Raw genomic sequence first — 57,671 nt, 5'->3', positions numbered from 1 at the left:
TCCCGAAAAATGATTAGGCATTCGTATAATTGAACTGAGCATAGAATGTTTAGCCTGTGAATGATAAGCAACTTTGACATTATCTATGACAGATAAATCTCCAAACAAGCGAATATTTTGGAATGTCCTGCTAATTCCCTTTCTTGTAATTTTATAAGGCGGTAATTTGTTAAGCTTATCGTCGTTTAAATGAATGGTTCCTTCTGATGGTACGTACACACCAGTTAAAAGGTTGAAAAAGGTGGTTTTCCCTGCTCCATTCGGTCCTATTAAGCCGCACAGTTCACCGGGATACAGCTCCATAGATACATCTGCTACAGCCTTTAACCCTCCGAAATGAATTCCAATTTGGTCAACCTTAAGCAGTGGTTTGGTGGTTTGCATCCTTCATGCCTCCTTTTGTCTTCCTTTTGAAAAATGAGGTAATTTCTTTTGTACCCATCAATCCCTGCGGTCTGTACAGCATTGTCACAATTAGGATAATACTGTAAAGAATCATCCGCGTATCAGAATAATCTGATAGGAAGGAAGAAATTAATGTAAGGAGAATTGCTGCAATCACAGAACCTGACATACTGCCCAATCCCCCAAGCACGACGAATATTAAAATATCAAACGACCGAAGGAAACCAAAGGTTGACGGATTAATAATATAAAAGTTATGAGCATATAACCCACCGGCAATCCCAGCAAAAAAGGCACCAATGACAAAGGCAGCCACCTTATAATAGGTTGTGTTAATACCCATGGAATCAGCTGCTGTTTCATCTTCCCTCACAGATATACAAGCACGACCGTGAGTAGAATTAGTGAAATTCCGAATGACGATAATGGTCACTAGTAAGCAGGCAAAAACCCAAGGCCAGGTTGTCATTTGCGTGACCATCATCCCTCTTGCCCCACCAACGGAGTCCATATTAAGAAAAACAATACGAACTATTTCTCCAAACCCAAGAGTGGCAATCGCCAAATAATCTCCCTTTAAACGCAAGCTCGGGATCCCGATAAGCATGCCTACCAAGGCCGCTGCAATCCCTCCCATTAATAAGGCAGATAAGAATGAGACCTCTAGCATCATAGACATGACAGCAGAAGCATATGCCCCAATTGCCAGAAAGCCAGCATGTCCAATCGAGAACTGGCCCGTAATTCCAATAATTAGATGCAAACTAACTGCCAGAATAATATTAATTCCAATTGTCACAATAAGATTAGTATTAAAAGCATTTAAATATCCGCCTGAAATAAGAACCTGTACCACGATAAACAAGACGAATGAGAGTAAAATAGAGAGCCAAAAACCTTTAACCTTCTTAAGAATTGCCATCGCCATGTCTCCCTTACACTTTTTCTCTTCTGTTTTTTCCGAACAAGCCCTGCGGCATAAAAATTAATATCAAGATGAGGACAACAAATGCAGCTGCATCCCTCCATAAGGATAAACCGGAGGCACTTACCAACCCCTCTACTACACCAAGCAACAGACCGCCTACCATGGCACCTGGAATAATGCCAATCCCTCCAAGGACCGCGGCGACGAAAGCCTTAAGTCCCGGCATTACTCCCATTAATGGCTCTATTTTTGTATAGTAGGTCCCAAATATAACACCCGCTGCTCCCGCAAGTGCTGATCCGATTGCGAACGTAGCAGAAATTGTATTGTTTACGCTGATTCCCATTAATTTAGCAGCATCTGCATCAAATGAAACTGCACGCATCGCCCGGCCAATTTTAGTTTTATGAACAACAAATTGCAGAACGATCATCAAGAAGAGTGAAACACCCAAAATCATCAGCGATTGACTTTTTATCGTAACACCAAAGATATCTATTGAATCTGCTGGCAGAACATTATTTGGATATGCTTCAGGCTGCGCTCCCCTGATTTGGATCATCCCGTTTTCGATTAATAAGGAAACCCCAATGGCCGTAATGAGTGCCGCAATACGAGTCGCATTACGCAGAGGCTTGTACGCAATCCGTTCAATCAAAACTCCAAAGATAGCACAGGCAACCATGGCAAGAAGCAGTGCGGGAAAAAAAGATAATTCCATAAACGTAATCGCATAAAAGCCGATGAAGGCTCCAACCATAAATACATCGCCATGTGCAAAATTAATCAATTTTACAATTCCATACACCATCGTATAACCGAGCGCTATTAACGCGTAAATACTGCCAAGTGATATCCCATTTACAAGTTGCTGAATAAATTCCATAACCTTAGACTCCCCTCGGTCATTATTTCAAAAATAGGAAGCTTTATCACAAAGCTTCCTATTCCTCATTCTTATGGATTTACCTTTGTTTCAAAAACTTGCTCACCATTTTCATATTTTAAAATGGCCGCAGATTTAACCGGATTATGATTTTTATCCATCGTTAAATTCCCCGATACAAGCTGTAAATCTTTTGTTTCAGCAAGTGCATCTTTAATTTTTTCCGGTGTTGCGTCATCTCCTGCGCGTTTTATCGAATCTGCAATGAAGTAGGCTGTGTCATAACCAAGTGCTGCAAAGGCGTCCGGTGATTTATCTTTATATTTCTTTTTAAATGCCGATACAAAATCCTGGATTTTTTTGTCCGGATCTCCAGCAGAATAATGGTTCGTGATAAAGGTATTATTCAGCGCTTCCTTACCGGCAATTTCTAGTAACTTAGGAGAATCCCAACCGTCTCCTCCCATAACTGGAACTTCAATTCCTGACTCACGTGCTTGTTTTAAAATTAATCCAACTTCTTCATAGAATGCTGGAACAAAAACAAAGTCCGGATTTGCTTTTTTGATTCTTGTCAATGTTGATTGGAAATCGGTATCTTTTTGCAGGAATGCTTCTTCTGCTACAATTTGACCGCCTGCTTTTGTAAATGCATCTTTAAATGCTGCAGCTAGCCCCTTGGAATAGTCACTGGAGCTATCAATATAGATAGCAGCTGTTTTTGCATCTAATTCCTGCTGAGCAAAATTCGCTGCAACTGTTCCCTGGAACGGATCAATGAAACACGTTCTAAAAACATATTCATTAACCTTGCCATCCTTCGAAGTAATCGTTTCGTTCGTCCCTGTAGGTGTAATTAATGGAACTTTGTTATCATTGGCAACCTGGACCTGCGCCAATGTATTTGTACTTGTCGCCGCACCAATCATGACATCCACCTTATCCTGGCTGGCAAGCTTGATTGCTCCGGTCGTTGCTTCTGCTGCATCTGACTTGTTATCATATTTTACTATTTTCAGTTTTTTGCCACCGACACCTTCTTTGTTTATTTCTTCAAGTGCCAGATCCATCCCTTCCACAATGGATTGACCATAGGATGCCCCACCGCCAGTTAACTCAAGGTTGGCTCCAATTTTAATCGTATCTCCTTTTTCTCCGCCGCCTGATTTCTCTCCACCGCAGCCGGCCAAAACACCCATACCTAATGATAATGAAAGAATAATACCAGCTAGTTTCTTCTTTTTCATTACACATGCCCCCTATTTTTCTTATAGATAAAGATATGAAACGGTGATTTGATTGAAAGATTAAAATATTCTGAATATAGTTTAACCCCTACTGGAAAATATGTACATATATTTTTTTATTTTAAAATCTGCTAACTGTTATCCTATAAATTCACTTAAATCTATAGGGATAATCAGTAAAATATTAAATACGCTAGCTGGATAAAGATGTTTTCAGCTCAAGAATACAGGAATGAAAAATATAACCAACACGTTAGGAGGCGACAATATGACAGACAAAAATAACACTGAAGGATTACGAGAACTCGAAAGAAAAGTTCAAAACAGTCAGAAGAAGCCAGAAAACGCAATTGATAAAGGCCGTAAACCGGATCAACAAAATCGCCTAAAGAACCAAGAAACTAGACTGCCTTAAATTATATTAAAACTGAAGAAACCCAGTCTCTTGACTGGGTTCTCTTTTATGTATGAAATGCCTACTTTTTTTAATATTCCTTAAAATCATCCACAAATCATAATTTTCTTTTTAGAGTGCATATATTATTGGTAGTTCATCTCTTAAAAAAATGTTCAGGGATTATGTTATAAAGGAATGGCTGAACTATCTTTGTATGTTTTCTATTAATTTCAACACTACCTCTATTATAATATTGAATTACCTCAATCCATAACTCTTCCATTTAAAAAAACTACCCCACTAAAGTAACTCTTTTTTCCTAAACCTAACAAAATCCAAAACTAAATAGTAACCCAGGAATTGCATTCTTTTATAAACTTAATATACAGTTAAAATATAGAGAATTTATAGTACTTGTAAAAGAAAGGTTATTTTATGTATAAGATTAATGCTGTTTCTAAATTATTAGATATGCCAACTGTTACTATTCGATCATGGGAAACCCGTTATCATGCTATTACTCCGAAACGTACTGAATCGGGTCATAGAGTATATACAGAAGAAAATGTAAATGATTTAAAATGGCTCAAAAAACAGGTTCAGGATCATAAGATGAGCGTCAGCCAGGCAGTTCAGCTTCTGAAAATCCACAAAGGTGAAATTGAAAAGGAGCAATTAATCGACAACACGATTAATCATTCATTTGAAGCGCAAATTAATGAATTATTTGAAGCAACGCTACATTTTGATTCCGAGAGATGCAATCAGCTCTTTGATTTATATTTTTCTCAATTTCATTATAAAACGGTCTTTTATTCAATTGTCGTCCCACTTATGTATAAAGTTGGAGATGCTTGGGAAAAGGGAGAGTTGTCTGTTATTAAGGAGCATATGATCAGTAATATTGTGCTTCAGCGTGCCATTAATTTTTTTACGATTTTCCATTCATCCCCCATTCTACCCAAAGTGATTGCCATTTGTCCGGAAGGGGAGCATCATCAACTTGGATTAATCCTCTTTACTCTCTTTTTAAAAGAGCAGCATTATCCAGTCTATTATATAGGCGCCGATACACCACTTGATGGGTTGGATGAGTTGATTAAGGAAAAAGATATTGAGATAGTGGCCATTTCTATCTCCAGTGATGAACACGAACTGAAGGCCCAAAAATATATAGATATTCTTTATAAGCAAAATCCAAAGTTAAAATTCATCATCGGCGGTTTAGGAATTAAAGAAAGCAAAAAACAAGAACCTCGCTGGGATGTATCTCCGTTTGACAAAGACTGGCTGAACATCATGAGTCAGATTAATGATTATAAAAATTAAATACTTACTTCATGCCCCAATTCCTGTTGGGGCATTTTTCTTTTCATAATTAAAGTTACCTCAAATTCAATTATTTGCTATTATTATATTTTTCTTATACATTATCTATATATTAATTATATTTTAAATACAAATAATGTGAGGATGGGGTACATGTTTTTAGCCTGGAATGAAATAAAGAATAATAAACTTCGCTTTTTATTAATTGTCGGTGTTTTAACACTCGTTTCCTACCTAGTATTCTTTTTATCCGGATTAGCTAATGGGCTTGAAAACCTAAATAAAGAAGCCGTTGATAAATGGGAGGCAGATGGAGTCATACTGACGGATGAATCAGATATAAATCTCCCGCAATCAACTTTGGCAATCGGCGATTTTGAGGGGGACGGTACAGATGAATACGCCATTTTGTCTCAAGTAAACTCCATCGCAAAAACAGATGATATAAAAGCAAATGTCTCTCTTTTTGGCATCAATGAAGATGAATTTATTATGCCTGATATAAGTGAAGGGAAGGCTTTTAGTAAAACGGGGGAAGTAATAGCCGATGATTCTCTCAAAGATGAAGGGTTTAAAATGGGCGATGAATTGAGCCTTTCTTCTACGGACATCACTCTTACGATTACCGGATTCACTGAGGATGCAAAATTTAATGCTGCACCAGTATTGTATGGATCACTGGAAACGATACAGGAAGTTCGTTTTGGTGATGCAGCAGAGCAAAAAGATGATCAAATTAATGGTTATGTCATTCGTACAGATAACTTAGAAAGCGTCGCTGTCGACGATTCACTTAGTGTTGTTTCAACACAAACATTTATTGAAAACATGCCCGGATATTCCGAACAAAACTTGACATTAACCTTTATGATCTATTTTCTATTTATCATATCTGCCGTCATCCTGGCGATATTCCTTTATGTATTAACCATTCAAAAAATCAGTATTTTCGGAGTTATGAAAGCACAGGGAATTTCCAACAGCTATTTGTCCAAATCGGTGATTGCCCAAACATTTATCCTATCCTTAGCAGGAGTTATTGTTGGTTTCACCCTAACTCTTATAACCGGATATTTCTTACCAGCAGCTGTTCCTGTTGCCTTTAACTATATGGATATGCTGATATACGCTGCTGTCCTGGTTATTGTATCTATACTTGGAGCGCTATTCTCTGTACAGACTATTGTCAAAATCGATCCTTTAGACGCGATAGGAGGTTAACATAATGGCATTACTTGAATTAAAAGAGGTCAACAAAGTTTTCATGTCCGGCCGTACAGAAATCGAAGCATTAAAAACTACTAACTTTTCGGCAGATTCAGGAGAATTAATTGCCGTTATCGGTCCTTCCGGTTCTGGAAAAAGTACTTTTCTAACCATTGCGGGCGGTCTTCAAGCACCAAGCAACGGTGAAGTGATTGTAAATGATCAAAACCTGACTAACCTAAAGGAAAAAGAGCGAGCATCCATTCGTTTAAAAGAAATAGGCTTTGTTTTGCAAGCCTCTAACCTTGTACCCTTTCTTACAGTAAATCAGCAAATGCATTTACTGGATAAAGTAAAGAAGGATAATATGGATAATACTCAAATTCAAAGCCTTTACAGGGCACTTGGAATTGAGGATTTGCTTACCAGTTTCCCATCAGATTTATCGGGTGGTGAGCGCCAACGTGTTGCATTAGCAAAAGCATTATATACAGATCCTAGTATCATTCTTGCTGATGAACCAACCGCCTCCCTCGATTCTGACCGCGCCTTTGAGGTAATGGAAATGTTGAAAAATGCTACTACCAATCATGGTAAAACAACCATTGTGGTCACACACGATACAAGACTAATAGATTATTGTGATAAAGTTTATAAAATTATTGATGGAACGCTAAACCTCGAATCTCATAAATAAATAGCTTACCCTCTGTTTTAAAGAGCCTTTCTCTGTAAAGAAGAGAGGCTCTTTTCTCATTGCCCACGCTATTTTTATTATTCCCAAATTATACTTTACTGTTTTTTCTAAAAAATTAGATTGTTAACAAAAATGTTTAAGCTTGCTTGCTAAATTGGTATATAACACTACTAATTAATAAATGACATAAAGAAGGAAAGAGGCATAATAATGGAACCTGCCATTAAAGAAACATCACCTATATATAAACGTAAAAAGAAAAGAAAATTAAAAAGAGATTTAAAAACCAGGCATTTAACAATGATTTCTCTCGGCGGAACGATTGGTACGGGATTATTTCTGGCTAGTGGAAATACAGTTCATGCTGCCGGTCCTGGCGGTGCCCTTGTTGCCTTCGCAATTGTTGGTATAATGGTATATTTTTTAATGACAAGTCTGGGAGAGATGGCCGCACATATGCCCGTTGCGGGATCATTCAGTATCTATGGAGAAAAGTTCGTCGATCCTGCCTTTGGCTTCGCACTTGGCTGGAATTACTGGTATAGTTGGGCAGTCACGATTGCAGCAGAGCTATCAGCGATTGTGTTAATAATGAAGTTTTGGTTTCCTGATAGCCCTTCAGCATTATGGAGTGGATTATTTCTTCTCATTATTTTTCTACTAAACGCTCTCTCTGTTAAAAGCTTCGGAGAGTCAGAATATTGGTTCTCATTAATAAAAGTAATTGCCATTATTGTTTTTATTGGTACAGGTGTCTTGATGATATTTGGAATTATGGGCGGAGAAGCCATTGGATTCAAGAATTTCACAGTTGATGATGCACCTTTTAATGGAGGAATCATGGCTATATTAGGAGTCTTTATGGTCGTTGGTTTTTCATTTCAAGGGACAGAGCTTATTGGGATTACGGCCGGAGAAAGTAAGGAACCAGCAAAAACTATTCCTAAAGCTGTAAATTCAGTTTTTTGGAGGATTTTAATTTTCTTTATTCTTTCTATCTTAATCATCGGTTTAGTGATTCCCTATACTACTCCGGACCTTGCTGCTACCGATAGTGTCGTAAAAAGTCCTTTCACTCTTCTATTTGAGCGCGCTGGCATTGCCTTTGCTGCATCTGTTATGAACGCAATCATCCTGACCGCCATTCTTTCAGCAGGTAACTCAGGAATGTATGCAGCAGCCCGAATGCTATGGAACTTAGCAGAAAGAGGACATGCTCCAAAATTCCTTGGAAAATTGAGCAAAAAAGGTGTACCCATCAATGCCTTAATTGCTACTGGCCTGGTTGGCTGTCTGGCATTTTTAAGTTCATTTTTTGGAGATGGTGTGGTTTATGTCTGGCTCATTAATGCAGCCGGTTTATCTGGGTTTATTGCCTGGCTTGGCATCGCCATTAGCCACTATCGTTTTCGCAGAGCATATGTGGCTCAGGGATATGATGTAAATGATCTTCCTTATAAAGCAAAATGGTTCCCGTTCGCACCGCTCGCTGCTGCCACACTATGTACCCTGATCATACTTGGCCAAAATACCGATGCCTTATTTGGCGGTACTATAGATTGGTACGGTTTATTAGTATCCTATATCAGTCTTCCGCTATTTCTAATTTTGTGGTTTGGATATAAATATAGTAAGAAAACAAAAGTTGTTTCTCTAAAAGAAATGAATGTAAAGAAAATTAAAGCCTAAAAAGAATGAAGAACCTCTAGTTACTAATGGAGGTTCTTCATTCTTTGCAAAGATAACTCCCTCTATTTCATCTCCCCTCTTCCTCGAGCAAACGGTCTAATAGTGCGTAATAAATCATTTACATTCTTTAGTAGCAGTTAGCTTCTCCGTCCATCTAAAATGCAAAAAAAAAAATCGCATCCGTTTCCTCATCCACTTATTTTTCGGATAATGACATTCAAGATTTTTTGAATAATCTAAGTAGGTATGTGGAATCATTTTCATAAAAGCCACGTTCTCTTCCTTTTTGCTAAAAATGGGCTGGTCGTAAGGAGATATATATGGAACATAGAATAAGAAAATTTCTTTCATTATCAGCTAATTCCTTAGTTATGGGAATGATCCTGGCATTAGTAGGTGGGTTTTTAGATGCTTATACATACGTTACAAGGGACGGAGTTTTTGCAACTGCACAAACAGGAAATACCGTTTTATTTGCGGTGAGAGCAGCCAGCACAAAATACGGTGCAGCCATTCAGAATGTACCGCCTTTTTTAGCTTTTATTGCCGGCGTGTTAACAGCCGAATACATCAAAGACAAACACGATATGCATAGACGAGCAGTTTTAATACTGGAGTGTGTCATTTTATTTATTGTCGGTTGGTTACCAGGAAGTGTACCGAATATGATTGTCACTATGAGCATTGCCTTTGTATCCTCCCTGCAAATCGCTACCTTTAACAAATTGGAAAATTGGAGCTACAATTCAACCATCACAACCGGAAATCTGCGAACTGCCTCTTCAGCTTTTTACGGCGCCTTTATAGATCGTGATTCAGAATCAAAAAAAAAATTTAAAGGGTTTTCCGCCATTATACTCTCCTTTATTTTTGGTGCATTAGTTGGGACCTATTCCAGTATTCATATGGGGAACACAGCCATCTGGATAGCAGCCAGTATTATCCTGCTCACCGTTATTTTATATCATAAAAATAAAGGATTTATGGAGGACAATAATACCTCCTGACCTAATGAAAAATGCTAGTTTTCAACACCTTACCAAGAGATAGGGTTAGGTGAAATTCTTTAATTCCAGATCAAAAAACAAAAAAAGAAAAACAGCTGCTTTTACACAGCTGTTTAATACTCGGATTTCATTAGAAAGCTCAGCTATAAACATAGCTTTCTCGCATTTCTTCTTTAGCCATCCCGATTAAAATATTCTTATTTGGAGAAAGCTCTTTTTGTAAATTTCCACTTATCATGTATTCTTTCCAATCACCATGCGGAATATAAATGGTACTACTCTCAAAAATTGAATCTTTGTCTTTGTTATAGAAATAAACAAAACATTTTTCTTTTTGATGGGTATGAAGATTTTCTACTTCCAGCACTACTTTATGGTATTCATTTTCGGGATTATTTTCACTAATGTATCCCTCCATCTCATCCATTGCCTTCATTGTATCCTCGTAACAATCTTCTTTTATGACCATGATTTCTCCCCATACTACATCTTCACCAAATGTAATAGCAGGATAACCTTTATACGGCATATGATATAATTTCATATTTTCTAATTTGGCTTCTTTTTTCTCAATGACCTTATTAGCTAAATACTTATTATAATTGAAAAACCCTTCCCGTAAGCTTCCATAAACAAAAAGATTGATCCGACTCATTAACAAATCTCTCCGCCGATTGCTTTTATATCTTCGTCATAGATAACACAAGCTTCAATAGCCAGTTCCAAGCCCTTTACAATATCATTTAACGACATAAACGGAGTATTTTTCTTATCCATCACTTGAGAAGTCATATAAGGGATGTGAATAAATCCACCTTTTATATTTGGATACTTCTTATCAATCATGTAAAGAATTCCGTACATTACATGGTTACATACAAATGTTCCGGCTGTATTTGATAACGTTGCCGGGATTCCATTTTCACTCATATGTTTAACCATAGCTTTGACAGGTAAGTTTGAGAAATAAGCAGGTTGACCATCCGGTTGGATAACTGCATCAATTGGTTGATTACCTTCGTTATCTTTAATTCTATAATCATCCAGGTTAATAGCAACTCTTTCAGGAGTTATATCAAATCTTCCTCCTGCCTGCCCTACTGATATGACAATATCCGGCTTGTGCTGTTCTATTGCATTCTCTATTGCTTCAACAGATTTATTTTGAACTGTCGGTATAATGACCTTAATAACCTCTGCTCCTGCGATTTTGTTGTTTACCATTTTAACAGCTTCTTCAGCTGGGTTTACTGGCTCTCCTCCGAATGCATCAAATCCAGTTATTAATACTTTCATAATTTATTCTCCTATTGTAAGTTTTTTATCTTAAAATCCCCAAATATACATCATAAATATATGAACAACTAATAATGTTAAAGCGATTGGAGCTTGTGCCTTTATGACTGAATTCTTATCTTTAAGTTCAAGCAATGCAGCTGGTAACATATTGAAGTTCGCAGCCATAGGTGTAATTAATGTTCCACAGTATCCAGCTGTTAATGCCAGAGTTCCACAGATAAGAGGGTCTCCGCCTATAGCAAATACAAACGGTACACCGATTCCAGCCGTTATTACAGCAAATGCGGCAAATGCATTACCCATGATAGCTGTAAATAAAGCCATACCTACACAATAAGTTGCTACACCTACCAATGCATTACCTGTTGGGATCACATTTGAAATAATAGATGCAATCTTATCGCCTACACCCGCTGTCGTAAATAATACGCCTAATGAAGCTAATAATTGAGGCAGAATCGCAAATGCTCCAATTGATTGATACATTCTATTGGTATCCTCTAATAGCTCTTTAGAAGTAGCTTTAGTTAATATAAACGTTAATACTAATGCTATGGTGGATGCTATACCAATCGCTACCGTTCCAGGGAAACTTGTAAATTGAGCCACAAGCATGGCTATAACTGCGATAGACAGTGATGGGATGAAAATTTTCAAGCCTAATTTTTCTGCTTTTAAGTTAGCGAATGTCTCATCTAATTGTTTTAACGTTCCAATATTTATTTGCTTAGTTGCCGATAATACAGCGATAACAACTACTAAAATACCTACTATCGTACTTGGAATATAGTTTCCAAGTATGAAAATTACGGCTAGTATTCCCCAAAACATAGCTGTACCGATTCTTGTTTTGTGGTTTTTATCCTTTAAAGTAAATACCATGGTAACTCCCATGAATAAACCGATTATAATATAAAAGAGTTCTAATAAAAGATTAGAGATTTGTGTTATATCCATTATTGTTCACCTCGTCCTTCTCCATTTTTACTAGAATATTTTTGCGTCATTTTTCTATCGAATAATAAATTTTGAGCAGTCCAGAATATGAATGCAATAACGGCAACTGGTACTGAAACTTTCGCTACTTCAAGTGTATCTACCTGCATGCCTAGCCCTTCCAGTGTAGATGCAATTAAAAGTACACCAGAATTTGCGATGAATACATTTTGCGCAAAGAAATTACCGATATTATCAGATGCTGCTGAGTATGATTTTATTTTTTCAATATCTTTTTCGTCGACCTTATCTCCGTATTTAGCAACGGCTGCACCTTCTGCCATTGGGCTTACTAAAGGTCTAACAAATTGTGGGTGTCCACCAAGTGTTACGCCCATACCAATCGTTACTTCTCTTATAAACGTATAACCACTCAGTAATTTTCCTACTGATAAACTGCTTGCTTTTTTAATAAGCATAACTGCCTTGGCTTTTAATCCGTATCTTTCACTCAACCCTATAACAGGAATGGTAATCAAAAATAAACAAGTTACTCTATTTGATACAAATGCTTCTCCAAGTGTATTAAGTATATCTACGATATTCATGTTTGCCACAAGTCCAGTCGAAATACCTGCTACAACAACTACTGCAATGGTATCTAACTTTAGTGCAAATCCTATTATTATAATCAAGATCCCTAATAGTTCCATTACTACTCTCCTATTCTAACATTTTAGTTATTCTACAATAATTTCTAATTATATAGTCATCTTTTAACATTGTAAATAACACGTACAACTATACTTCAACATTTTAATCTGGTAAAGGAGTAAAATATGGTTATTATCAATAGAGGAGATAAGCTATGAGATAACAGTATAATAAAGAACTTAAAAAGCCTTGCTACATAAATATCGTAGCAAGGCTTTGACTGTTATTATATAGGAATAATTAAATTCCAGCTAATGGAACCTGAAATCCCTGAGATTTAGGCACTTAAATTTAAATATGGCCCATTTTCTTTTTCCATTCCATCACATAATTTTCTAGTACATTTTTTAGTTCTTGGCCAATTTGTAAGTAGTCTTCATCATTTAGATTAGCAAGAGATACACGAATGGACCATACTGGTGCTGAAAATCCTTCGCCGCTTAATAATACAATCGATGAGTTTTCTGCTAGGCGATATAAAATATCAACCGGGTTATAATTCTTTTTCAGGTAATCGGTGAACCCTTTATCAAAGTGATGATTACACCAGATTTCCAAATCGATTTCTGTATAATAATCTGCATCATTAGGCAAATGTTTCTTAGGTAAACCGAGACCTTTGTATAATAAATTCATCCTCCGGTGTAAAATGTCCATAGTTTTTTTCTTGTATTCATTATTGGTATCGAGCATTGCAAAAATCGAAAATAAAGCCATTTGTACTTGTTGCGGTGTCGATAATCCAGCTGTGTGATTCATCGCAACGGCTCTGCTATCTGCAACTATTCGATCGATAAACGTAAGACTTTCTGGATTCCGTGTAAGCGAAGCGTATCTTTTATGTAGAACCTCCTTCGTTTCTTCTGGTAAATCATCGACTAATTTATCAAAGACATTGGATCGATTTATGGAAATCGTCCCTAATCGCCAGCCTGTCACACCAAAATATTTAGAAAATGAATAGACCCCAATTGTATTGAATGGTAAATCCACCATTAAGGAACGGAACCCTTCAACAAAAGTACCATATACATCATCTGAAATTATCATAAGATTTGGATTATCTTGTTTCACGATTTGTATGATTTTTTCTGTGGATTTCTTTTCCAAAGAAACTGAAGGCGGATTGCTCGGATTTACTAAAAAAAGTGCTTTAATGTCCGTATCTTTTAATTTTTCTATTTCTTCATCAGGGTATTGCCATGTATGCTGTCCTTCATTGTTTAATTCGGTTGCTTCAATTTTCACAAGTTCGTAATCATTGTTAGGAAGCTCTGGAATCTCTATATAAGGCGGAAAAATTGGAACCATCACCGCAATCTTAGATCCTTTGGGCAGCAAATAATTTTTAAATAACGTATCAAATATATAACACATCGCTGCCGTTGCTCCTTCAACAGCAAATAAATCAAACGGACCAGCCGACGAATCACCATTACATAGCTCTTTAATTAAAAAATCATGTACAACCTGTTCAGTTCTAACAAGCATTCGATCCGGAATCGGGTAATTATCACCAATAATTCCATCTACTAATTCATAGACCCATGTATCTGGCTCAAACTGTTTATTTTTGATACCGTATTGAATAATTTCTTTCAGCAAATGAATTCCTGGAATTTGCTGATTGGCCTCAACATATTTATTAAAACGTTCTGCAATTCCTATCCGACTTGGCATCCCCGCTAAATTGCCATCATCCCATACTTGCCTCGATTCTGTAACAGCGAATTGCCCTAAAGCAAAAAACGCTTCTCGAGGTGTCGCTGCAATCCAATTAGGATTCCCCCGTCCTGCATCCAGCATAGTTCTAGTGATTCTCATTTTTCCTTTTGCAAGATCAATGAGCTTATCTTTTAACTCAAACGGACTTATTTTCTCCAATTGATGACTTTCCTTTTTTAGTTCATCCATCAAGATCCTCCTAATAAACTGCTAAAACCATATAAAAAGTATTCCACAAGTACACGTGGAATATAATCGAACTCATTTATTTCTCTCATTAACAGAATATTGAGGGACCTATAAAAATTTAATAACGGTTAGAACTTTCTCTCTCATTACAAAAAAATCTGACCTATTAATCAAAAAAATAAGTCAGATTTAATAGTCCGACTTATTTTACGAATATTATTTACTTTTTACTAGCAGTTAGAAAAGGATTACAACATCACCTTTGGCACTTCAAAACCCAAATAACACCATTACCATTAATTATTTTCTATATTCTTCAAGTTGCTCATTAAGCCCCTTCGTTTGAGTATATACCTGTTGATATACCTTAAATAATCGCTTATACGTCTCGACATTTTCTTGAATCGGATCATAGGATTTTGCAACTTGAATAAAATGATTGGCACATTCGTTTAATGAAGCAAACCAACCGCATCCATACGCTGCAAGCATCGCCGCTCCCATTCCTGGACCTTGCTCGCTTGTCAGTCTTTCAATTTTCGTATTGAAAATATCCGCTTGCATCTGCAGCCATGTGTCATTTTTGGCACCGCCGCCAATAGAGATTATTGAATTAATCGTCTTACCATTTTCCCTGAAAATTTCAATTGATTCGTTTAGAGAGAACGTTATCCCTTCCAGAACCGCACGGGCAAAATATTTCCGATCATGAGATGCATCAACGCCAATAAAGCTACCGCGAATAGTGGCATCTGCGTGTGGTGTTCTTTCACCGACAATATATGGCGTAAATAATAGACCATTGCTGCCTGCAGGTACTTCTTCCACTCCAGCCAAAAATTGATCAAAATCTTCTTGCTTCGCGAACGTTTCCTTAAACCAGCTTAAGCTATAGCCAGCCGCAAGCGTCACACCCATTGTATAGTAAGCATTTTCTTCACCATGATTAAAATAGTGAACTTTCCCATTAAAATCTTGGTCATTTCTTTCTTCATAAGATAGTACGACACCAGAGGTACCAATGCTTGCTAACGTTTTTCCTGGTGTTAAAATTCCGGAACCAATCGCACCGCATGCATTATCAGCTCCGCCTGCAAACACTTTTACCGCTTCAGTCAATCCTGTTTTTTGGGCAAATTCAGCTGTTACTGTACCTACGAAATCATGTGATTCCACTAATGGTGGGCAAAAATCAGAGGATAGACCAAATGCCGCCAATACTTCCTGGCTCCATTCCCGTTCCGCCACATTCAGTAATAGCGTTCCTGCAGCATCGGAGTAGTCCATATGGATATTTCCAGTTAGACGGTAGCGTAAATAATCCTTTGGGAGCACAAATAATCTGGCACGTTTGAAAATGTCTGGTTCATTTTCTTTTACCCAGAGAATTTTAGGCAGGGTAAAGCCTTCTAATGCAGGGTTTTTCGTTACTTCTAATAAACGTTTACTCCCCATAACATCGTATATTTCCTGACATTGCCTTGTAGTTCTCGTGTCATTCCATAAAATTGCATTTCTTAAGACTTGATTATCTTCATCTAATAAAACTAAACCATGCATCTGACCCGAGAAACTGATCCCCTCGATATCATTTACATCTCCATCGAACTGGTGAATTAATTCCGCTATTCCTGCTGTTGTTTTTTCAACCCATTCTTCCGGGTTTTGTTCACTGTAACTAGATTTTTCAATAATAAGCGGATATGACTTTGCTACTTCCATACATACGTCTCCACGCTGATTCACCAGTAAGATTTTCACTGCACTTGTTCCGAGGTCTACACCAATAACATATTTCATCCTTATCATCCTTTTCTAAAAAAAGTGCTGGAGGAAAGGCTTCCAGCACTTTGTAAGATTAATAGATTAAACGTGTACGCTTGATAGTGTTTCTAATAAATATTGGTTGATGATGGCTTTCAGGCGCTCTGTTCTTCCAGATGTGTTCTTAATCTCAGTTAATTGAAGAGCATACTTTTCTAATTCACGGAAGTTGGTTCTGCCCTCAACGATATCTAAGCCAACGCCTTCTTGATAGCTGCTATAGCGTTCCTCAACAAAGCTATCTAAAGCTTTATCTTCAATAAGCTTGTTTGCTACCTTTAATCCAATAGCAAATGCATCCATACCAGCGATGTGGGCATGAAAAAGATCCTCTGGCTCAAATGAACCCCGTCGTACTTTTGCATCGAAGTTTAAACCACCTTTGCCTAAACCTCCATTTTTCAATATTTCATACATTGCTAATGTATTAGAATAAAGATCAGTCGGAAATTCATCTGTATCCCATCCAAGGAGTGTATCCCCCTGGTTTGCATCCACTGATCCAAGCATTCCATTGATACGAGCTGTTCTTAACTCATGCTCAAATGTATGGCCAGCAAGAGTTGCATGGTTAGCTTCAATATTGAACTTGAAATAATCTGTCAGATCATATTTTTGCAAGAAAGCCATACTAGTCGCCACATCAAAATCATATTGGTGTTTTGTAGGTTCTTTAGGTTTTGGCTCAATCAAGAAAGGAACATTCAAACCGATTTCTTTCGCATAGTCAACTGCCATATGGAAGAAGCGAGCCAAGTTATCTTGTTCAAGCTTCATGTCCGTATTTAGGAGTGTTTCGTAGCCTTCACGACCGCCCCAAAACACATAGTTTTCAGCGCCAAGTTCCTTCGCTACTTCTAAGCCTTTTTTTACTTTCGCAGCTGAATAGGCAAATACATCAGCATTCGGAGAAGTGGCAGCACCATGAACATAACGAGGATTAGTGAACATATTTGCTGTATTCCAAAGCAACTTTGTTTTACTTGTTTTCATGTATTCCTGAATCATTGCTACGATAATATCCTGATTTTCATTTGTTTCTTTTAATGTGCTTCCTTCTGGAGCGATATCTACATCATGGAAAGCAAAATAAGGAACATTTAATTTTTCAAAGAGTTCAAATGCCGCTTCCACACGGGCTTTTGCTAAATCTAAACCTTTGAGATTATTCCATGGGCGAATCGCTGTACCAACACCAAATGGATCTGTTCCATCTGCTGTGAACGTGTGCCAATAGGTAACTGAGAATCGGAGAATATCTTCCATTGTTTTTCCATTTATCATTTCTTCTGGATTATAATACTTAAATGCTAAAGGATTTTTAGATGAAGCGCCTTCATATTGGATTTTATTAACAGTTTCGAAATAAGCCATTGTGGCATGCCTCCCAAATTTTTTAGGTTTCAGATCGTTTATGTAAATGCTTACAAAATATGAGTCTCTAAATTCTTAATCTGCAACCTGTATTAATTAGCATTGTAGCACTTTATACTTTGTTTGTCTAATAGATAAACAAAGTATACAACAAAATTAGCTGTCTAATTGAGAAAATGTAGAAATACTTCTTTCTTCTATCGATCTTGTTTTAAATCCACAACTCTCACTCAATTGGTGAACAGCTATAAAGTACTTACTTGCTTCAAATAATACTAGATAAGCAGGCATATTTTCTATTATATTAAAAAAATATGCCATACTTTATAATTATCTCTGTTTTGCTAAACGAATTACGTTCCATGACAAGTTCGGCAGAATGGTTATTACCTTACCATTCTCACATTTTGCATTCCCATTGGAATGTGGTTTTACTGTCTCTTTATGTGCTGAATTGGTTTGTTTAATATTTTCATTTTCTAGAACAATATGCTCGATTACTTCATATTCATTAAAATTACGTATATCTACCTCTAGCTCCAAAACTTCTTCAAGATGACGATTAACCGCAAAAATAGTTAATGTATCTTCCTCATCATTATAAACCGCTGTAGACTCTAAATATGGAACGTCCGTAAAATCTTTACTATCGTATTTATCACTAGTAATAATCGGATTTAACGAAATACCCCGTCCATAAACGGAAGTATGCATATAAGGATAGAATATAGTTTGCTTCCAAGCAGGTCCGTTATTTTCTGTCATAATCGGCGCAATGACATTCACTAACTGCGCAAGACAGGCAATTTTAACTCGATCCGCATGCTTCAGCAACGTAATCAACATGCATCCAACTAAGAGCGCATCTTCAAAAGTATATATATCCTCTAATTGAGGAGGCGCAATACTCCAAGGTTCAATCTGTTTATCCTGCTCATTACTGTGATACCAAACGTTCCATTCGTCAAAAGATAGATTTATAGTTTTCTTACCACGTTTTTTCGCCTTAATATAATCAGCAATGGCGACAACTGATTTTATGAAATCATCCATTTCTAAAGATAAAGCTAAATAATTGGATAGGTCATTGTCTCGATTCCCATAATACTGATGAAGAGAGATGAAATCAACATGGTCATATGTATAATCTAATACCGTTGCTTCCCAATCAGCAAATGTAGGCATCGCTCTATGCGAACTTCCACATACTACCAATTCGATGCTTGGATCTACCCACTTCATCACCTTTGCTGCTTCCTGAGCTATTCTTCCATATTCAGCAGCGGTCTTATGTCCAATTTGCCAAGGACCATCCATTTCATTGCCAAGACACCATGTCTTTATATTATAGGGTTCTTTTACACCATGCGAGATGCGCAAATCACTATAATAAGAGCCTCCAGGATGATTGCAATATTCCACTAAATTTCTAGCTGCATCAATTCCCCTCGTACCTAAATTAACAGCCATATTTACATCTGCATTCACCAATTTAGCCCATTTCATAAATTCATTGGTACCCATTTCATTTGTTTCTGTAGTACTCCATGCAAGATCTAAGCGGTTTGGGCGTTTTTCTTTAGGACCCACACCATCCTCCCAATTATAGCCGGAGACAAAATTCCCTCCAGGATATCGGACTAACGGCACTTTTAGTTCTTTTACTAATTCTAGAACATCCTTTCTAAAGCCATTTTCATCTGCCTGAGGATGAGTAGGCTCATAAATACCTCCATATACAGCTCTGCCTAAATGTTCAATAAATGAACCATATATACGATTATCAATTTCAGCGATTTTAAAATCTTTCTCTAGAATCATTTTTGCTTTATTGGCTGCCATTTACAATCCCTCCATTTTGTTTGTACTAGCCTAACTTATATAAGTACAATATGTTCAAATCAGATCGTTATCATTGCCCATTTTGATTCCCTTGGGTACGGACAAGTCTGACTTTTAAATTTCGCTTGATAATGAATGATTGACCGGCTGTAAGAACAGGTTGTCCCATATTGAAAAGAAGAACATTGTTTGCATATTTCTACCCTTGCTTTATATAATTCATCGGATACAATATTGAACTTATTTAAATCTGCTTCCTTAATTAAAGATTGAATATGATCTTCACTGACTTTGATACTTCCTGAACAGCTTTTCAAATATTTCTCCTATTCATTCTTTCACCTCTTTCAATCTCTACCGTAACGATCGACATGAAATGTCAGTTGTGATAATTTTCGTATTCGCTCAATCCTCCTCCAATTTCTAAATGCTTTCTGGTTTTAAACGATAGATCGGATCATTTCACTTTTAACTCACATTCATAAATTGCCGAATCCCTCACTAAGAGCCATATTTCTTCAACAGATTTCTGTAATATGCATGATAGTATTCTTCAATCTATTTATTGAACATATTTCATTTCAATCTGTAGTAACACATTTCTCACTAACAAGACAGTACACGCTGCAAACATCGGGACTCCCCAAAATATCGCAAAGTTGCCAAAATATTTAAACGATTGATACAGGATAAAGATTAATATAACAATAGATAAAGATTGTACCGGGCGATTGATGACTAAATAAAGGGAGTATTTTATAATGTCTCTCATCCTGATAATGAAGCGGCTATATAGAATGAGTGAATAGACATAACTAATCATTGATAAAAGAAGGATTAAAAATAACATAGGTAACAAATATGCGCCTTTTTCGTTGGAGGCCAGAAAATCAATATCTGCACACAAAATCAGTATTAATACACTGTATGGAATCCATAGTTTTAAGGAATCTTTGAAATCTTTCTTATAGTAATAGAAATATTTTCTCACGACCCTAATTTCAGTTTCAAAAAGCATTTTAAAAATAGTTTGGAATATCGCCCCCATTGTTGGGCCAATTAACAAAAAAGCAATTAAATATAAGGGAAGTGTAATTAAGTGGAATTTTACAAATAGCAATAAAAAAATCAGAATACCACTCGTTAACAAAGCACAAATACCTACCACAAATAAACTCCAGACAATATTTGTAGTTTTGATTAAAAAGCTTTTATTTGCCATCAAAAAACACCTCATTTACTGACACTATCAACCTTTTACCCCACCAACAGTCATTCCTGATATAAAAGATTTTTGATTGAATAAGAATAATATAAGTATAGGAATAATAGACATGATCGAGCCCGAAAAGACGATATCATAGTTATTACCATATGGTGTCATTGCAGTTAATAACCCTGCAGGTATAACCAAATTCTCATCTGACCTCATAACAATCAATGGCCAAAGAAAATTATTCCAAGCTCCCATGGAAGTCATAATAGTCATTGCTCCAAAAGCCGGTTTCATCATCGGTACATATATTTGCGAGAAAATACGAAATTCTCCCGCCCCATCTATTCTAGCGGCCTCAGCATAATCATTTGGAATCCCAATTGCATATTGCCTAAAGAAAAACACTGTAGCAGGCGGAACTATTCCTGGTAATATCACCCCTGCGTAAGTATCCATTAAGCCTAAATTTGTAACTAGCTTATATAACGGAATTAATAAAATATCACCCGGAACCATCAACATAATCAAGACAAGCATAAAAATAAAATTTCGGCCTCTAAAACGATATTGCGCCAAACCATAACCTACCATTGAACAAAAAATCAGTACTAAAACTGTTTGTATAATTGTTATTAGTGCACTATTTTTAAACCAGGATAGAAATATACCATTATTATTAGTAAACAATTTTCCATAGTTACTAAAGTTGATACTGGATAAATCTATATGTATATTTAAACCCTGTGCAAAAATATCTGAGGATTCTTTAAAGGAGGAGACTAACATAAACCAAAAAGGAATCAGTATAATAAATCCGATAACACTAAGTATTAGGGTTGTGATCAAGGTTGATACTCTTTTTTTGGCCTTCATCATTAATCCTCCTTAAATAAGCCTCTTACTGAAACTTGAATCAAATTTATTGCAACCACAATCACAAACATTATTACTCCAAGCGTACATGCATACCCGAAATCCCCATCGCTAAAGGCTGTTTTGTAAATATATGTTAAGAAAGTTGTTCCAATATTATCTGGAGACTGTGCTCCCCAATACACATAAGTTTCATTAAATAATGAAAAGCCTGCGAGTATAGATATAGTTAAAACATAAGTAGTAATTGGTTTAATCATTGGCAATGTTATACTTTTAAATTTATCCCATTTACTTGCGCCATCAATTTCAGCGCATTCATACAACTCCCGTGGGATATTTTGTAACCCAGATAAAAAATAAATCATATTTACACCAAGCCATCTCCACACACATACTATTACAAGTGCAAACATAGCTGTCCCTGAATTATTAAGCCAATCAATCGGACCTATGTTAAGGTAACTAAGCCAACTGTTGAATACTCCAGTAGGTTCTTTGCTGAAAGCAAATTTAAATACCAGCCCTACAATTACCGTAGATGTTAATACTGGTATAAAGAAAATTGATCTAAAAAAATATTTATATTTAGTATTTTTATTATTCATCACTAAAGCCAGCAAGAGTGGTAATGGGATTAAAATTAAAATAGTCCAAAATGTATACCTGGTAACGTTCCATAAAGCTTTATAGAATACAGGATCTGCAAACAACCGCTTATAATTCTCTAAACCTATAAATGTCGTTTCATCGAAACCTGAAATTCTTTGGAAACTCATAATAATCGAATTTATAAAAGGGTATAAAGAAAACACTAAAAATACAATAATAAACGGAGAGACAAATAGATATGGAGCTATCTTCTGCATATTTATTTTCTTTTTTTCTCTTTTTAATGGACTTTTGCTCTTTGGACTTATTTGTGCCGTAATATCGTTCGTCATCTTCATTCCCCCCTTATCCCTCTTCATACCAAAATGTTATCCAACAAATTAAGAAGAGAATGTTCCCTCCTTAATTTGTTAGATTGCAAACATTATTTACCTGCTTTAATTCGTTTATTGGCAGATTTATCAACAGCATCCAAAGTTTTTTGTACGTCCGCCTGTTTAGTCATCATTTTTGGCATACCATTCGTGAGTAACTCATCAATAATAATCGGATAACTATTATGGGTAAAACTTAATGTTCCTACCTCATCCTTCAATACTGCCATTTGTTTAAAAATATCAGTTCCGAAATAATCTGTGTATTTGTTCGGTTTTTCCATTTCAGGACTCAGCCATACATCTGATCGAATTGGATCAAAACCAAGTATTGTCCAAGTCTTAATAGATCCTTCTTCACTGGCCTTGGATTCAACTACAAATTTCTTAAGTAAATCTTTATCATGCGCTTGATTTGTGACAACTGTAGCTGTTCCTCCAAGTCCCGCCGAACGGAGATCTCCCTCTTTAAATATTGGTAAACCCTGGATTTTTATTTTTCCGCTTAATTTAGGCATAAAGCTTACCATACGACTCATATACCACGCTGGCATGACCACTGAAGCATACTTACCTTTATTAAAGGCTGCATAATATTCTTCAACATCTTGATGGCCGCCTTCTGCCGTTTTAGCAATTTTATGTTTGTAGACCATATCTTGAAGAGTTTGTACAGCAGTTACACTGGCTTCCTCGGATAAAATAGACTTATCATCTCTTACCATATCTGCTTTCTGTTGAGCAACCATTGCCGTATATACAAATTGGGAACTTGTTTCTACAGAAGTCATATATATACCCGTCTTTTCTTTAACCACTTTCCCTGCTTCCACATAGTCATCCCAAGTTTTAATAGTGGATGGATCTACCCCCGCTTTTTTCATGATATCCATATTGTAATAAACAAGAGTTGTCCCTACATGATAATCCAGACCATAGACTTTGCCATCTACCGTATAATTATCTGTGCGTCCTTTTACTAAGTTTTCATTATATGGTTCTACTTCATTTGTAATATCTTCAAATGGAGGCTTGTTTGTTTTTGTATATTTAGCGAATTGTCCAATTTCTACGTCCGCGATATCTGGAGCACCATTACCAGAATTTAATGCTACCTGTAACTTTTGATTCATCTGATCAAAAGGAAGAACATTTATTTTCAAATTAATTTGTTCATCAGGATGATTTTTATTCCAGGTTTCAGCTGCATCTTTCCAATAATCAGCATGTACTTGTACAAATGTCCACATGGTATATTGAGCTTTTCCATCTTTTGTTTTAGCATCAGAAGGGGAGTCACCTGAACTACAGCCAGCCAATGAAAAGGACAAAACCAGTATTAATGCCAAAACAAGAGTCATTATCTTACGTTTACCAGCACTTAACACGCTCATTCTATACACCTCAATTTTTATGGTTTATACTCATTTGAACCTAGTCAATCCTTTAAATTACAAGCTATTTATAACCTCCTTTAGTCTTTTACTCTTTTAAAACAAGCTCTATTATTGTAAGCGTATTCATTTTTTACCATCATATTCCACTCGTTTGTACAAGTCAACTTACTTTTTTAATATTTTGAATATTATACAAACAACTCGGTGAATAACGTTCCATTCGATTACTACTAATCATGCGAATAGTGAGTAAATGTCCAACATTCATATACCTTACTCATCGTCAATTAATCTGAATTCAGTTACGAACATCATTAAAACTATTATTTTCCATTTTCTAATGCGAGAGAATCCTTCATTTTGATAAAATATAATTATAAAATCGTTCATTAAGGAAGATATGAAAAACATAACTTCTATGAATCAATCTCAATTAGAAAGAAAATTACTAAGATCATCGATAAGAATTTTGATTATGGAGTCTTTTTCCCCTATGGACCTACAGGAAGTGGTGGATATCCCACTGTAGTTGCTTTTATAGAAATTGAAAGCGAACTAAGCAAAAGAATTATATATTTACTATTATGAAAATACATTACCAGAAAATGATGAGGTTAAATTTGAAATATATTTTGAGGATAATCAGAAAAAGAGAGAGGTTGATGGGAAAGTCTATTATGAACGTAGTGGAGGCCCTGGTTCTTTATCATCCGAGGTAACAAAAGGAGAAAAAACTAAAGCAATCATACAAATCAAAAAAGAATTCTCAGCCATCCATCCCACTCAATAATCGGAAAAAAAGCTAAGAATTTGCCCTTGGCTTTTTTATATTTCATTAAGATTAACCTACCTGCTTCGAGAATTTTCCACAATCCGGAAGATGGCACTACGTTTCATATATAAATTTCGTTTTTTGATAACTCCCGTGTTTAATTTCATTTTCGAACTTTCTCTTATGTTTCAGAGCCATTTATGTATCTTTTAACCGCTTCAATACGTTGTTCATCATATACATTCACTCAAAAAATCCCCTGAAGAGGTAAATCCGTGTCTACCGTTTCAGGGGCAGTTCATTAACTGATGATAGTCTTCACTTTTACTTACATAAAGGTAATGTTCTTTTGACCTTGCAGAAAAATGTTCGTCTCGCGAGGCTTCGTTTCAGCAATCACTTTACCGTTTCGAACAGAGTATAGAATCTCTGCTTGCAGGCGAAGGGCATGGTAACCATCTTCCGCATTCAGCACAACGAAGTTTGCTGGATTTCCTTCTGCAATACCGTAATTTTTAAGGTTCAATGCTTTAGCACTATTACCAGTCACAAAACGTAAACTGTTTGCAATATCACTATAGCCCATTAACTGTGAAGCATGTAAGCCCATATGCAATACTTGAAGCATATTCCCGTTTCCGATTGGATACCAAGGATCCATAATATCATCATGACCGAAGCAAACATTTAATCCGTTTTGATCAAGCTCTTTTACGCGTGTTAAGCCACGACGTTTTGGATACGTGTCAAAACGCCCCTGCAGATGAATATTCACTAATGGATTTGCTACGAAATTCAATTCGGCAAGTCTAAGTACACGCATTAATTTATATGCGTAGGCATCATTGTAAGATCCCATTGCCGTCGTATGACTTGCTGTAACACGACCTTGGTACTCATTCATAATCGTTTCACGTGCTACAACTTCCACATGGCGAGACTGCTCATCATCAATTTCATCACAATGAATATCAATCGGCTTGTCATATTTCATGGCCAATTTAAAAATCTCGCGAACCGATTGAACTCCGTCTTCACGCGTAAATTCAAAGTGAGGGATTCCCCCAACAATATCAGCACCCATTTTTAAGGCTTCCTCTACTAGCTCCAACCCATTTGGATAAGATATTAGACCTTCCTGCGGGAAAGCGACAATTTGTAAATCAACAAAGTCTTTCATTTCTGCTTTCACTTCAAGCATAGCTTCTAATGCTACTAAAGAAGGATCCGTTGTATCGACATGTGTACGCACAGCACCTATTCCGTTAGCAATTTGCCAGCTAAGGGCTTTCTTTGCACGCTCTTTTACATCCTCTTTTATTAAGGAATCTTTGCGTTCAGACCAACATTGAATACCTTCAAATAAAGTCCCACTTTCATTCCAACGTGGTTGGCCTGCCGTTAAAGTAGTATCTAGATGAATATGAGGTTCAATAAATGGCGCACAAACCAGCTTTCCACTTAGATCAATTGTTTCACAGCTGTCAAATTCACCTGTACCTGCCTCAACAATCTTTAAAAATGAACCATTTTCTATTAGTAAATCCCAAAGGCCTTCTCTTCCGAAGATTGCAGCATTAGCCCACTTTTTCATAATAGCATCCTACCTCCTCTTCCCTTACCGTAACAACTGTTGTTTTCATTAGCTTAACAGCAACTACATAAACAATTCCTGTAATCAATAATGTGTTTAGTGAAGCGATTCCCGGCAATGTTAACCCCGAGATGACACCAACAGCCCATGCAATGATGGCTGGAACATGTACTTTTGCAATGTTTGCCTGCTCATACTGAATATATTGTCTTTTTTGGATAAAGAAGAAATCCACAATAATAATTGATCCAATAGCCGGCAGAGTGGATCCTAGGAATGTCAGCCAGCTAGTGAAATTGTTATAAAGTACGATGGCAAATACCGTACCAATCGTACCGTTCATCATAACCATAAATACCTTTGGCTTCTTGAACATGGTTGCAAAACCAAGTCCAGATGCGTACAGGGAGTTATCGTTTGTTGTCCAAATGTTTAATCCGAGCACTAAAACAGCCGGCAATAGCAAGCCTTGTGAAATCATTACATCTGAAATATCATTGTGACCGGTTGCTATTACACCAATCGCACCAAATAGGAACATTAATGTATTTCCTAAGAAAAAGGCAATGACAGTTGTTGTTACAGCATGTTTTCCTGATTTTGCATAGCGTGCAAAGTCGGGTGTTAATGTACCACCACTAATGAATGAACCGATTGTAATCGTTAAAGCTGCTGCTAATGTTAATGAAGTTTCAGGTTTATAAGCAATGAGCGCTTCCATTCCTCCCATATCTGAAATGGCCATTCCTGCACTCGTTGATCCAAAAATCGCAATAGCCGGTACAGCGATAAAACTTAAGATTGTTAAAGCTTTCATACCGAAATAAGCAGTTGCTGTCATTAAAATCCCTGTAATGATGACAATCGGTACCAGTGGGAGGCCAGTTAATTTAGAAACCGGATAGGCAAACATTCCTAGCCCTACACCAAACCATCCGACTTGGGTTGCAGATAACATGAATGAAGAGATATATGCTCCTTTTTCACCAAAACTATATTGTGCCAGTAAGTGAGTCGATAATCCTGTTTTTGCTGCAATATAACTTAATGCACCGGTAAATGCTCCTAATATAAGGTTTCCTAATAAGATGACACCAATCAACTGCATAAATGTTAATCCTTCACCTAATGATCCACCAGCCCACATACTTGCTGAATAGAATGTGAAGCCAAGCATAACAACAAGCATTTTCAGAAAGCTGTTACGTTTTGCTTCAGGTACTGATTGAAATGAAAAATCTTTGTCTTTTAATTGCATTTTGTTTCCTCCCAAGTTATTAGTCTTGGTGAGCAAAAAAAAACCACTTGCCATAAAGTGACAAGTGGAAGGTGTCAGAAATAACCGTATTATTCACACAATAATATATTATGTGTATAAATACGTTCTCCAAACAAAGTATCGCCCACCTTGTCAGCCTCTCTGGACTGCTCTTAAAGGTTCTCAATTTAAATTAAATCTATATTAACAGATTATCTCAGATAGTCCAATGGTAATAGATGGAGGGATTTGAAGGGAATGTATAAAAGAACAGGTGGTTTGATTGATAGAATGATATTTATGAAGTTTAGCTTATAATAGTCCCGGAAGCATAACAATAACTATTCCTTACCAATTACCTTGATATAAATAAAATAACCTTTTGGAGGATAATATGGTTTCTAAAAGGAAGAAAGCTATATCCATTTAGGATACAGCTTTTATTCTGATCATACTTTATTAATCTTTCTCATTTTTAATGTTCTCTTCATACAAATCTTTCATCATTTTAGCAATTTGTTCATTATCATAACTTTTACCTTGATACTCTGCTTCAGCTACTCGTGACATTACTTCAATATAAGAAAAAGCTAAAGCAGTTGTTAATATGGATGCAGTAGAACCACTAATTACTCCCCCTGCAACAGTACCGACTCCAGGTATTAGTTTAAGTAAATTTGAAACAATATATCTTCCTAAGAATGTAGCTCCCCCACTGCCTCCGATTGAAGCCACAATTCCACTTATTAATGCTTTATCTAAGGAAATTCCAAATATTGCTGTTATATGAGCCAACATCCCTACTTGCATAGGCACTAATAAGGCAGCATCTGAAAATGGAATTGGGGTAAATCCAGTCCCAAAGCTACCGGCTATATAACCAGTGGACCAAACCCTTGCTTCCTTTACCTTTCTATCAATATCAACTTTCTGAGCATTATTAAAAGACTTTTTTACGGCTTCAGGTAAAATCTCATATGTTTTTCCGACCAACTCTTTCAGACCGTATGAAGGAATAGTTATATCTTTAGTTATTTTGAAAGGCTGAGCTAAAACTGTTTGAACCGCCTTTACATTAAGATTCATTTCCTCAATGACTTTCTTAAATTCAAGAGCACTTTCACCATAACTTTGTGTCAAAACAAGGATTACCGGTACTTTTGATGCTAATGAATTAATTAATTCTATTTCTAGGTCTTCAATTCGGTTCGAATTCGCATTTATACAATACCATATTGCATGTATATATTCTTTTTCATCTTTATTTAAATATAGTTCCTCGATTTTACCATTAATTTCATTAACAATTTCTTCTTGTACTTCCTCTTTTAACTCCAGACCCTTAGTATCATATATACAAAGAGGTATCCCGTTTTTTGTAATTTTTCTCAGGCGTTGAGTTACTGGTTGTCCAATACCGGTTTCTGCGAGATTTTCTCTAAATACATTATTAATTAAAGTACTTTTCCCTATACCAGTTTTACCAATTAGCATAATATTAACTGGCATAAGCTTATTAATTTCTTCCTTAGTCTTATTAAAGATCTCGTCAATAATATCAGAAGCAGCTTGTGTAGCCATAAATAGCACCTCAAATTTCTTTTTAATGATATTCACTTCTTTAAATATAGCCAGTAGGTATAATGAGATATTCTATTAATACCTTCATTTTCATTTAAACAACCTTGATAGTCAATATTTTTAATAAATATTGAAAATATTGTTGAAATTTAAAGCGGTAAAATTCAAAGAAGTAACTACGACCATAATTTATCAATGAACTAACTAATTTTAAAAGCTATCCGGTTCTTACTCCTATAATCCTGTATAAAACTACGTATAGCCATTTTAAATCTATCTATTTCGCTCTTGTACTCTAAAACAAAAAAAGACTCCCAAATGTTTTAATTCAACATTTGGGAGTCTTTTTAATGATTAATCTTGGCAAGAATTAATCTGATGATACCGGTGGTCGAGGTCGAAATAGGTCACTAAGAATTGAAGTTAATAGGTTTTATATTGGCTATGTGCAAAAACAGTGCAAAAACATATTTAAAAATATCTATTGATAGAACTCTTTCTCCTTCAAATATTGCACCTAATTATCTTCTATTTTAAATAGTTTATCCTTTTCAGACAAACGTAATACAATATGTCTGTTATCATTTAATTGTTGGGGTATTTTATCTTTTAATATTGAAAAAACTAATTGGATATTATTCTTCCAAGCAAACTCGTTTACTTTTAAAAGTTGATTACCATGCATTAATTCTTTCTTATCATTAAGAATAAAATTGAGTGCAGGTATATTTTCATTTCTAGCAAATAATATATATGCAATATCAAAGCATAATATTTCACCTTGTTTTTTCCCCGAGCTTGTGTTTAGATTGAAACTTTCAAAAGAATAATACTTTTGTTTGGTTTTCTTATCTTCTTTTATTTGATATGAGAGACCATATTCTTCTCCATAAAGCTCTTTTGAAACATATGTAAAGAATCTATTAAATTTTTTCAATTGTTTTTTAAGCAATTCTTGAAATTCATCAGTAAACCTATTACCATCTAATAACTTTATTTCTACATTAATTCCTTTAATAGTACGTTCAGATTCTTCTATTTTTGAAATACTATTTTCTAGTTCTCCAAGTTTTCTATGATTATCAGTTAACTCGGAAATAATATTTTCTAAATCACTAAAAGTATCACTTGTGGTAAGCTTATTAGCCAGTGCTTTCTCGATTGACAATAACTTCTCCAAATCTTTCCTATAACGATTTATTTTCTCCTCAAGGATTGGCAAGTCCTGAGTGATATATTTTATTTTTTCCAATATCATTTTGTTATGATATTTTACTATTTGCTCAAAGGTTACTTGAATATCTTTAACACTTTTTTTAGCAACTGAGTACAATTCTTTCAAATCAGTTAAATCAATATCTGTAAAATCTTTCTTCAGCTCTTCCTCTGTCTCCTCTAACAAGTCTTTTCTTAATGACAATTCACCAATTTTATTACTTATCCTACTAATATTATACTTAGTATTGTTGAGTACCTGTAAATCCTCTTCATATCTTTCATTTATTTTCAAGCTTTTTTTCTGATTCTCCAATTTACCTATATTATCCAAGATAATATCTAATTGTAACTCTAATTCTGTTTTAGATTGTTGTTTCTCTAGTCTTTCCTTAAACTTTTGTTCAATTTTAAGCTTCTTAACTAGTAAAGTTCTATCAGAAACAGGTAATCCAAACATAAATAGATACAATGTTTCATACTCAATATTAGTTGTAAAGTTATTTAATACTTTAAGTGTATTATTTATTCTTTCATCTTTATATCTTATATTATGAGCAATAACTTGTCTTAAACTGGGTTTTTCCTCATCTCTTTCACCTAGTAGCAAAGAACTTAACTTCTCTTCGAAATCCTTCCCATTATTTTTTGTTAAATTTTCTCCATTAATTAACATGAGTTTCTTATTTCTCTGTAAAAAGTTACGCTTTATATTTATTTCCTTGGATTTATCATCAAATAAGTCCTTCTTAAGGTTTAATATTATAAGGACCTCGTTTTGTATCAAATAATCTTTCACATAATCTATATTCTTCTTTGTCTCTGGGTCTCTATAAATTTGTTCAGGATCTCCCCCTAAACAATAATCAACTAAAGCAAGAACTGTCGTCTTACCAATATTATTACCAGTCTCTATTTCTTTTAAATTTTTTGTTTCATCTACAATTAAATTTGTACCCATATGAAATGGTATTTTTCTAATAACCTTTTTGTTCGATTCAATAATTAATTCTTTTAGGTACATAAAAAAACACACCCATCTTCATCGACTTTTGCAGCTTCTATTAAATATAACCAATCCAAACAATACGAGTAAACTCTCAAAGAAATATAATATTTATCCTTAACATTTTTATATAGTGATACAATATCGAGACCCTCTTTTTCTTTAATTTCCTTAATTATTAAAGAAGAATAGTAAAATATACTCATTTCTGGTTTTATATCATTGAGAAGCAACATGAGTATACCCCCTAGGATTCTTGAATATTTTACAACGTATAAACGCATCGACTACAATTATCCTTACACACATATCAATTTCTTCTTGTGGTATGTTGACTAATAAATCACTTTTCATAACGTGCTCTTCCACTTTACCAATAATGTTAAAAAACCTTTCAACATTAGATAGATCTCTAACTACTATTTCTTTTTCATAAAATGACGTTATTTTTCTAAATACGGAAACGGTTTTATTGGTTCCTTCTCTAATAAATTCTCCATAAATTCTATCCAGAATACTATAGTATCCCTTATATTCATCAAATGTTGATTCTTTAATTTCACTTAAATCATTAAAGTCTATTTTCTCAGCAATTCCATAATCATTTAGTGGAAAATTATCACTTACATTATCAAGGTTTTCTTTTGCCAAATAATTAACTATTGCAGCAAGGTTATAACTAAGTTTTATAATACTTGGTTTTTCGCCGAACTCTTTTTGCATTAAATCATATACTTCTGCTAATTTGTCAATTGATAGTTGCGACACACTTTCCAATATTGTTACTTTATCCAATATATCTATAGATGGTTCGAATTTAATATTATAAATATTTTTATACGTTTTATCTTTAAGTTTATTTGCATCATCAGCAATAAAGAGAAATTTTATATGATAATCGAGTTCAGCTAATTCTTTAGTTTTACTTTTCTCCAATGTATTATTAATTTTAGTAGTTGTCGCTGTACTAGTTACCTGTACAACTAATTTTCTTTCTTCGTTTATAAGATCAATTGCTTCATAATTTGCTTTACCAACATTCGAAGATTTAAGGTTGTAATTATAAAGTATATTTATTAAATCCCTAAATAATGTTTCTGAATGGATATTTAAGTCTAATAGATTCAATTTACCACTGGTCTTAATTCTCAAAACAAGTAACTCCATTTTTTCAGAGATAGAATTATAGTACATTTGTCTACTCATAAAATATCATCCCGATCAAATCAATTTCTTCCAATTATACACTAATTTGTATTTTTTTGTTCAGCAAAACTATTACACACTACGTATATAATGGTCCTATATTCTACCTGAGAGAATCAAAACTTATAGAGGATATAGAGTTTCTAAGTCTACGACACTTAATCTAAGATAATCGAAATAAATTAAATGCCTTAAAAGGAAAACATAATAAATGCAGGATTCCTTATATAAGGAATCCTGCATTTATTATCACATAATGTCTTCTTCTGTCCCTGGTATTTCTTTGCCGTTTTTATCTAATTTTACTCTTACTTTTTTCTTCTTCTTAAATCCAGGAACAAGAGGCACTTCTTTTATAATTGTTCTTTGTGTATCTTGTACTTCAAAATCCGTCCTTCTATTTAATTTTATTTTCTTAGTTTTTGGATCAAACTCGAAACCTATTTCATTTTTGTCTTTAATTGATCCACCCTTTTCTAATCCAATAGTTTTATACCTAAAGTCCATTAATTTACCACCTATAAAAGAAATTCCTCCGATTACTAATCCAATTAATAATTTAGTACCAATATCATATTCCATTTTCTGTTGTTCCATAAGTCGCCTCTCCTTATATAAATTTAACTAGCCAAATAGTTTATGTGAAGATTCACCCAAATTTAAACCTAATCTTATTTCTCTTTATGTATATATTTTTCAAATAATAAATCTACAGATATTGATAAAATTTTAGATAAAGCAATCGCCAGTAACACATTGGGTATTGAAATACCACTTTCTATTTTTCGTATTGTTTCCTTAGAGACACCGACCAAATTTGCTAACTTTTCTTGGGATAAACCCATTTTTTCTCGTTCAGCCTTTAATTTAGTTCTAAATTTAGGTTCACCCATAAAATTTACCTCCTAACCCAAATATTTCTATATTTAGGATACCAGTAACCAACTATAGTTGTCAACTATAGTTGTAATATTAAATTATTTTTGAAATCGCTTTCAATATGGATTAATAAATCTTCTTATTAAAAATGATGGTCTTATGTAAAACATTATCTTACATGCAGCAAAAGTATTAAGGAATATAAATAAAGGTTCAAATCAAAATCGATTTGAACCTAAAATATTGCGGTACGCTTATTTTACCTTGGAACTGATATATTACTTATTATCCAGACTTAATTGATCTGTGTCTTCCTTATACCAATCATATGTGGTATCCGTAACAACCCGGTAACCAATACCAAGCTTTTTAAAGTATTTTTCAGCACAAAGGATTTTTCTCTTTTCTTTGGGGAATCTCAGTCTTTCTAAGTCTACGCCGCCTTTTGTCTCACGTACCAATTCTATTTTATACTTTCCATTCTGATCTTTTCTAATTATAGCCCAGTCTGGATTATAGTTTCCAATAATTTTAGGTAATTGAATTTTATATTTAGGAGGAAATTTAAAATATAAAAGTGTATTACCTTCTTTTGAATCTGGAATGATTTGATTTTGTATAAACTCTCGTTCTACATCAGAATCAATCTGAATCATAGAGTAAAGACCAGCCCGACCTGCCTCTATGAGTTCACGCTGTGGATGATTAACGACTTCAGGAAATAAATCATTTATTTCGTGCATATAATCATCCTCTTTAATTTCAAAGTCAATATTCTCCACTATATAATCACTTAATGTTATACGAATTTGAGATAAAAACTCTGAGATCCATCCCTCTGGATTATAAAATATCATTTCTTTCTTTTTCTGGTTCATACCCTTAAATATTTCATAAATAGTCCTCTTAGTAAGATTAGTCTCATTAGCGACACGACTAATAAAATCAGGAACGTTGTAGATAGTTTTTTCAGATTCTATAGGTCTTCTACTTACTTTAACCGCCTTTTCAGCAGTGAAATGATGTGGTTCATATTTCTTAATAACTACTTCATTGTCAAATTTAACAAAAGGTTCTCCGAACTGTTCACCGATCCGTAAAACCTTAAATCCACGTAACCTTTCATTACTGACCTTCTTTTTGAGATCGTCTTTTTCTTTGACTATAATTGTATTGTCTTGAGTGTCACCTGAAGAGTCTTGCATGAAGATTCGAATTTTTGCACTCTCCCTATTAGGAGATACTTCAAGCAGAGAAATTTTATAGTCAGCCAAAATAAAGCTTCCCTTTGATACTTCAATTAATGGATTTGGAAACTCAGTTTCGTTTAATTTTTCGACACATTTTTCTATTAGCTTATCAGTATCTATATTAACATTATAGGTAAGTTTTTTATTTAACTTTTGCGTAAAGTTCCGAAACTCATTAGAATTGTAAAGCTGATTATTTCGTTTTGCTTTTCCTTGCTCAGGTTTCTTTGGTTTAGGTGGAGCATCTACCCCATCCTCCACATATTCTTGTTGTAATTTTGATACAAATGTCTCATATGATTCATTTGCTACTACTGTTAAAACATTATAATAAGGATTTTCAACTCTTTTTCCTTCCTGGTTAACTAATAATCGAAGGCCTCGACCTATTTCCTGCCGTTTTTTCATAGTTGAAGTGGTTTGATTTAAGGTACATATTTGGCACACATTTGGGTTATCCCAACCTTCTTTCAGAGCAGAGTGAGCAAAGATAAAGCTCACAGGCTCTTGGAAAGATAATAATCTTTCCTTATTTTTCATAATCAGTTCAAAGGCTTGTTTTTCCATCTCACGCTGAGCTTGGTTTTTTCCTTCTGTATCAACAGCTTCTTCATCAGGATCATTTTGATTTTTCTTTGCAAAGTATCCTTGGCGTACTTCAGTTGCTTTTTTATCTTTAAAATCTGGATAACGATGTTTCACTCTCTCAAATTCTTCATCAAATAAACGTTTAATAACACCATCTGAAGCTACATAATTCTTTACTCTGTCTATGAAAAATAAAGAGAGAACTTTGACACCTTGTTCCTTTAATTGTTGTTGTCGCTCCATGTGTTCAATTATGGTTCTTTCTATCATTGCTCGGAATATGCTTTCTTTTGAAAGAAACGAATCAACTACACTCAAATATTTACCATTTTCAAAACGAATTAGTTGTTCTTCTTCCTTTTTACCACATATAATTTCAGATACAACGAAACCTTCATACTCTGGATTTTTCGTCTTGTCAGCTAGGTTATCGCCTTGTTTTAGAATTATTTCTCTTTCAAGCATTATCCCTTTATCCAAAACCATAGCGTTTACAACAGCAGTAATTGGTTTTTTTCTAACTTCTATTAACCGTAGAACTTTGTCATTTAAATTATCAAGTTCTGAAACACCAACAACTTCGATTTTCTTAACCAAATTATTTCTAAAAGCATCAATCGGAGTTAAACGATAAACTAAATTGGGTGTTTCTCTATGAGTTGCCGAATAACGTAAAGCAAATAGCGGTTTTAATGTACGTAAGGCTTCTTTTGACTTATTAGTTTCAAAGTTTTGAGCCTCATCTAAGATTAATATTGGTCTTGTTGCCTGGATATATTGATAGGGCTTTAATTCTCCAATTAACTTTTCGGAATATTTATAAATATTGTTTTTCGACTTATTGAATGCATCAATTGTCATAATCATCACTGTTAGATCAGTGTTAGTTGCAAAACTTTTTACTTCACCTAATTTTCCACTATCGTAAGGAATTAATGTAATCTCTTCGTTATTATATAACTTTCTAAAATGACTTTTTGTAATTTCAATAGATTTAACTACTCCCTGGTAAATGGCGACGCTAGGGACCACAATTATAAACTTGGTAAACCCGTATTTTTGTCTTAACTCATGAATCGTACGGAGGTATGTGTAAGTTTTTCCAGTTCCAGTTTCCATTTCAACCGTGAAGTGAGGAACCCTTACTGAGTCATAACCTGTATTTTCCATCACCATTCCATCATCTACAATTAAATCTTCATTAATCTCTAGTTCACTACCCTTTTTCTCATCATTATTTTGTTTTTGAACCATTTTAAGGTTATCAATGAGAAGGTATTCGTCCAACATTTCATATTCAGGGAAATTGGCTACAATGTCTTCTGTTGTCCCTGAAAGCATATTTTGTTGATCTTGATATGGAACTCCCTCAAAGAGCTCGACCACACTTTTAATAGCATCTAATTGAAAACTCTGATCAGGATTGAAGTGTAATGTGAGTTTCTTTTTCAATTGTTATCTCTCCCTATCAGATTGTCTTAACTTTCATTTCCTCAGATAATATAGTTTTAATATCATCCTTGAATGCATCGTCAAAGCAAACAAATAAATCTTTTGGATAGTTCTTTAATAAATATTCCACCAAGTTCTTGTTTACTTGTTCGTCTAAATTAATAATCATTTTAAATGGCACACTATCATGTTCTATAACCCAAACAGTTACTCCTTTTTCTAGTTCATAGTTATTAATATGACTATCTAAAGGGAATCCTTGAGAAAGTATCAACTCGACTAAAATATCTTGGGTTTTCCAACCATCCACAAGCGTATTTAGAGCAAATAAATCTAAGTTGATTTCTAACTTTTGAATATCATTTATTGGTTCATTATTCCAAGCCTTAAAATTAGACTTATCAAGTTTATACTTTTTAAATCCTCGATCAAGGTTTTTCTTATTTTGATCTTCTTCATTCATTAAATTAATTGATTTTATAAGCCTTTCTCTCGTAATATCAGCAATAGTTAGTCCATTCTCTATAGCTTCAGGTAATTGAATCAAAATAAAACTTCTATTACCATTATCTTTCTTATTGGCTTCTAAAACTGCATGTCCTGTTGTGCCAGAGCCAGCAAAAAAGTCTAGGATTATATCATCATTACTCGTAAAGTAAGAGATTATATCCGCCGCAAACCGATAGGGCTTAGGATTATCAAAATTTAGTCCAATCTTTTTAAAGAATGCATCATCACTTGCACCAAATCGTATTACTGAAGGAATATTTTCAAACATATTCTCTTTTAGCAAATACTTCCTGTTTGGTATTGTCGTTTCATCTGTTCCAAAAAGTATTTTGTTTTCAGAAAGTAACCTTTTCATTGTATTAGGAGGGTTCCTCCAACCCCTATTAGGTACTGGGCAAGGTTTTTTAGTTATAGGGTGTATTAATGGAATAAAATACTCATCTGGAGCCTTTTTCTTATTAGGCCAAGACATAGAAACTGGACGGTAAACATTCCCCTCACTATCTATGTTGTTATAAGCAGCTTCTCCACCAGATAAATAATCTTGATTACTCACCCAAGCTTTAAACTCCTTGTTAGCTAATTCAAGATCGTACTCTTGTTCAAACTTTTCAAAGTTGTAATTTGAAAGATTGTACTTTTTCACTACCTCTGCTAAGTCATCTGGAAATGTCTTGGTTCCAATTTTAGCAAATATTTCAGCCGCCTTTTTTAGCATCTTCTCAGCATTGGCCTTTGGTCGCTTTACTGGTGTTTTTGATACTAGGTAGTCCTTATCCTTTGCATATACAAGAATTACCTCATGTTGATAGGCTATACCTGTAGAATCACCCTTTGGATTTCTTTTATCCCAAATAATTTTCCCTAATCGGTTATCTTCTCCAAATACTTCATTCATTATTATTTCTAGATTAAACTCTTCATTTTCATCAAGATGCACTACTATCAGTCCATCTTTTCTTAATAAATCTCTAGATAATCGTAATCTCGGATATATCATGCTTAACCAATTTGCATGATATCTTCCGCTAGATTTTGGATTGCTTGTTAGTAGCCCCTCTTCATCAGCCTGTCCAGTTTTAATCAGATATTTTTCAACTGGCTCCTTAAAATTATCTTCATATATAAAGTCACTGCCAGTATTATATGGAGGATCTATATATATCAATTTCAGTCTATTTTTATAGCTATTTCGTAATATTCTCATTACTTCAAGATTATCACCTTCAATTAGAAGGTTTTTTGTTTTCTCTTCATTTATCCCGCCATTTTCTTGTTTTAAAGTACCGCTAGGGGGGAGAAATGCCAATCTTCTCGCTTCAGCTTTACCTATCCACTTTAACCCATAGTTTTCTTCTTCATATTCGTCTAATGATTTTTCATCAATACCTACCAGTTCTTGTTTAAGTGCATTGAAGTCAATTCTTCCATCAACAATCACTTCTGGGAAATAATCTTTTAATATTTCAATTCTATCTTCATCAATTCTTGTTGGACGTTGTATTTTTTCTATTGGCACAGTTTATTCAGCCTTCCTTTAGACATTTTTAACATCTACTTATCTATTATGTAGAAAATCTTCCAAGTTATCTATTGTAAAATATTGTATAGGTGTATTTCTATTAAAATCAACACTAAATAATTTTAATTTCGAGACATCATCGAACCAAGGGTTTGTAGTCCTTACATTATAAACTATTTTAAATGAAACGTCTGTTCCCAGAAGTAAATTGCTGATCAATTCAAAGTTACTATAATCATCTCTATAAGGCTGCCATTGTTGTAATGATATAAAGGATCTCTTTAATTCATACACTTCTACCGGGTTACCATACTGATCTACTCTCCAAAGATCAATGTCCGAAACTGTTATAGCTCCCAAACTCTTCCTCTGCCAATCATGATAAGCACTAGATGAAGCATTATTAAGGTATTTCCTTGTTGCACTATTACTAACTGGGACACCATCTTGGGAAAATAATTTTTTAAGATTATCCATCGTAACCTGTTGAGGCTGTTCTCCACTTTTATAAGTAATAACTTCTTCTACTTCAGAAACTTCTATATTAAATTTAACAACTCTTAAAGGGATTCCAGATTGTTTACTTATTATCTCGAGCAATGAATATGCTTCCCTCTCTTCTGTTGTAAGCTGCGAATCATAGTTTATTGATTGAACTCCACTAGCTAATACCAATAACCTTGGCGTACAATTATTATCACCATATACTAATTGCCACATATTACCCGAAACATATTTCAAATTATTATTACCTTTACCAATAGCATCATACAACGCATTACTTTTATAGTAACCCATATTTTTCCTCCTTTAATCATTCTCAAGATTAGCCACTAATATTTCATTTTTTTCAAATTCATTTCCATAATCATCATAGTAAACAAGGAAGTCACGCTTGGCCTTCATAGAAGTATAGGCATATTCTCTGTATGATTCACACGAAAATCGCACATCACAGTTCCTACATACATGTGTTGCAAACAACTTATTTCCTCGTATTGGAGTATTTAATTTTCCAATTGATACAGGAGAGAATTTATTATCCTCTATAAAATCTACAACTTCACTAAATGATTCAATAGTGTTATTCAATTTTTCTTCACTAAACTCAATAGGTACTTCAGGATTCCAATCTTCTAATGCCAGTTGAATTCTAGAGGGATTTTTAGATTGAAATGCTCTTTTTAAATCTTCAGTTTGCCCAGTCGCTATTATAGAAGTACCACTTAAAGTTTGATTGTGTAACTCTTGCCAAATATGAGCATAAATATTTAACTGACCGCTATAATCTTCATTATTACTTCTTACATAATCAACATCATGAGTTTTAATATCATATAAGACAGTCTTATCCTCTTCACTTATTACGTCTACTACGCCTTGTATCGTGTAACTCCTTCCTTTAGGAGTTTTTTGTAAAGGAAGTGTAAGTTTTACTTCTGTTTCAGAGATATTCTCTGCAAGTGATTTCATTTTCCCCCAATACATTTTTATTTGCTCCAATGCCAAACGCTTAACAAATGGTGCTAAATAATGCCCACCTTCTAATTGTAACTGTTCATAATTTTCTTCAAACGCTTCTTCAATAAACTTTAACATTTCTTCATCTTTCATTATTAATCACCTCCAGTACGTAGAGAAATGATTTTATTATGAATATCTTCTATAGTTCGATGAACAAGACTTCCAAATAACATAGTTTGACTTCTAGATGGAACAAATTTATATTTATTAAAAACCATATAATTTCTTGGGCATTTTTGATAAAGCAGATAATCACTGGTGTAGGAATAAACTTTCGGTAATTCTGCGTTCTTAATTAAAACTGATGGAAGGTCTAAGACATTTAGCTGTGATACTGTTGAGTATCTACTTTCTTCAAAAAGGGATTTAAAGGCTCTATGGGTTCTAACTCCCTTTCCCTTTGGGTAAGCAATCACTAGCATATTCTCTGCCCTTGAAAGGGCAACATAAAATAAACGCATAGCATCAAATTGAGGAATTTTATCTAAAGGTTCAGAATCCTGATAGATAATCTTACGTATAACTTCCTCATTCTTTTGTAGCCTCATACTTTTTTCAGTAGATCCTAAAATTACGTATGGAAATTCAAGCCCCTTACTTTGGTGTATTGTTAAAAATGGGATCCTACCTTTTGGAAATGGCGTTTCATCGTCTTCATATTCCGTTTCTTCTAATCTATATAAGCCATAGATAAATCTCCCGAAAAAGTTATTTATAACCTTCCCATCTAATATTGAAAATCCAGTGATCACTGTGCTATTTTGTTCCAAGTATCTTGCAATATAATCAGAAATCTTGGAGAGATTACAGATGGGTCCCTCATCTTCTCCATCCTCTGCCATTTTAAACATCTGCGAAAAATATGAAAATCCACAGAGTCGATAAAATAAGTCCAAAAAGTTCCAATCTACTGAGGTAGCCCTATTTAAAATATATTGTAAAGAAAAAGGTCTTCCTTCACTTATACGTTCCTCAGTAAATCTATCTAACATTTGACTACTTAATGCTTTTTTAGTTCTCAAAGATATACCCAGTGTATTAAATAATTTTACTTTGTGTTCTTTTGGTTGATAATGATCTTTTAGCACCCATGAATTAGTATTAACTGTGTTCAAAAGTCGTATATAATCATCGGTACATGATTGAAGCTCTTCTTTTTTTGCCATGACGTATAAAGCGAGTTTCTCATCTTGATTGATTAAAACCTTAGCATCTTCCATAGCACCTTTCATCCAATTTTGATAATCACGATAAGCTCCTCCATAGTCCCCTTCTACTGGTCTCCCAAAAATATGAAGAAACAATCCAAAAATTGCTTTAGCCTCTTCTACTTCTAAGAATCTACCTGCTCTAGGTGCATAGACTTCTATTCCTACTTGCTCCAATGTACTTTTCATAATTTTTGCTTTTTGATTATTACGTAAGGAAGGAAATAAAAACGCAATTTGATTAGGATTTTCGACCTTCCTTTCATCAATTAATTTTTTAACAAATCCAGCAATCTCTTTGGCTACATTTTCATAACTGGATGGGCTACTTGTTACAACTGCTGTCTCACTTCCCTGATTATATGATTGTATATTTTTATCATACAATCGATAAAATCCTTTTCCATCTTCTCGTTTCCAATCAACCTGGTTTATAAAATTCGTATAAGTATTTACAATTTGTTTCTTTGATCGGTAATTAATATTCAATTTTATTTTTTTTGGTTCGACTCCAAGATAATGATTACATCTTTCAGGAAATTGAACAAAATTTTCTACTGTAGCACCCCTAAATCGATATAGAGCCTGATCATCGTCACCAACTACACAAATATTTTTATGACCCTTTGCTAACCTAAATATTAGTTGTTCTTGTATCCGGTTTGTATCTTGAAATTCATCTATAATAATATGGTCAAATTCATAAATTGAACTATTATTATTGAGCATTACATTTAATGCTTTTTGTTGTAGTAAAGCAAAATCCATTTGGTTTTTCGACGATAACTCTTCTTTATACCATCTATACAAATTTGCTAGTTTATTTAATGTCTCGTCTCTATTTTCAATTGCTTTTGATTCTATTAAATCTGGTTGAAGGTTTTCTTCTGAAAAGCGATTAAAAATACTTATTAACGATCTTGCTGAATCGTGCCTTGTTGATGTACGATTGCTAAAATATTGTTTAAGTTCTTTTCTAATCTCATCATCATCTTCCAAGTGTAAAATATCACGTAAATTTCTCCAAAAATACGATGAATTAATGAAAAAGTACTGATCCAATTCATCTAGTAGTGAGGGGATTTTTATCCTAGATCTATCTGCGATAAACCTTCTATCTCCTACCAATCTCTTGCATAAAGAGTGTATAGTCCCTATATACATTTTTGATATATCATAAGGTTTGTTTGTGAGATTAGTAACTGTACCCAAAATAGCTTGTAATCCCTCTTGTAACTGCTTGGCTGCTTTTTCCGTAAATGTTGAAAGAAAAATCTTCTCTGGCGGACATTTATGAAAAACTATAAGGTTAATTGTCCTCCATAATAAAACTCTTGTTTTTCCCGATCCGGGACCGGCCATCAAAAAAAGAGGTCCATTTATTGAAAAAATGGCATCTCTTTGACCTTTATTAGGATGAAATCCATGCAAATCAAATAAGTTATCCATATTGAGTTTTGAAGACTCTGCCATATATCTCACCTTCTAGTTAAATCAGTTAATATTACTCAAGACTATTTTACCAAATATATCCCAATAATTATCTAACTATTTTATATTTTCTTAATAAGTTCTTGGATTAACATATAATTAATCATTATTCTCGGTAATTGCGTAGAAGTAGCTAAGTAGCAAAATGTTATGTGGGTTTATAGTCGGGAAATATTATATTTGTACTCAAATAAATAAAATCTAGATGTTAGGAATGTATATCATCTTTTTATATAGTGGTAATAAGGTTTCAATTTCATTTTTAATCAACAATACTATTTGATCTTCAGTTGATATAGAAATATCACTCATAGGTAAGACCTTCGTTAAATGAGATTCATAACCCTCATTATCAAAATTGTAGAAATCGTAGAAGTTATTTAAATCTCTTTCATCTATTTTAAATGGTTTTACTGGCTCTATTTTTTCGACTGGATCATTTATATACCATGTGTAACCACTTCCCTTAATCTTTTTTAACTCTAAAAGCAACTCCGCTTTGAAATCAGGGCTATATAGTTTTTCCTGAACGAAACTTCGGTCAATTGCTCCTTCCCTTACTGAATGGAACATTGAAATAGTAAATCCACCTGGATATAATCCTATTTGTATAGAGGCATGTTTTCTAAAAGAAAAAAAACTTTCTCCACCATATTTTACATATTTTTGATGTTTACCATATCTAATACCAATCCAGGAAACAGTATTATTGTTATAGATAGAAGGATATATTATTGTGGTAATATGATCGGAATTCCAATGCACATGTAAATCTAACTTTTGTGTAAAATTCCTTATTTTTGAGTGGATTTTCAACAATTTATTTTGAATGGATTTTCTCTTCTTAGTAACATCCATATCATTTCGATTTTGATTAGTCGGAAAGAGTGTTTCATAATCATCGAATATAAAAACATAATCTTTTATTATTAATGGATCAATTTGCTTGATAATGAACCTCTCATCATTCACCTATTTCTCCTCCTATTTCTTAGATAGGTATTTATAAGCTAATTCTATTTAGATTTTTAATGTTTGTTATAAATATTCTATTTGAGTCTAACCAATCCCTTTAGGACACTCAATATTAGTAATTCATTTCTTCCTTAACTATTTGATTGTTAGCACAATAAATACAAGAATAAAAAGAGCATATTCTAGCTTCTCATCTATTCATTACATAAATTGAAATATTAAACTTTTTCATCTGCAAAGCAATGCAGTGTTATGCATTGCTTTGCATCATATTAATAGAGCACTTATTCTTCAAAATCAGGAATGTTTAAATTAATTGGTCCTAGTACTCCACCCGTTTGTTGAATTAAATCCTTGAATTCTTTTTTTGTTTTACTGTCAATCGAGTCCACAGTATCTTCCGAATCAAACAAAGTTGATTGTTTTCTTATAGGAATATTATTATTACAGTTAGTATTTAATTTACTAGTAAGTATTGAAATGATATTAATAAGTTGCTCTTTATCTATTGATTCCATTTGCTTTTGTTTTCTTTCTTCCTCAAGTAACATTTTCAAACCCTTTTTAACATTTTTCGTTATTTTATTTTGCTCAAGAAATTCAATAATTCCCTTATCTTCTTCATAATGAAGAGTAAAAGTATAGACTTTACGTTCCTTTCTTTTAGTAGTTTCCATTGTTTTATACCTCCTAGATTAAATAATTTAGAATCTAACTAAATATGATTACTAGTTGTTTTTACTTAATACATTTAATCCGAAACGTAAATAGCCCTTAGCATTTGATTGTTGAGCATTTTCTAGGAAACGAAAACGATTTTGAAGATTAAGATTAGAATAAATTTCAAATATTGCTCTTAGTAAATAATTCTTCAAAACCATTGCTCCACCACCGCAGAAAACAATTTCATCATATGACCTATCCTCTAGCCCTTCTTTAGATAATTGCTCTATGATCTTTTTGGCATAAGCTTGAAGTTCTTTTTCCCTTTCTTGTTCAACATTTACTGAAATATTATTAAATGATATTTTGCCGGTATTTTGAAGTTGTTCTTCAATGCCAAGAATTGGAGCATTAACAGCTTTAAAATCATCATTTCGCTCAGCTGCCTTTTTTACTTTTAGCCATACAGATTTAAGTCCAGGTATTTGTGCTTTTTCTCCTGGAATTAACCTTTGTATTTGACAAAAGTCAGTAGTCCCGTGGCCAATATCTATATACATCAAATTTTTCTTACTAACTTGAACAGCAAAAGTTGGGTCTGCTTGCCCTCGCTCATTAAGTAATTCTGAGTAGTATGTACTTTCTCCTTGTGTGATGACCGCTACTTCATTAATGGTAAAATCTCTACCATTAACAGTATGTGTTCCTTTTAATTGCACTTGAATAGATTCTGTTATTAAATGATTCCCAGCGTGTTTAGTTGGAACTCCAGTAACCACACAAATCCGTTCTTGCATCTTTACACCTTGTATTAATTGCCGGTAAATAGCGATTAAGCATTCAATTTTATAATCTTTTTTTCTATATCTTGAAGGATCATCCATACCTGAAGAATCTTGATTTGAAGTTTGTAGTGGCAATCCTACTCGATAATAGAGTTTTTCACCTTCTATTATTACTTCATATACATCTAAATACTGATTGCCATCAAATGGATTAAAAGCTTGCTCCTCATCAACAGTTGTTAAAGTATTTAGGTAAACATCTGGCTTACTCAATGAAATAGAACTAACACTTTTTACATAAGAATTTCCTGATTCAAAGCCAATATAAATAGTCATTAAATATCTCCCCTTAAACAAATAATTTATAGTTTTTATAGTTATAAAACTATATGAGTGACTGCTATTCTATTATTTAAATATTTTTGGGTTTTCCCTTTTTTATATTCATTAAATTTTTATAGTATTTATATTTTCTCCGCCCGCATTTAAACTACGTAAGCTTAATATTTAATACTTTTATTAGTCTTCCAAGTTTTGTACTAGCCTATAATTTACTGTAAAATAATAGAAAATAAATATTTGAGGTGAGGAAGTTTGAGTTTGCCAACATTATCGGTGTTTTTCGGAGCAGGTGCGGAAATTGGATATGGATTGCCTTCTGGAGGGAAATTTGCATTAGAAATATTCAGAGTACCAAATGAAGAGGACAAGGAAACTTTTAGGAGGCAAATTCAAGCGATTGACTCTCGATCACAGATTGCCACTCAGTGGCTTCCTGATAATTATGCGAATAAACGGTTAAATGTTTTTGGAAAAGGTGAATTTGAAGGTCTTATCGCATCTAGTTTAGAAAATAGAAGGAGTAACATTTTAGATTATCTAGATGATTTTGATACAAAAGTTTCAAAACTATTATCTCATTGGAAAGTTAATGAAGCAGTAATACGTGAAAAGTTTACATCCGAAACTGATGAGGAAATAGGTGACATGAGGTATAATCAAGCAATTAGATTGAATGAAAAACTTGCTACTAGTGTGCCACTATTTGAATCCGATTACTTTTCGGCATTTTTACGATTATTAGAAAAGCACCCTACAGATCGTTATTTAAAAAGAGTTGTAAGGGCATATTTAGAATTACTAGTTGGAGCAATAGGTCAAAGCCTTGTTTCCCAGTTAAACGAAGAATTGTTTACCGCTGCACCTGATGAATTAAGTGTATTTGATGATTTATCAGGTATATTTTCTTTAAATTATCAAGGTGTTGGACAAACAGGTATGGAAATTGTAATTGAGGAATCTCCTATAGAAGTGGATGAAGATACAGAAGGGCTTACATTATTTAGAGAGTTAGGGCGGAGTATACTAGAAGAAATTTATAGTCAAGCAATGGACTATCAAGCATTGATTGATAGTCATTTTAGATACCTTTATAATCCTAAAGCACAGTGGGCTAAATTTAGTAGAATTGCTATCTTCCTTCATACTGTTCAGAGATATATCACTAACCATGTACATATTGATGAAATGAGGATATCAGAAGGCCCTGGATATTATCATGACTTGATAAATTTAGGGAAGTATTTTAAATTAAACGCTATTGGTACCACTAATTACAATAATTTCGTTCAGCAAGTATTAGCAGAATCAGAAATAGCAGAGACTCCTGTTTTCCACTTGAACGGCAGCGTGAATGAATACTATGACCCATACAAAAATGAGATTTTAACAGAACCTTCTGCCGAAGAACGGCAAGGAAGAATCCTTGTACCCTTTATGTTTACACAAAGCGGTGTTAAACCTTTGACTTCTGTAAGTATGTCCAGAAAATATGTTAACCTGTATGACTTCTTTGTTAAATCGGATGCAGTGTGTGTAATTGGATATGGTTTTAATGGAGATGATGGTCATATCAATGGAATGTTCAGAAGCTTGGTTGAGAGAGAAAACAAAAAATTATACATCTTCCACTATAAAGACGATAATCGCTCAGAACAGCAACTCTTAAGATACTACCAACAAAAATTACGCCTGAATTCATCTACAAATATTAAAGTTGTTTTGGTAGATCAGAATCGTACTTTTAATGATAGACTTTGGTACGAAGTCTTAGTAAACGATATGTCATAATATCATCCTAAGATTTATAAATTTAAATTTTAGAATTTGATTTTAAGACCCCTGGTAAAGTAATAAATCCTTACAGCCAGAAGGAAAATAATATGATTTCTAACAAGTGGAACTATATGTCTATGTCATTTTATTTATAATTATATATAGTTCCGTTTCTTAGAAAATACGGTTAACCCCTTGAGTGACATAGTATAAATAGAATTTTTAGGGTCAAAAACAAAAAGAGAGGATTTACCCTCTCTTTATATAAATAAACTGTAGTTTATGCCCCTCATATGTTTTTCTATCCAAACCTATTTGATCAGCAAAAGCTTTCGTCAGTTTTAATTCCTTTAAATTTAATTCTTCTAAAATACCGTGCTTTCCATAAAGGAAAATATCAATCGTTTTTTCTTTCTCTTTTTTAGTAACATATTTTGTTTCGTAGTTTATCATTAGTCTTAACTTGGGTTTGATTATATCTCTTTTAAAGAAATATCCTTTATTTCCAATCTCCTTCTTAATCAAGGCAAGGAGCTTCTTTTTTACTTTTATGTAGTAATCATCAATTTTCCTATCATCACGGAATAGCTGATTTGCTACCTCTTCACCTTGGTGAATAAGGATTGCATTCTTTCCTCTATGAACTGTATTCTTAAATCCACTTTCTAGCAACTCAATTGCTTTTTGATTAATCACCGTTTCCATCTCAAAAAAATCATTCATTGAATAGAAGGTAATTAATTCTTTTTTGTATTTCTTTCCTGATGGATGAACAACATACGACAGTTCTTCTGCTTTATTTAAAATTGTTTTTGGGATTTTATCCGTGTCTATCTGTTTGATAAACCCTAGCAACTCCAAATCTTTAACTAAATAAAAGATCCTTTTCTTTTCTTTCTCAATATCCTTAATCTCTGCCTCTTCACTTAACATCATTTCCGCTATGTGTGAGAAACTAATCCAAAATATCGAATTTCCATCAATATTTATATCTCTTAATCTTGAATTAGCGTAAAAAGATAAGTGTCTAAGAACCATTTCCCTTCTAGAACGATAAACGTTCTTAATAGGATTTCCGCTTCTATCTAATACAAGATCTCCCCCAACCATACGGATATTTCCGTCACGGTCCTTTTTTTCTATTTGGTTTATTTTTTTATAACGTATCACTTTTGTAAAGAATTTTTGATATAAGATGGGATATTTGGTTTCCATTATTCCATCATCAAACATCTCTACGATCCACTTTTGATTCCGCTGATATTTTGTAGCTTCTTTAATGTAAAACTCACTTTCTACTATTTTTACCCCAAATTCAGCGGCCAATTCTACTACAGCCTCTCTAAATTTAGTACGGTCTCCATCTTTTTTAAATTCAATATATAAATCTATTAAACTCATTGATCTTTTACACCCAAAGCATCCATATAGATGGTGTCCATTGTATACTCCTAAACGAGCTGACGGATTTTTATCGTTATGGAGCACACAAGAGAAATTTTCTGTATAGCTGAAATATGGGTAAATTTCTGTTATTCTTTGCTGCTTAATATAATCAATTGCATCTATAAAAATCATTTCATCTTTAAAATCAACAATTTTTCGAACGATAGGAAGTTTTTTTTGAGGATTTTCATATGTTCCTTGAGGATTTAATATGCTGTTGGATAATTGAGGTTCATTAGATAAGAACATTTCTTTCATTTGTTCTTTGGTTACAAAGGACGAAGGATATTGAATAGTAGTTACCATTGAAGGAATCCCTTTATTATGGAAGAAACCAGAAACTCGAGCAGGTTGAGCTCCTTGCTTGAATGCTATATCCGCTCCAAATTTCGTAATAATTCCTCTCTGTATCTCTTCATATTCACTTTCGTTATACACCTGTTTATCATCATATATGTAAAAACCTCTAAACCCATTTGGGCTTTCATTAATTAAACATTGTTCTATATCTTTATGATAAGTCTCTAAAAATTTTTGCTTCAAACGATTTATTTCATTTACGGTACGATAAGCCTTAACTGAAAAAGGGCAATTCTTTCTATTTAAAGAATAAATATTGACTGAATCCGAATCAATATCAGGTCTATTTTTTAGTTCTAATTCAATTTCTTCTGCTTCTCTTCTTGTTTGAACATCATAAACCTCTTTACCACAATCATAATCCCAAGTATGTGCATATATATTTTTAATATCAGATTTACGATGAGCTAAGTTAGGTAAAATATAAATGGCATATCCTTCTTTGTTTAAAGTCTCTAAATCAAACCACCGATTCTTTGTTCCTTCCTGAAGCAGCTTGATTTTTCTGCTATTTTTAATTTGTTCTTTTAATTGTCGTTTGTTTATAACTAAATTAACTGCATTGTTAAAACCAAACTTCTTCCAACATGCTTCGCTGGATAGTTGTTCGTGTCGTAAACGGAAGCATAATTGTTCTTCATCTGTTCCAAAATAATCAATAAAATCCCTAAATTCTTTCCAATTCAAAAACGCATCACCCCAAATTAAAAAATAGATCAGATTAATACTTATCATAAGATAAGGGTTTATTTGCAGTACTCTTCCTTTAAAAGCAATCTATTTTGTTTTCTAACTTGATATAACAAAATAGCTCTTTTATTTTATTTAAAAACATTTCGTAATTGACCCTTACACTTTTGCAATTATAAATCTTTAATTAATCCTATACATTTTCTTCAATCCCTTCTTTAATTCAAAAGCATTCTATTCTTTTTTATTTATTGAAAACAAGGTTTTTGGATCCTTTTTTTTAAAAAAGTCTTTTTAAAATCTTTTTCTTTATAGATGTTAATAACTTTTAGGGCGGAATTAAAAAAGCTGCTACCAATAACGGTAACAACTTCATACTTTATAAACGTCTTACATATTATTGGCTCTTATAGGTCACAGTCCACCTACAAGTATGATCAATATTAATAAGATAAATCTTTCGATTGGTATTCTCTTAATCTTCTATAGAAAGTAGACCGACTCATTTTAGATGCAGCACAAGCTTGTTTAACAGTGTACTTACCCGATTCATATTTTTCAATGGCATCCCTTACTTGATCTTTATTAAATTCTTTTTTTCTTCCTGTATATTTTTCAGGATTGTTTACACGGGCGATTGCTATTCCTTCCTTCTGCCGTTTTAACAATTTTAATCTTTCAGTCTCAGCAATAGCTAGATACATATACAACATATTGTACCCATTTGCTCTAACTATAACATCGTCACTCTCTGTCATAGTATTCATCCATTGATAGTCAAGAAAAATTAAACGAATACCGTTTTTTTGGAACCAAGCCAGCTCCTGCATTCCAGAATCATAACTTCTTCCTAAGCGATCCAATTCGTGAAAGACTAGCGTATCGGATTCTTTTAAAATGGATTTTAATTTTTGATATTCTGGCCTTTCAAAATTCTTCCCAGACATTTTATCAATAAAGATATTTCCCTCTGGTACACCATAATCGAGTAATGATATTTTTTGCCTCATTGCCGACTGAAGTTTAGAAGATATTCTACCATATCCAAAAATACCCATAATCACTATCTTTCCTTTCTACATTACATTTAATTTTTATGACACAGACTTTTGACACACATCAAAGCTTTGATGTTGTGTTTATCAATTTATCAAAAAAATTGTTTCATTGAGTTTACTCTATTGATACAAGTTCTACTCTTAAATATGAATTTTATATATATTAATGGAATTACCTGTATTTGTGTAAAAATAAATTTATTTTAACACTAACCAATCCTTCCCTCCTAAATATAATTATCTATAAATATCAAATACCGGCACATTATATTCTTTAAATTTAGAATAACCAATGATTTTTATGAAAAAGTTATTTTTATAAAATAATTTTAATTTCCCCTTGTTTTTTAAAAATTAATAGAATTTAATTCCTACACCTTAGTAACGCAACTAGGGAATTAAAACGATTGGGGAAATAATAAATGAGCATACATAAACAATTGAAGTTAATAAATGGTGACGTATTCAATGAGATTAAAAAAATTGAAAGTAACTCCGTTCATTTGATTTGTACTGATCCACCATACTTTATATCTAGAAAGACGAATTTTAAAAGTGGTGGCGGTAATCAGAAAAAATACGGTTCTATATCAATGGAATTTGGGGAATGGGATATAGATAAAAAGAGTTTTGATTGGTTTTCCTTGTTACAAGAATTTAAGAGAATTCTTGTTCCTGGAGGAACAATGATAATTTTTTACAATATGTTCAAAATGAGTGATATTGCAGATATAGCTGAAAAACTCAAATTAACACAGCCGAGAATTGGTATTTGGGAAAAAAATAACCCAGTTCCACTTAATTCAAAAATAAATTACTTACCAAATTCAAGAGAGTTTTTTATATCTTTAACGAAAGGAAGAAAACAAACATTTAATTCTAAATATGATAGAGCTTCTTATTTAGCACCGACAGTACATCATAAAATACGGATACACCAGTGTCAAAAACCAGTTACTATACTTGAAGATATTATTGCTACTAATACCAATGAAGGTGATACCGTATTAGATTGTTTTATGGGTTCAGGATCAACTGGTCAGGCTGCATTAAATCTTAATCGAAACTTTATTGGTATTGAAATAGATAAGGATGTTTTTGAAAAAGCAAATAATCGTTTGTATAAAAATAACAGGCTAATATAACAGGAAAGTAATCCAGCAATAACTGATGGTAAAAGTAAAGCTACTATTTCGGTAGCTTTTTTATTTATATAAATCCTGAAATATAAATAATTTACATTCCTTTTCATATGTATTTACCTTCTCGACAAACTGTAATAATTTCCGCTGTTTATAAAATTATGATTAAGGACCAATCAATCTAATACAGTAACCTGCTAATTGCTATAAAAGAGTGACTTTTGGATCTGAATCATGAATGCCTTCTCATATTGATAGCAAATAAAAAATATTGCTAAATGATTATTTACATACTAAATAATTCGTTATCACTATAAATCTTCCTTAAGATACTAATAATCCACCAATTAATATTTGGATTCAAAAAATTAAAAATAAAATAGTAAATATAAGAAAACACTTAAAAACCTTTAACTTTAAATCAAAAATGATAGTGTTTTGATTCAAATTAGAATAAATTTGAACTATTTTTTAAAATTATTAAAGTTTTTTGGATGAACTATTGAAAAACAAAATTATTAAAGAATATAATCCAATCGAAATTAATAATCATTCTTTATAGTTATGTATCTACTAAAAACTGATCATTAAAAAAGGAGCAAATAGAAATGCAACAATTATCCTTAAATCTAACTATACCTATACCAGCTGACTCAGTACTTATTTCTAAAGCAGAATTGAAAGAATTAGAGCAGCATCAATTATCCGGTTTATATTGGTCTATGAAAGACCTGGAAGCAAGAGTTAAGCGAAAAAATGAATGGATAAAAGAAAATATTCTGTATCCTTCAAAGTTTCGTAAATTGCTCGACGTTGAAAATGGCGGATTTGTCTTTTATCCAAAATCCAAAGGGCAAACTTGGTCATTTCACGCCTCTAAAATGGCAAATTTCCTAGATGAAAATTTCGTACATATTTTTTCTTAATATATTTATATTTTTCCTTTTTTTTACACATTCTCTCGTACCTGAGTAAAATAATTAACAGTTCCTTGGTAATAGTTCTAAATGAAAGAGAAAGAAGTGATAGAGATGGCAAGTTATCAAAAAAGGGGTATTAAATGGCAATATACTATAAGCCACACTGTAAATGGAACAACAAAACTAATTCGGAAAGGCGGGTTTAAGAATAAACTAGAGGCAAAAGTTGCTGCTACCGAAGTAGAAGCTCAACTCAATAAAGGGATAGTACCACATTTAACTCCGGTTCCCTTTGATGAGTATTTTGATAATTGGGTTAAATTATATAAATCAGATAAAGTATGCCAAACTACTATACTACATTATGAGTATACTTCTAATGCAATTAAATCACACTTCGGAAGTAAACCTTTGCAACAAATTAAAAGACACGATTATCAATTATTTTTAAATGAATTTGGGAAAGGTAAATCTAAAGAGACAGTTGGAAAAGTAAATGCACATATACGTGCTTGTGTACAGGATGCTGTTGAGGAGCAAATTATCCAGCACAATTTTACTAGAAAAGCAGTAGTAACTTGGACAACCCCAGCAAAAAAATCGAATGAAAAACACTTGGATTATGACGAAAGCGAAGCGTTACTAACTGAACTCTACAAACGTCTTAATCAAGGTTTAGGGTATTATTTAATTCTATTAGGATTAACATCAGGCATGCGTTTTGCTGAAATAGTAGGATTAACACGAAAAGATTTTAATTTTTATGAAAATACAATAACAATTAATAAAACCTGGGGTTATATGAAGCGATCTCCAAAAGGATTTGGACCAACTAAGAATGAACAATCAAATAGAATAATAAAAGTCGATACAGCAACAATGGATGTGTTTAGAAAGCTCTTTTCAACTTTACCTAATAATTTGAATCAGTTAGTATTTTATAGTCAAGAATCGAAATATAAGGTAATAAGTAATACAAATGCCAATAAACTATTAAAAAAGATGTTAATAGATTTAGGCATAGACCCAATTACGATGCATGGTCTAAGACATACTCATGCCAGTGTCTTGCTATATAAAAAAGTGTCTATCCACTATATTAGTGAACGATTAGGGCACTCAAATATAGATACGACTTTAAAAACCTATTCTCATGTACTTAAAGAATTACGTGAAGTTGATGAAAAGGTGACAATGGATATCTTTGAGAAGATGGTTGGGTAAATATAACTCACCAATATAATCTTTATAAATAAGAAAGATTCTCGCCTTAAATGGGAGAATCTTTTTTATGTTAATAAAATAGATTTAGGACAATGTATAAATTCATCATTTATATTTAATTATGGTCTTTTTCACTGATTAATATCTTTCTTACTGCAATCCGACTTACTAGCTATCGTATTATCAAATACTTGCCGAATAACTGTGTCTTCTGGGGTCTTCATTGCAGTATTATCTAATTTAACTTTATCAGTATGTAGCTTTATTCCTACCTCTGAACACATCATTACTACTTCTTCTGTAACCCTGTCGTCATTTATTTTTGGATATGATTCAAAAATGGATTTAACCGAATAATCAATTATTCTATAAACTTCATTTACAGAGAATTTATTTAATAAATTCTCAATAATTATGTTGGTTTTTGTACCAAATTTAGGTAAAATCATTTTATCTTTCAAAGATAGAGTAAGGTATAATAAACATTCACTTACTTCAATTTCAAATTTTATTTTTTTGCAAAACTCAGGTTCATCTAAAAATAAAGCTGAATCTAGAAAAAACAAGCGTTTAATTAATGCTTTTCTATCTCCGTCTTCAGGCATAACATTGATCAATAAACGGGCTCTATTCCAATCAAAAGTACTGGATAATTTTTGATTATTATCTAACTCAAATTTATAAAATGCATCTATAGATTGCTTAGGATCTGGTAAAATGATGCCATTATCAATTAGTTCTTCCATTATTAGCTTAGTGAAATTATCCGATGGGGTCAGTTTTTTTCTCATTAGTGAATTTCGATTAAAAAGCTCTACATATGAAACCTCTTCATCTGCTCCTAACCTCATTAATGCTGAAAGATAAAACTTTTGTTTCAACGTTAATTTACATTCTTGAAATGGTCGATCACAATACTCAGCCAAGAGTCTGATAATAGATTCGAATCTTTTTTGCTTTTCATTATCTTTCTCCGCATTATATTTTTCATAACATTCTTCGCAATTGCAAGAAGGATTGAAGATCTCATGTTTACATTTTGGACATGATGGAGAGCCTTCATTAGAACTTCTTTTCTCCTGCATATGAAGAGCACAATAAGGACATTTAATTTCGTATACAATCGAAGGTAATACACTCTCTAGACTTCCACAATAAGTCCTTATATCATATTCCTTTATTAGCTGCTGTATTTCTTCCTTCGCCTCAAACCTTCTTATTAATGATACAATTTCGTCTGAGTTAAGATGCTTCAACCAATTACTTTTCTCAGCTACTTGTAATGATTCCTCTAAAGGTAGTTTTCTTAAGACCATTGTTACAACTTCTCTCCTGGATGATGTTAATTATATTATTGGAATGTTTTTAGAGTAAAGTACTGTGTAAAACTTGTGTAAAATTAAAACAAAACTTATCTTTTTCTATCTTTATCTCATAATACAAAAAAGCTCACAAACATTGTTTTATCAAAGTTTGTGAGCTTTTTTAGTGACTAATCTTGGCAAGAATTAATCTAAGGATACCGGTGGTCGGGGTCGAACCGACACTCCTTACGGAACACGATTTTGAGTCGTGCGCGTCTGCCAATTCCGCCACACCGGCAAGATTTTGGAGGCGGCAACCGGATTTGAACCGGTGATAAAGGTTTTGCAGACCTCTGCCTTACCACTTGGCTATGCCGCCAAATTTGTTGGAGCGGAAGACGGGGCTCGAACCCGCGACCCTCACCTTGGCAAGGTGATGTTCTACCACTGAACTACTTCCGCATTAAGTTGGCTGGGCTAGCAGGATTCGAACCTACGAATGACGGAGTCAAAGTCCGTTGCCTTACCACTTGGCTATAGCCCAACAATTAAATTTATTAGTTAGTATAAGCTATTATTCGAGTTTAATCTAAAAATGGGGCGACTGATGGGAATCGAACCCACGAATGTCGGAACCACAATCCGATGCGTTAACCACTTCGCCACAATCGCCATATTTATTGGCAGGGGCAGTAGGAATTGAACCCACACTGGAGGTTTTGGAGACCTCTGTTCTACCTTTAAACTATGCCCCTATAATGAATGGTGGAGGGGGGCAGATTCGAACTGCCGAACCCGAAGGAGCGGATTTACAGTCCGCCGCGTTTAGCCACTTCGCTACCCCTCCGATATTAAGAGTGCCGGCAAGAGGACTTGAACCCCCAACCTACTGATTACAAGTCAGTTGCTCTACCAATTGAGCTACACCGGCATAATATTTAGGAAAATCATCATCTGTTAAATTTTAATTAATAATGGTGGCTCAGGACGGAATCGAACCGCCGACACAAGGATTTTCAGTCCTTTGCTCTACCGACTGAGCTACTGAGCCAACTTCATTATGTAAATGGCGGTCCGGACGGGACTCGAACCCGCGACCTCCTGCGTGACAGGCAGGCATTCTAACCAACTGAACTACCGGACCATTTATTGCGGGGACAGGATTTGAACCTGCGACCTTCGGGTTATGAGCCCGACGAGCTACCAGACTGCTCCACCCCGCGCCAATGTGAGTGTGATACTAGTTTTTATGGTGGAGGATGACGGGATCGAACCGCCGACCCTCTGCTTGTAAGGCAGATGCTCTCCCAGCTGAGCTAATCCTCCATATTAAAAATGGTGACCCCTACGGGATTCGAACCCGTGTTACCGCCGTGAAAGGGCGGTGTCTTAACCGCTTGACCAAGGGGCCAATTATTGAGTTATAATGGCGGAGAGCAAGGGATTCGAACCCTTGAGACAGCGTTGACCGTCTACACGATTTCCAATCGTGCTCCTTCGACCTCTCGGACAGCTCTCCATATGGCTCCGCAGGTAGGACTCGAACCTACGACCGTTCGGTTAACAGCCGAATGCTCTACCACTGAGCTACTGCGGAATAATTATAATGCCTGGCGACGTCCTACTCTCACAGGGACTCACGTCCCAACTACCATCGGCGCTGAAGAGCTTAACTTCCGTGTTCGGAATGGGAACGGGTGTGGCCTCTTCGCCATCGTCACCAGACGATTTTGTCAGCGACATTTATTATTATATCGTATTTCTGAC

46 protein-coding genes, 15 tRNA genes and 1 rRNA gene (1 of these 62 running past the window's edge) are annotated in these 57,671 nt (G+C 33.9%); 10 read left to right on the top strand and 52 right to left on the bottom strand.

Annotation, left to right across the window (positions count from 1 at the left end; all coding sequences use genetic code 11):
* The 4 genes from AC4G3N_RS17120 to AC4G3N_RS17105 form a co-directional block, all read right to left on the bottom strand.
* On the bottom strand, nucleotides 1–384 hold the 5' portion of the coding sequence (locus AC4G3N_RS17120) for an ABC transporter ATP-binding protein (RefSeq protein WP_066102791.1). The gene continues 396 nt to the left of window position 1, outside the view; only the first 384 of its 780 coding nucleotides appear in the window; it begins with the start codon at nucleotides 382–384; its stop codon lies beyond the left edge, outside the window.
* Nucleotides 359–1,327 carry a branched-chain amino acid ABC transporter permease gene (locus tag AC4G3N_RS17115; RefSeq protein ID WP_066102793.1) on the bottom strand — a complete coding sequence of 323 codons (969 nt, stop codon included), beginning with the start codon at nucleotides 1,325–1,327 and terminating at the stop codon, nucleotides 359–361. The genes AC4G3N_RS17120 and AC4G3N_RS17115 overlap by 26 nt, the downstream gene beginning before the upstream one ends.
* Nucleotides 1,328–1,340: 13 nt before the next feature.
* On the bottom strand, nucleotides 1,341–2,219 hold the full coding sequence (locus AC4G3N_RS17110; protein ID WP_066102795.1) for a branched-chain amino acid ABC transporter permease: 879 nt from the start codon (nucleotides 2,217–2,219) through the stop codon (nucleotides 1,341–1,343).
* A gap of 71 nt (nucleotides 2,220–2,290) precedes the next feature.
* Nucleotides 2,291–3,466, bottom strand: a complete 1,176-nt coding sequence (locus tag AC4G3N_RS17105; RefSeq protein ID WP_066102797.1) for an ABC transporter substrate-binding protein — start codon at nucleotides 3,464–3,466, stop codon at nucleotides 2,291–2,293.
* A gap of 268 nt (nucleotides 3,467–3,734) precedes the next feature.
* Between AC4G3N_RS17105 and AC4G3N_RS17100 the strand changes: the two genes are divergently transcribed.
* The 6 genes from AC4G3N_RS17100 to AC4G3N_RS17075 all read left to right on the top strand — a co-directional run bounded on the left by AC4G3N_RS17100 (nucleotide 3,735) and on the right by AC4G3N_RS17075 (nucleotide 9,791).
* Nucleotides 3,735–3,881, top strand: coding sequence for a hypothetical protein (locus AC4G3N_RS17100; RefSeq protein ID WP_175354247.1), 147 nt, complete (start codon nucleotides 3,735–3,737; stop codon nucleotides 3,879–3,881).
* A 417-nt stretch (nucleotides 3,882–4,298) separates the two neighbouring features.
* Entirely contained in the window at nucleotides 4,299–5,192 is an 894-nt protein-coding gene (locus tag AC4G3N_RS17095; RefSeq protein ID WP_140462308.1) for a MerR family transcriptional regulator, read from the top strand.
* A 153-nt stretch (nucleotides 5,193–5,345) separates the two neighbouring features.
* On the top strand, nucleotides 5,346–6,413 hold the full coding sequence (locus tag AC4G3N_RS17090) for an ABC transporter permease (RefSeq protein WP_491090777.1): 1,068 nt from the start codon (nucleotides 5,346–5,348) through the stop codon (nucleotides 6,411–6,413).
* A gap of 4 nt (nucleotides 6,414–6,417) precedes the next feature.
* Nucleotides 6,418–7,095, top strand: coding sequence for an ABC transporter ATP-binding protein (locus AC4G3N_RS17085; RefSeq protein WP_066102807.1), 678 nt, complete (start codon nucleotides 6,418–6,420; stop codon nucleotides 7,093–7,095).
* Between the two features lie 210 nt (nucleotides 7,096–7,305).
* The gene (locus tag AC4G3N_RS17080) at nucleotides 7,306–8,784 is read left to right on the top strand and encodes an amino acid permease (protein WP_140462306.1); all 1,479 of its coding nucleotides are present in this window, start codon (nucleotides 7,306–7,308) and stop codon (nucleotides 8,782–8,784) included.
* A 320-nt stretch (nucleotides 8,785–9,104) separates the two neighbouring features.
* A complete protein-coding gene (locus AC4G3N_RS17075; protein ID WP_491090774.1) occupies nucleotides 9,105–9,791 on the top strand; it encodes a YoaK family protein in 687 nt (228 codons plus the stop codon).
* 139 nt (nucleotides 9,792–9,930) lie between these two features.
* Here AC4G3N_RS17075 and AC4G3N_RS17070 read toward each other — a convergent pair whose 3' ends face one another.
* The 29 genes from AC4G3N_RS17070 to AC4G3N_RS16930 form a co-directional block, all read right to left on the bottom strand.
* Nucleotides 9,931–10,446 (bottom strand): gamma-glutamylcyclotransferase family protein, encoded by a 516-nt coding sequence (locus AC4G3N_RS17070; protein WP_077247998.1) that lies wholly within the window; start codon nucleotides 10,444–10,446, stop codon nucleotides 9,931–9,933.
* Nucleotides 10,446–11,087, bottom strand: a complete 642-nt coding sequence (gene pcp / locus AC4G3N_RS17065) for a pyroglutamyl-peptidase I (protein ID WP_066102816.1) — start codon at nucleotides 11,085–11,087, stop codon at nucleotides 10,446–10,448. Before pcp ends, AC4G3N_RS17070 begins: the two co-directional genes overlap by 1 nt.
* Before the next feature lie 30 nt (nucleotides 11,088–11,117).
* Nucleotides 11,118–12,047 carry a DUF979 domain-containing protein gene (locus AC4G3N_RS17060; protein WP_066102819.1) on the bottom strand — a complete coding sequence of 310 codons (930 nt, stop codon included), beginning with the start codon at nucleotides 12,045–12,047 and terminating at the stop codon, nucleotides 11,118–11,120.
* Nucleotides 12,047–12,739, bottom strand: a complete 693-nt coding sequence (locus tag AC4G3N_RS17055) for a DUF969 domain-containing protein (RefSeq protein WP_066102823.1) — start codon at nucleotides 12,737–12,739, stop codon at nucleotides 12,047–12,049. Before AC4G3N_RS17055 ends, AC4G3N_RS17060 begins: the two co-directional genes overlap by 1 nt.
* Before the next feature lie 292 nt (nucleotides 12,740–13,031).
* Nucleotides 13,032–14,654, bottom strand: coding sequence for an aspartate 4-decarboxylase (aspD, locus tag AC4G3N_RS17050; RefSeq protein ID WP_491090771.1), 1,623 nt, complete (start codon nucleotides 14,652–14,654; stop codon nucleotides 13,032–13,034).
* A 300-nt stretch (nucleotides 14,655–14,954) separates the two neighbouring features.
* Nucleotides 14,955–16,454 carry a xylulokinase gene (gene xylB / locus AC4G3N_RS17045; protein ID WP_148631198.1) on the bottom strand — a complete coding sequence of 500 codons (1,500 nt, stop codon included), beginning with the start codon at nucleotides 16,452–16,454 and terminating at the stop codon, nucleotides 14,955–14,957.
* Nucleotides 16,455–16,520: 66 nt separating this feature from the next.
* Entirely contained in the window at nucleotides 16,521–17,852 is a 1,332-nt protein-coding gene (gene xylA / locus AC4G3N_RS17040) for a xylose isomerase (RefSeq protein WP_148631200.1), read from the bottom strand.
* Between the two features lie 330 nt (nucleotides 17,853–18,182).
* Nucleotides 18,183–19,694, bottom strand: coding sequence for an arabinosylfuranosidase ArfA (arfA, locus tag AC4G3N_RS17035; RefSeq protein WP_491090768.1), 1,512 nt, complete (start codon nucleotides 19,692–19,694; stop codon nucleotides 18,183–18,185).
* A gap of 59 nt (nucleotides 19,695–19,753) precedes the next feature.
* Complete coding sequence (locus AC4G3N_RS17030) at nucleotides 19,754–20,011, bottom strand: hypothetical protein (RefSeq protein WP_066102841.1); 258 nt, start codon at nucleotides 20,009–20,011, stop codon at nucleotides 19,754–19,756.
* A gap of 245 nt (nucleotides 20,012–20,256) precedes the next feature.
* Nucleotides 20,257–20,916 (bottom strand): DUF624 domain-containing protein, encoded by a 660-nt coding sequence (locus AC4G3N_RS17025; RefSeq protein ID WP_066102844.1) that lies wholly within the window; start codon nucleotides 20,914–20,916, stop codon nucleotides 20,257–20,259.
* 27 nt (nucleotides 20,917–20,943) lie between these two features.
* Entirely contained in the window at nucleotides 20,944–21,786 is an 843-nt protein-coding gene (locus AC4G3N_RS17020) for a carbohydrate ABC transporter permease (RefSeq protein ID WP_066102847.1), read from the bottom strand.
* Entirely contained in the window at nucleotides 21,786–22,727 is a 942-nt protein-coding gene (locus tag AC4G3N_RS17015; RefSeq protein ID WP_225983650.1) for a carbohydrate ABC transporter permease, read from the bottom strand. The genes AC4G3N_RS17020 and AC4G3N_RS17015 overlap by 1 nt, the downstream gene beginning before the upstream one ends.
* A 92-nt stretch (nucleotides 22,728–22,819) precedes the next feature.
* The gene (locus tag AC4G3N_RS17010) at nucleotides 22,820–24,163 is read right to left on the bottom strand and encodes an ABC transporter substrate-binding protein (RefSeq protein ID WP_066102853.1); all 1,344 of its coding nucleotides are present in this window, start codon (nucleotides 24,161–24,163) and stop codon (nucleotides 22,820–22,822) included.
* Between the two features lie 1,103 nt (nucleotides 24,164–25,266).
* Nucleotides 25,267–26,532, bottom strand: a complete 1,266-nt coding sequence (gene codA, locus AC4G3N_RS17005) for a cytosine deaminase (protein ID WP_491090764.1) — start codon at nucleotides 26,530–26,532, stop codon at nucleotides 25,267–25,269.
* Nucleotides 26,516–27,790, bottom strand: a complete 1,275-nt coding sequence (gene codB, locus AC4G3N_RS17000; RefSeq protein WP_140462301.1) for a cytosine permease — start codon at nucleotides 27,788–27,790, stop codon at nucleotides 26,516–26,518. The genes codA and codB overlap by 17 nt, the downstream gene beginning before the upstream one ends.
* 459 nt (nucleotides 27,791–28,249) lie before the next feature.
* The gene (locus AC4G3N_RS16995; protein WP_490552319.1) at nucleotides 28,250–29,371 is read right to left on the bottom strand and encodes a YcjF family protein; all 1,122 of its coding nucleotides are present in this window, start codon (nucleotides 29,369–29,371) and stop codon (nucleotides 28,250–28,252) included.
* Nucleotides 29,372–29,888: 517 nt separating this feature from the next.
* Nucleotides 29,889–31,610 carry a DUF2326 domain-containing protein gene (locus AC4G3N_RS16990; RefSeq protein ID WP_491090761.1) on the bottom strand — a complete coding sequence of 574 codons (1,722 nt, stop codon included), beginning with the start codon at nucleotides 31,608–31,610 and terminating at the stop codon, nucleotides 29,889–29,891.
* Entirely contained in the window at nucleotides 31,601–31,828 is a 228-nt protein-coding gene (locus AC4G3N_RS16985) for an ABC-three component system middle component 6 (RefSeq protein WP_491090759.1), read from the bottom strand. Before AC4G3N_RS16985 ends, AC4G3N_RS16990 begins: the two co-directional genes overlap by 10 nt.
* Nucleotides 31,812–32,798, bottom strand: coding sequence for an ABC-three component system protein (locus AC4G3N_RS16980; protein ID WP_491090758.1), 987 nt, complete (start codon nucleotides 32,796–32,798; stop codon nucleotides 31,812–31,814). The genes AC4G3N_RS16985 and AC4G3N_RS16980 overlap by 17 nt, the downstream gene beginning before the upstream one ends.
* 249 nt (nucleotides 32,799–33,047) lie before the next feature.
* Nucleotides 33,048–33,395, bottom strand: coding sequence for a hypothetical protein (locus tag AC4G3N_RS16975; protein ID WP_491090757.1), 348 nt, complete (start codon nucleotides 33,393–33,395; stop codon nucleotides 33,048–33,050).
* A 74-nt stretch (nucleotides 33,396–33,469) separates the two neighbouring features.
* Entirely contained in the window at nucleotides 33,470–33,691 is a 222-nt protein-coding gene (locus AC4G3N_RS16970) for a helix-turn-helix transcriptional regulator (RefSeq protein WP_491090755.1), read from the bottom strand.
* 264 nt (nucleotides 33,692–33,955) lie between these two features.
* Nucleotides 33,956–36,967 (bottom strand): restriction endonuclease, encoded by a 3,012-nt coding sequence (locus AC4G3N_RS16965; protein ID WP_491090753.1) that lies wholly within the window; start codon nucleotides 36,965–36,967, stop codon nucleotides 33,956–33,958.
* Between the two features lie 16 nt (nucleotides 36,968–36,983).
* Nucleotides 36,984–38,996: a site-specific DNA-methyltransferase gene (locus AC4G3N_RS16960; protein WP_491090751.1), complete on the bottom strand. Its 2,013-nt coding sequence runs from the start codon at nucleotides 38,994–38,996 to the stop codon at nucleotides 36,984–36,986.
* A gap of 39 nt (nucleotides 38,997–39,035) precedes the next feature.
* Nucleotides 39,036–39,797 carry a hypothetical protein gene (locus tag AC4G3N_RS16955; RefSeq protein WP_491090749.1) on the bottom strand — a complete coding sequence of 254 codons (762 nt, stop codon included), beginning with the start codon at nucleotides 39,795–39,797 and terminating at the stop codon, nucleotides 39,036–39,038.
* 12 nt (nucleotides 39,798–39,809) lie between these two features.
* Complete coding sequence (locus tag AC4G3N_RS16950; protein ID WP_491090747.1) at nucleotides 39,810–40,613, bottom strand: PD-(D/E)XK nuclease family protein; 804 nt, start codon at nucleotides 40,611–40,613, stop codon at nucleotides 39,810–39,812.
* Nucleotides 40,614–40,615: 2 nt separating this feature from the next.
* Entirely contained in the window at nucleotides 40,616–43,204 is a 2,589-nt protein-coding gene (locus tag AC4G3N_RS16945; protein WP_491090745.1) for an ATP-dependent helicase, read from the bottom strand.
* Between the two features lie 219 nt (nucleotides 43,205–43,423).
* Nucleotides 43,424–44,194: a hypothetical protein gene (locus tag AC4G3N_RS16940; protein ID WP_491090743.1), complete on the bottom strand. Its 771-nt coding sequence runs from the start codon at nucleotides 44,192–44,194 to the stop codon at nucleotides 43,424–43,426.
* Nucleotides 44,195–44,481: 287 nt separating this feature from the next.
* The gene (locus tag AC4G3N_RS16935; protein WP_491090741.1) at nucleotides 44,482–44,874 is read right to left on the bottom strand and encodes a hypothetical protein; all 393 of its coding nucleotides are present in this window, start codon (nucleotides 44,872–44,874) and stop codon (nucleotides 44,482–44,484) included.
* Nucleotides 44,875–44,925: 51 nt separating this feature from the next.
* Nucleotides 44,926–45,981 carry a ParM/StbA family protein gene (locus tag AC4G3N_RS16930; RefSeq protein ID WP_491090738.1) on the bottom strand — a complete coding sequence of 352 codons (1,056 nt, stop codon included), beginning with the start codon at nucleotides 45,979–45,981 and terminating at the stop codon, nucleotides 44,926–44,928.
* A 264-nt stretch (nucleotides 45,982–46,245) separates the two neighbouring features.
* Between AC4G3N_RS16930 and AC4G3N_RS16925 the strand changes: the two genes are divergently transcribed.
* Nucleotides 46,246–47,775: an SIR2 family protein gene (locus AC4G3N_RS16925; RefSeq protein ID WP_491090736.1), complete on the top strand. Its 1,530-nt coding sequence runs from the start codon at nucleotides 46,246–46,248 to the stop codon at nucleotides 47,773–47,775.
* A 234-nt stretch (nucleotides 47,776–48,009) separates the two neighbouring features.
* Here AC4G3N_RS16925 and AC4G3N_RS16920 read toward each other — a convergent pair whose 3' ends face one another.
* Together AC4G3N_RS16920 and AC4G3N_RS16915 are read right to left on the bottom strand one after the other, a co-directional pair.
* Nucleotides 48,010–50,253 (bottom strand): CHC2 zinc finger domain-containing protein, encoded by a 2,244-nt coding sequence (locus AC4G3N_RS16920; protein ID WP_491090734.1) that lies wholly within the window; start codon nucleotides 50,251–50,253, stop codon nucleotides 48,010–48,012.
* 446 nt (nucleotides 50,254–50,699) lie between these two features.
* On the bottom strand, nucleotides 50,700–51,314 hold the full coding sequence (locus tag AC4G3N_RS16915) for a recombinase family protein (RefSeq protein ID WP_491090732.1): 615 nt from the start codon (nucleotides 51,312–51,314) through the stop codon (nucleotides 50,700–50,702).
* Between the two features lie 422 nt (nucleotides 51,315–51,736).
* Between AC4G3N_RS16915 and AC4G3N_RS16910 the strand changes: the two genes are divergently transcribed.
* From AC4G3N_RS16910 to AC4G3N_RS16900, 3 genes are all read left to right on the top strand, one after another.
* Complete coding sequence (locus AC4G3N_RS16910; protein ID WP_491090730.1) at nucleotides 51,737–52,459, top strand: DNA-methyltransferase; 723 nt, start codon at nucleotides 51,737–51,739, stop codon at nucleotides 52,457–52,459.
* A gap of 605 nt (nucleotides 52,460–53,064) precedes the next feature.
* On the top strand, nucleotides 53,065–53,382 hold the full coding sequence (locus AC4G3N_RS16905; protein ID WP_491090728.1) for a DUF771 domain-containing protein: 318 nt from the start codon (nucleotides 53,065–53,067) through the stop codon (nucleotides 53,380–53,382).
* Nucleotides 53,383–53,487: 105 nt separating this feature from the next.
* Nucleotides 53,488–54,600 carry a site-specific integrase gene (locus tag AC4G3N_RS16900; RefSeq protein WP_491090812.1) on the top strand — a complete coding sequence of 371 codons (1,113 nt, stop codon included), beginning with the start codon at nucleotides 53,488–53,490 and terminating at the stop codon, nucleotides 54,598–54,600.
* A gap of 131 nt (nucleotides 54,601–54,731) precedes the next feature.
* Here the strand turns inward: AC4G3N_RS16900 and AC4G3N_RS16895 are convergent, their stop codons facing one another.
* The 17 genes from AC4G3N_RS16895 to rrf form a co-directional block, all read right to left on the bottom strand.
* Complete coding sequence (locus AC4G3N_RS16895) at nucleotides 54,732–55,916, bottom strand: hypothetical protein (RefSeq protein WP_491090726.1); 1,185 nt, start codon at nucleotides 55,914–55,916, stop codon at nucleotides 54,732–54,734.
* Nucleotides 55,917–56,120: 204 nt separating this feature from the next.
* Nucleotides 56,121–56,202 (bottom strand) — tRNA-Leu (locus tag AC4G3N_RS16890).
* Nucleotides 56,203–56,209: 7 nt separating this feature from the next.
* Nucleotides 56,210–56,283, bottom strand: a tRNA-Cys gene (locus tag AC4G3N_RS16885).
* Between the two features lie 8 nt (nucleotides 56,284–56,291).
* Nucleotides 56,292–56,366 (bottom strand) — tRNA-Gly (locus tag AC4G3N_RS16880).
* 7 nt (nucleotides 56,367–56,373) lie between these two features.
* Nucleotides 56,374–56,448, bottom strand: a tRNA-Gln gene (locus AC4G3N_RS16875).
* Between the two features lie 52 nt (nucleotides 56,449–56,500).
* Nucleotides 56,501–56,576 (bottom strand) — tRNA-His (locus AC4G3N_RS16870).
* Nucleotides 56,577–56,585: 9 nt separating this feature from the next.
* Nucleotides 56,586–56,659, bottom strand: a tRNA-Trp gene (locus tag AC4G3N_RS16865).
* Between the two features lie 8 nt (nucleotides 56,660–56,667).
* Nucleotides 56,668–56,751, bottom strand: a tRNA-Tyr gene (locus tag AC4G3N_RS16860).
* 11 nt (nucleotides 56,752–56,762) lie between these two features.
* Nucleotides 56,763–56,835 (bottom strand) — tRNA-Thr (locus AC4G3N_RS16855).
* A 44-nt stretch (nucleotides 56,836–56,879) separates the two neighbouring features.
* Nucleotides 56,880–56,955: transfer RNA gene (locus AC4G3N_RS16850), tRNA-Phe, on the bottom strand.
* A 16-nt stretch (nucleotides 56,956–56,971) separates the two neighbouring features.
* Nucleotides 56,972–57,048, bottom strand: a tRNA-Asp gene (locus AC4G3N_RS16845).
* 5 nt (nucleotides 57,049–57,053) lie between these two features.
* Nucleotides 57,054–57,127: transfer RNA gene (locus AC4G3N_RS16840), tRNA-Met, on the bottom strand.
* A 27-nt stretch (nucleotides 57,128–57,154) separates the two neighbouring features.
* Nucleotides 57,155–57,230: transfer RNA gene (locus AC4G3N_RS16835), tRNA-Val, on the bottom strand.
* Nucleotides 57,231–57,240: 10 nt separating this feature from the next.
* Nucleotides 57,241–57,315, bottom strand: a tRNA-Glu gene (locus AC4G3N_RS16830).
* Between the two features lie 16 nt (nucleotides 57,316–57,331).
* Nucleotides 57,332–57,423 (bottom strand) — tRNA-Ser (locus tag AC4G3N_RS16825).
* Nucleotides 57,424–57,426: 3 nt separating this feature from the next.
* Nucleotides 57,427–57,501: transfer RNA gene (locus tag AC4G3N_RS16820), tRNA-Asn, on the bottom strand.
* An 11-nt stretch (nucleotides 57,502–57,512) separates the two neighbouring features.
* A 5S ribosomal RNA gene (gene rrf, locus AC4G3N_RS16815) occupies nucleotides 57,513–57,629 on the bottom strand.
* Nucleotides 57,630–57,671 lie beyond the last annotated feature (42 nt).

The sequence above is a fragment of the Bacillus sp. z50 genome (assembly GCF_058313585.1).
The sequence above is the reverse complement of the archived record's forward strand: the minus strand, read 5'-3'. Positions and strand labels throughout refer to the sequence as shown.

Coding starts and splice junctions, on each gene's coding strand:
- AC4G3N_RS17115 (WP_066102793.1), bottom strand. CDS start 1,327: ATGGCAATTCTTAAGAAGGTTAAAGGTTTTTGGCTCTCTATTTTACTC.
- AC4G3N_RS17110 (WP_066102795.1), bottom strand. CDS start 2,219: ATGGAATTTATTCAGCAACTTGTAAATGGGATATCACTTGGCAGTATT.
- AC4G3N_RS17105 (WP_066102797.1), bottom strand. CDS start 3,466: ATGAAAAAGAAGAAACTAGCTGGTATTATTCTTTCATTATCATTAGGT.
- AC4G3N_RS17100 (WP_175354247.1), top strand. CDS start 3,735: ATGACAGACAAAAATAACACTGAAGGATTACGAGAACTCGAAAGAAAA.
- AC4G3N_RS17095 (WP_140462308.1), top strand. CDS start 4,299: ATGTATAAGATTAATGCTGTTTCTAAATTATTAGATATGCCAACTGTT.
- AC4G3N_RS17090 (WP_491090777.1), top strand. CDS start 5,346: ATGTTTTTAGCCTGGAATGAAATAAAGAATAATAAACTTCGCTTTTTA.
- AC4G3N_RS17085 (WP_066102807.1), top strand. CDS start 6,418: ATGGCATTACTTGAATTAAAAGAGGTCAACAAAGTTTTCATGTCCGGC.
- AC4G3N_RS17080 (WP_140462306.1), top strand. CDS start 7,306: ATGGAACCTGCCATTAAAGAAACATCACCTATATATAAACGTAAAAAG.
- AC4G3N_RS17075 (WP_491090774.1), top strand. CDS start 9,105: ATGGAACATAGAATAAGAAAATTTCTTTCATTATCAGCTAATTCCTTA.
- AC4G3N_RS17070 (WP_077247998.1), bottom strand. CDS start 10,446: ATGAGTCGGATCAATCTTTTTGTTTATGGAAGCTTACGGGAAGGGTTT.
- pcp (WP_066102816.1), bottom strand. CDS start 11,087: ATGAAAGTATTAATAACTGGATTTGATGCATTCGGAGGAGAGCCAGTA.
- AC4G3N_RS17060 (WP_066102819.1), bottom strand. CDS start 12,047: ATGGATATAACACAAATCTCTAATCTTTTATTAGAACTCTTTTATATT.
- AC4G3N_RS17055 (WP_066102823.1), bottom strand. CDS start 12,739: ATGGAACTATTAGGGATCTTGATTATAATAATAGGATTTGCACTAAAG.
- aspD (WP_491090771.1), bottom strand. CDS start 14,654: ATGGATGAACTAAAAAAGGAAAGTCATCAATTGGAGAAAATAAGTCCG.
- xylB (WP_148631198.1), bottom strand. CDS start 16,454: ATGAAATATGTTATTGGTGTAGACCTCGGAACAAGTGCAGTGAAAATC.
- xylA (WP_148631200.1), bottom strand. CDS start 17,852: ATGGCTTATTTCGAAACTGTTAATAAAATCCAATATGAAGGCGCTTCA.
- arfA (WP_491090768.1), bottom strand. CDS start 19,694: ATGGCAGCCAATAAAGCAAAAATGATTCTAGAGAAAGATTTTAAAATC.
- AC4G3N_RS17025 (WP_066102844.1), bottom strand. CDS start 20,916: ATGGCAAATAAAAGCTTTTTAATCAAAACTACAAATATTGTCTGGAGT.
- AC4G3N_RS17020 (WP_066102847.1), bottom strand. CDS start 21,786: ATGATGAAGGCCAAAAAAAGAGTATCAACCTTGATCACAACCCTAATA.
- AC4G3N_RS17015 (WP_225983650.1), bottom strand. CDS start 22,727: ATGACGAACGATATTACGGCACAAATAAGTCCAAAGAGCAAAAGTCCA.
- AC4G3N_RS17010 (WP_066102853.1), bottom strand. CDS start 24,163: ATGAGCGTGTTAAGTGCTGGTAAACGTAAGATAATGACTCTTGTTTTG.
- codA (WP_491090764.1), bottom strand. CDS start 26,532: ATGAAAAAGTGGGCTAATGCTGCAATCTTCGGAAGAGAAGGCCTTTGG.
- codB (WP_140462301.1), bottom strand. CDS start 27,790: ATGCAATTAAAAGACAAAGATTTTTCATTTCAATCAGTACCTGAAGCA.
- AC4G3N_RS16995 (WP_490552319.1), bottom strand. CDS start 29,371: ATGGCTACACAAGCTGCTTCTGATATTATTGACGAGATCTTTAATAAG.
- AC4G3N_RS16990 (WP_491090761.1), bottom strand. CDS start 31,610: ATGTACCTAAAAGAATTAATTATTGAATCGAACAAAAAGGTTATTAGA.
- AC4G3N_RS16985 (WP_491090759.1), bottom strand. CDS start 31,828: ATGTTGCTTCTCAATGATATAAAACCAGAAATGAGTATATTTTACTAT.
- AC4G3N_RS16980 (WP_491090758.1), bottom strand. CDS start 32,798: ATGAGTAGACAAATGTACTATAATTCTATCTCTGAAAAAATGGAGTTA.
- AC4G3N_RS16975 (WP_491090757.1), bottom strand. CDS start 33,395: ATGGAACAACAGAAAATGGAATATGATATTGGTACTAAATTATTAATT.
- AC4G3N_RS16970 (WP_491090755.1), bottom strand. CDS start 33,691: ATGGGTGAACCTAAATTTAGAACTAAATTAAAGGCTGAACGAGAAAAA.
- AC4G3N_RS16955 (WP_491090749.1), bottom strand. CDS start 39,797: ATGGGTTACTATAAAAGTAATGCGTTGTATGATGCTATTGGTAAAGGT.
- AC4G3N_RS16950 (WP_491090747.1), bottom strand. CDS start 40,613: ATGAAAGATGAAGAAATGTTAAAGTTTATTGAAGAAGCGTTTGAAGAA.
- AC4G3N_RS16945 (WP_491090745.1), bottom strand. CDS start 43,204: ATGGCAGAGTCTTCAAAACTCAATATGGATAACTTATTTGATTTGCAT.
- AC4G3N_RS16935 (WP_491090741.1), bottom strand. CDS start 44,874: ATGGAAACTACTAAAAGAAAGGAACGTAAAGTCTATACTTTTACTCTT.
- AC4G3N_RS16930 (WP_491090738.1), bottom strand. CDS start 45,981: ATGACTATTTATATTGGCTTTGAATCAGGAAATTCTTATGTAAAAAGT.
- AC4G3N_RS16915 (WP_491090732.1), bottom strand. CDS start 51,314: ATGGGTATTTTTGGATATGGTAGAATATCTTCTAAACTTCAGTCGGCA.
- AC4G3N_RS16910 (WP_491090730.1), top strand. CDS start 51,737: ATGAGCATACATAAACAATTGAAGTTAATAAATGGTGACGTATTCAAT.
- AC4G3N_RS16905 (WP_491090728.1), top strand. CDS start 53,065: ATGCAACAATTATCCTTAAATCTAACTATACCTATACCAGCTGACTCA.
- AC4G3N_RS16900 (WP_491090812.1), top strand. CDS start 53,488: ATGGCAAGTTATCAAAAAAGGGGTATTAAATGGCAATATACTATAAGC.
- AC4G3N_RS16895 (WP_491090726.1), bottom strand. CDS start 55,916: ATGGTCTTAAGAAAACTACCTTTAGAGGAATCATTACAAGTAGCTGAG.